The sequence below is a fragment of the Paraburkholderia oxyphila NBRC 105797 genome (assembly GCF_000685075.1).
GTDB classification, from domain to species: domain Bacteria; phylum Pseudomonadota; class Gammaproteobacteria; order Burkholderiales; family Burkholderiaceae; genus Paraburkholderia; species Paraburkholderia oxyphila.
Window position 1 is genome coordinate 1 of record NZ_BAYD01000074.1, and the last position, 48,367, is coordinate 48,367.

The following is a 48,367-nucleotide window of genomic DNA, read 5'->3' on the forward strand; positions in this document are numbered from 1 at the left end:
AGTCTGTTCCTCTTAACTATAAAACTCTGTTATGTGGCACATATAATTCATTAATGCATTACTGATTTATTTATTTATTGAATGGCCAATATATTAGAATTCCTTATTACAATTCCAGACAGAATTCGAATGAAAATATCGACGCAGAGCGGCGATGCCAAAGCATCGCCAAGACTGGTTTATAGAAGAGGTATTTTTCCCGATTCGGAACGTTATCGAAGAATACTGCCACATTGAGCGGCCATCATCCTTGATCCAGCGCAGGGAGCTCCCGGCAATGAAAGCGGAAAGTGCGAGTCGCGTGTTGCGAGACAAAAGCCACGTCGGTATTTTTCTTCACGGTCTGCCATTATCTTTCGCGCTTTTGAAGTCTGTTTCAGACGCGATTCTTCGCTATCCCATGTTTTATTCATTCTTTATAGCATCACGCCATATTTCATTCGATATTCCGGCTTCATCGGGCACGTGGCATCCGCCGACCATCACCGCCGCACGATTAATAATCAAGAATGCTAATCAAATTCGCACTGCACTGATGGATCATGTCTGGCGAATGCGGCAATATCGGCGCTCACGCGCGCAGCCTGGTTCAGGTACATCCCATGCGTGCCGCCTTCGTAGACTTTGAGCGCGGCATGCGCGAGCAGCGCAGCAGTGGGGCCGCCGGTCAGCTCGAGCGGCGCCGAAGCATCGCTGTCGCCGTGCAGCACGAGCGCGGGCACATCGATCTGCGCCAGCTCGCGGCGAAAGTCCGTCGAGACCTGCACGCGGCTCAACTGCGCCGCCGCGTAGAGCGAGGCGCGCAGCATCATGTCGGCGGTCCACTGGATCACGGCGCGCGACGTGCCGGGCTCGAAATAGGCTTCGGTGCGCCGCTCGATCCAGTCGGGAAATGACGTCAGCATCTCGTCGAGCGAGGCGGCAAAGAGGCTTGCGTCGAGGCCATAGGGGTTGTCGGCGGTCTTGAGCAGACAAGGCGTCGAGGCCGGCGAGAGCAGCACGATGCCCGCCACGCGCCGCGCGCCGTGACGGCTCAGGTAGCGCACGATCTCGCCGCTCGCAAACGAGTGCCCGACGAGCGTCACGCCCGAGAGATCGAGCGCGTCGAGCACGGCCTCGAGATCGTCGGCGAGCGTGTCGTAGTCGTAGCCGCGCCCCGGATCGCTAGAACGCCCGTGCCCGCGCCGGTCATACGCCACGCAGCGAAAGCCCGCTTGCGCGAGCGGCACGCTCTGGTAGTTCCACATGTCGGCGTTGAGCGTCCAGCCCGACATGAAGACGAGCGGCGCGCCGGCGCCCCAGTCGCGGTAGTGCAGCGCGGTATCGTCGCTCACGCGGATAAAGCCAGGCAGGGTCGCAAGACGTGGATCGTGGTTCATGGTGGTCGCTCCTTTCGTTCGTCGCGCTCGTTCATGGAGTTGCTGCTGGGTGGATGAACGTCATGCTCGGCGAATGCGTGCGCGCTGGCGATTACCCCGCAGGTAATGACGCGGGCGCATTCTACGGACGCTTAAATATCTGTGGCGCAGGGCCAGGGAGCGGCGCAGGCAGGCCGCGCGCAAGCGACTTGCGGCGGTGCTAGATTGGTCGCTCGCGTAGCAACGCGCTCCTCGCGCGGCTTTGCATGGAACCGGACCAAGCGCCACAGCCCCCAGTCCGATCGCAACGCAGGAGACGATCATGAGCAGCACCTCTGAGCGCCCGGCCTTCGGCGCCGCCGTCTACTACCGCGATCCGTTCACCGCGCTCGACTGGCTGGAGAAGGCGTTCGGCTTCACGCGCCAGTTCGTCGTGACCTCGCCGGACGGCAAGCTCTGCCATTCGGAGATGCGCTTCGAAGACGGCTACGTGATGATCTGCGGCGAGTGGCCCGGCATGCCCGCCACGAGCCCCGCCACGCTCGAGGGCAAGAACACGCAGTCGGTGCACGTGCAGTTGAAGGGCGGCCTCGACGCGCATTGCGAGCGCGCACGCGCGGCGGGCGCGAAGATCGTGCGCGAGCCCGACGACCAGTTCTACGGCGACCGCGTCTACGCGGCATGCGACCCGGAGGGGCACATCTGGAGCTTCGGCCAGACCGTGCGCGAGGTCTCGCGCGAAGAGGCCGAAAAGGCGAGCGGGCTGAAGATCGACGGCTGGATTTGAAGCGCGCGGCCGGCCGCCCGAAGAATCCACGCCCAAAAAGAAACGCCCCGACGGGCAAAACCCGTCGGGGCGTTTTCATATCGCTCAGTGTCGTCCTCACGCGGCGCGCTGAAAACCGCGCACCGCGTGGCAAGACAGCATGGCTTAGCGCTGCGCGACCGGCTTGGCTTCGCGCGGCGTTTCGCCGATGAAGAGCTGACGCGGACGGCCGATCTTCTGCTCGGGGTCGGCGATCATTTCGTTCCACTGCGCAATCCAGCCCACCGTACGCGCCATCGCGAAGATGCAGGTGAACATGGACGTGGGGATGCCCAGCGCGCGCTGCACGATACCCGAGTAGAAGTCCACATTCGGGTACAGCTTGCGCGACACGAAGTATTCGTCTTCCAGCGCGATCTTCTCGAGCGCCATCGCGAGCTTGAACAGCGGATCGTCGTGCAGGCCCAGTTCTTCGAGCACTTCGTGGCACGTTTCGCGCATGAGCTTCGCGCGCGGATCGTAGTTCTTGTAGACGCGGTGGCCGAAGCCCATCAGCTTCACGCCCGAGTTCTTGTCCTTCACCTGCTTGATGAACTCGGGGATGTTGTCGACCGAGCCGATCTCTTCGAGCATGTTCAGCGCGGCTTCGTTCGCACCGCCGTGCGCCGGGCCCCACAGACACGCGATACCGGCCGCGATACATGCGAACGGGTTCGCGCCCGACGAACCCGACAGACGCACCGTCGAGGTCGAGGCGTTCTGCTCGTGGTCGGCGTGCAGGATCAGGATGCGGTCGAGTGCGCGCACGAGCACGTCGTTGACCTTGTACTCTTCGCACGGGTTCGAGAACATCATGTGCATGAAGTTCGCGCTGTACGAGAGCTCGTTGCGCGGGTACACGAACGGCTGGCCGATCGAGTACTTGTACGCCATCGCCACCAGCGTCGGCAGCTTGGCGATCATGCGGATTGCCGAGATGTCGCGGTGACGCGGGTTATTGATGTCGAGCGAGTCATGGTAGAACGCCGAGAGCGCGCCCACCGCGGCGACCAGAATCGCCATCGGGTGTGCGTCGCGGCGGAAGCCACGGAAGAAGAAGTGCATCTGCTCGTGCACCATCGTGTGCTGCGTGACGGTCTTTACGAACTCGTCCTTCTGGGCCTGGTTCGGCAGCTCGCCTTTCAGGAGCAGATAGCAGGTTTCGAGGAAGTCGGCGTTCTGCGCGAGGTTGTCGATCGGGTAGCCGCGATAGAGCAGCTCGCCCTTGTCCCCGTCGATGTACGTGATCGCCGAGTTACATGCCGCCGTCGACATGAAGCCCGGGTCATACGTGAACTTGCCGGTCTGACCGTACAGTTTGCGGATGTCGATCACATCCGGGCCCATCGTGCCCTTGTAGATCGGCAGTTCGACGCTCGGCGAATTGTCGCTGAACGATAGCGTGGCTTTTACATCAGACGGGGTCATAGCACATCCTCAATCGAAGATAAACACGGGATTCGATAGTGTCGTCCGGCGCGGCGCCCGCCGCTCATGCAACTGCAACCACAGCGGCAATTACGGCAATTACAGCAACTACAGGCACCGCCGCATCTCAGACGTTGCGAAGCAGCTCCAGCACCCGCTTCACGTCCGGGTCGGCAAGTTCGCCTTCTGGTTCCTTGCGGGCAAGCAGCAAGTCCATCAGGTCGTTATCGCTCAGCTCGAGCAGGCGCGTGAGAGCGCCCACGTCGGCGTCGCTGAGGTCATGCTCATAGCGGTCGAAAAAACGCTCGAAAATCAGGTCGTTTTCGAGCAGACCGCGCCGCGCGCGCCAGCGAAGGCGCGCGCGGCGAAGGGGATCAGACTGATGTGATTCCATTTCGCCAATTTCGATAGCGCAGCATCAAACCGCGCGGCGAACCATCAGTTCCTTGATCTTGCCGATCGCCTTCGTCGGGTTCAGGCCCTTCGGGCAAACGTCGACGCAGTTCATGATCGTGTGGCAACGGAACAGACGGTACGGGTCTTCGAGATTGTCCAGACGCTCGCCCGTGGCTTCGTCGCGGCTGTCCGCGATGAAGCGGTAAGCCTGCAGCAGGCCTGCCGGGCCGACGAACTTGTCCGGGTTCCACCAGAAGCTCGGGCACGACGTCGAGCAGCTCGCGCACAGAATACACTCGTACAGACCATCGAGCTCGTCACGCTGTTCCGGCGACTGCAGACGCTCCTTCTCGGGCGGCGGCGTGTCGTTGATCAGGTACGGCTTGATCGAGTGGTACTGGTTGAAGAACTGCGTGAAGTCGCAGATCAGGTCGCGCACGACGGGCAGGCCCGGCAGCGGACGCAGCACGATCTTCGCCGGCAAGTCGTTCAGGTTCGTCAGACACGCGAGACCGTTCTTGCCGTTGATGTTCATCGCGTCCGAGCCGCACACGCCTTCACGGCACGAGCGGCGGAACGACAGCGTCTCGTCCACTTCCTTGAGCTTGACCAGCGCGTCGAGCAGCATGCGCTCGTGCGTGAGGTCCAGCTCGTACGTCTGCATGCGCGGCGCTGCGTCCTTGTCCGGATCGTAGCGGTAGACTTCAAAAATTCGTTTGGCCATTTCCGATTCCTTTTGACTGGCTTTGCCTTAGAACGTACGCGCCTTGGGCGGCACGGACTCGACGGTCAGCGGTTGCATGTGAACCGGCTTGTAGTCGAGACGGTCGCCTTCGCTGAACCACAGCGTATGGCGCAGCCAGTTTTCGTCGTCGCGGTGTTCGAAGTCGCTTTGAGCGTGCGCACCACGGCTTTCCTTGCGGGCTTCAGCCGAGACCATCGTTGCGCGCGCAACTTCGACCAGGTTCGCCACTTCGAGCGCTTCCACGCGCGCCGTGTTGAACACCTTCGACTTGTCCTTCAGGTGGATGTGCTTCGCGCGCTCGGCAACCTCGGCGATTTCCTTCACGCCTTCAGCCAGCAGCGCCGAGGTGCGGAACACGCCCGCGTGCTTCTGCATCGTGCCGCGGATGTCGTTTGCCACGCTCTGCGCGTACTCGCCCGAGGTCGACTTGTCGAGCTCGGCCAAGCGTGCGAGCGAGTAGTCGCCTGCATCGGCCGGCAGCGGCTTGTGATCGCGCTGTTCCTTGACGTGCTTGACGATGTGGTTGCCGGCCGCACGGCCGAACACCACGAGGTCGAGCAGCGAGTTCGTGCCCAGACGGTTCGCGCCGTGCACCGAGACGCACGAGCATTCGCCCACGGCGTAGAAGCCGTTGATCGGATCTTCGTGGCCCTTCGAGGTGCCCACGACCTGGCCGTGGATGTTCGTCGGGATGCCGCCCATCTGGTAGTGGATGGTCGGCACGACCGGGATCGGCTCCTTGATGCAGTCCACGTTCGCGAACTTGAGCGCGATTTCGCGGATCGACGGCAGACGCTTCATGATCGTCTCGGCGCCGATGTGCGAGAGGTCGAGCAGCACGTGGTCCTTGTGCGGACCCACGCCACGGCCTTCCTTGATTTCCTGGTCCATCGAACGCGAAACGAAGTCGCGCGGTGCGAGGTCCTTCAGCGTAGGCGCGTAGCGCTCCATGAAGCGCTCGCCGTTGGCGTTACGCAGAATGCCGCCTTCGCCGCGCACGCCTTCGGTGATCAGCACGCCCGCGCCGGCCACGCCGGTCGGGTGGAACTGCCAGAACTCCATGTCCTGCAGCGCGATGCCCGAGCGGGCCGCCATGCCGAGGCCGTCACCGGTGTTGATGAACGCGTTGGTGGATGCCGCGAAGATCCGGCCCGCGCCGCCCGTGGCGAACAGCGTGGTCTTGCCTTCGAGGATGTAGACGTCGCCCGTTTCCATTTCCAGCGCGGTCACGCCGAGCACGTCGCCTTCGGCGTCGCGGATCAGGTCCAGCGCCATCCATTCGACGAAGAACGTGGTCTTCGCCGCAACGTTTTGCTGATACAGCGTGTGCAGCAGCGCGTGGCCGGTACGGTCAGCAGCCGCACAGGCGCGCTGAACCGGCTTTTCGCCGTAGTTGGCCGTGTGGCCGCCGAACGGACGCTGGTAGATCGTGCCGTCGGCGTTGCGGTCGAACGGCATGCCCATGTGTTCGAGCTCGTACACGGCGTTCGGCGCTTCACGGCACATGAACTCGATCGCGTCCTGGTCGCCGAGCCAGTCGGAGCCCTTGATCGTGTCGTAGAAGTGGTAGTGCCAGTTGTCTTCGCTCATGTTGCCGAGCGAGGCGCCGATGCCGCCCTGGGCAGCAACGGTGTGCGAACGCGTCGGAAACACCTTCGAGAGCACGCAGACCGACAGGCCCGCACGCGCCAGTTGCAGCGACGCGCGCATCCCCGAGCCACCCGCGCCGACAATGACCACGTCGAACTTGCGACGCGGCAGACCATTCTTGATTGCAGCCATTCTTTTACACTCTCCAGAGAATCTGAGCGGCGTAGCCGAGGCTGCCCAGCAGCCATGCGATCGTGAGGACGTCCAGCGTGATGCGCAGGCCGACCGGCTTGATGTAGTCCATCCAGATATCGCGCACACCAACCCACGCGTGATAGAACAGCGCGAGCAGCGTGACGAACGTGGCGAGCTTCATCCACTGTGCGGAGAAGATCGAGGCCCAGCCGTCATACGAAAAGTCGTGCGCGCCGAAGAACAACACGAGCAGCACGATCGTGTAGATCGCCATGATCACGGCGGTGGCGCGCTGGGCCATCCAGTCGCGCAGGCCGTAGTGAGCGCCAACGACGAGGCGCTTCGGACCGATACCGTTTTTAGCCGACATTATTAGAACGCTCCGAAGAGTTTGGCCGCGAAAGCGATCGTGAGGATCGTGGAGATGACAACGACGACGAGCGAGGTCGACTTGCCTTTTTCTTTGCTCACGAGGTCATGGCTGAAGTCCATGAACAGGTGGCGCACGCCAGCGCAGAAGTGGAAGAGGAACGCCCATCCGAGGACCAGCACGATGAGCTTGACGATGATGTTGGAGAGGAAGCCCTTGAAGACCTCGAAGCTGAGCTCCGAAGTGAGGCTCTGGTCAAACAGGAACAACAGGAAAGGCAAGAACAGGAATAACAGCACACCGCTGATGCGGTGGCCGATCGATACGCGACCTGCCAGAGGCAGGCGGTATGCGAACAAGATCTGCCCAAGCCCGATGTTCCGGTATTCCGGCCTCGGTTTTTTTGCGGCTTCTGCCATGCTAGACCCCTACTATGTGTTAACACTAATACGCGATTTTAGCGCCTTTTCATATCGCGCTGCAGCGAAATCCGCCTCTGGAACCGCGGATGCGCGCACGATGCAAGCGCCTCGGAGGTGCCCGCGCGCCTCGCGCGGGCACTCACTTCAACTCAAGTCATTCTGATAGTAGTACCCGGTTGTGACATACCAACCACGGCGCACTTCGACCGGGCGGTCTCCATAGGTATAGGACACGCGCTCGACAGATAGCAATGGGAAACCAGCCGGAACATTGAGCAGATCGGCCACGGCGGGGTCGGCAGCAACGGCGCGGATCTTCTCGCTCGCCCGTATCATGCGTGTGCCGAAGTCCGCTTCGAACATGGCGTACAGCGGCCCCTTGTATTCGGCGAGCCGCTCGGCCGTGAGGCCGCGGAACACGCCGCCGGGCAGCCAGATTTCGTCGAGCACCGTGCTCTCGCCGTCGAACTGCAGGAGGCGCTTGATGAGCACCACCGGGTCGGCTGGCTTAAGATCCAGTTGTCGCGCGATCTCGGCCGAGGCGCGCAGGCGCCGGCATTCGAGCAGCTTGCTCACGTGCGGATGCTCCGCACCGTCATCGGCCAGCAATCTCAGGAAGCGAAACTGGGCACGCTCTTCGTTGTGCGTTGCAACAAACGTGCCCTTGCCCTGGCGGCGCACCAGCAGGTTCTCGGCGGCCAGTTCGTCGATCGCCTTGCGCACGGTCCCCTGGCTCACCTTGTAACGGGCGGCCAGTTCGACTTCGCTGGGGATGATTTCGCCGGGCTTCCATTCGCCGGACACGAGGCTCTGTGTAATGAGCCCCTTGATCTGCTGATAGAGCGGACTGAAAGTAGGCGACGTGGCAGCCGCGGGGGTGGACGCGGACGCGCGGGCCCCGCTCTCAGGAGCGGAGGAATTCGCGGAGGAATTCGCGTTGCTGACCGGGTTCGCACTCATGGCGCGCATTTCAACATAAAGCCCCCCGGAAATCTACCCTTTTGGCTGCAATAGATATGTCTTATATAAGACATAAGATACTGTTGACTTTGGCCCTTCCGGCTCCTACACTGCCGATCGAGCAAGGGTTTGCGGGCGACTCCAGGGGTCTGCCGGCAGCATCCACCTCGTGGCGGAATGCGCCGCAGGGCCGCCTTGGCCATCATGCTGTTCCTCCAGGATGTTCCCTACCGCGGGCGGCCGCTTCCCATTGCTTTGTCGCACAGGTTAAATGGCGCTCCCGCCGCCTGGGCGCGCGGCGCGAAGCCCACAAGGCTTCGCCCGCCCGCCCGGAAAAAGGATCGCCGGATTCACCAACGCTTCGTGTAGCGCCCATATAGAATGGCGTTTTACTCTGGCGTCTAACGCATCTTCCTGGAGATTTTCAATGGCTAAGCCCGCAAAGCGCGTTGCCGTCACCGGCGCCGCAGGTCAGATCGCTTACTCCCTGCTGTTCCGCATCGCGAACGGCGACCTGCTCGGCAAGGATCAGCCCGTCATCCTGCAACTGCTCGACCTGCCGCAAGCGCAAGCCGCCGTCAAGGGTGTCGTGATGGAACTGGACGACTGCGCATTCCCGCTGCTCGCGGGCGTGGTCATCACCGACGACCCGAAGGTCGCGTTCAAGGACGCCGACGTCGCCCTGCTGGTTGGCGCGCGTCCCCGTTCGAAGGGCATGGAGCGCAAGGACCTGCTCTCGGCCAACGCCGAAATCTTCACGGTTCAGGGCAAGGCGCTGAACGACGTCGCCAGCCGCGACGTGAAGGTGCTGGTCGTCGGCAACCCGGCCAACACGAACGCCTACATCGCGATGAAGTCGGCTCCGGATCTGCCGAAGAAGAACTTCACGGCCATGCTGCGTCTGGACCACAACCGCGCGCTCTCGCAACTGGCCGCCAAGTCGGGCAAGCCGGTCGCCGCGATCGAGAAGCTCGCCGTGTGGGGCAACCACTCGCCCACGATGTACCCCGACTTCCGTTTCGCCACCGTCGACGGCCAGTCGCTGAACGCACTGATCAACGACGACGAATGGAACCGCAACACCTTCATCCCGACGGTCGGCAAGCGCGGCGCGGCGATCATCGAAGCGCGCGGCCTCTCGTCGGCGGCATCGGCTGCCAATGCGGCGATCGACCACGTGCGTGACTGGGTCCTCGGCACGAACGGCAAGTGGGTTACGATGGGCATCCCGTCGGACGGCTCGTACGGCATCCCCGAAGACATCGTCTACGGCGTGCCGGTGACCTGCGAAAACGGCGAGTACAAGCGCGTCGAAGGCCTCGAGATCGACGCATTCTCGCGCGAGAAGATGGACGGCACGCTGGGCGAGCTGCTCGAAGAGCGCGACGGCGTGGCCCACCTGCTCGGCAAGTAAGCCCTGTCAGGCCAACCGGAACTCCGTAGCAGCGCGGCGGGTTCCGGTTGTTTGGGCGGCCGCCTGACCGCAGGCCGCCTGATTCGCACGCGCCTTGGGGCCTCCGCCCTCCGCCTGGCTTACGCCCCAGGACGCGTCCGAATCAGTTTCCACCTCCAGAAATCGAGCCCTGAGCCCGAAGATGCGCGCCATCACCGCCGCCGAAGTGCTGTTTGAGGGCGAAGCGCCGCCCACCCTCCTGCCCGTGTGCGATCACTACGCCGGCAGCGAGAAACTGATGCTCAAATCGCTCGCGCTGCAGCAACAGCTCGGCCCGGTATTCGACATCACGCTCGACTGTGAAGACGGCGCCCAGGTCGGCCGCGAGGCCGAGCACGCGGAGCTCGTCGCCTCGCTGCTCGGCGGCGAGCACGACCGCTTCGGGCGCGTGGGCGTGCGCATTCACGACTTTCATCATCCGCACTGGCGCGACGACGTGCGCCTGATCCTGCGCGCCGCGAAGCGCGCGCCGGCCTACATCACGCTGCCGAAGATCCGGGCCGTGGGCGACGCCGCCGAAATGACGGCGTTCGTCGAGGCCACGCGCGTCGAAATGGGTATCGACAAGCCCATCCCCGTGCAACTGCTCGTCGAAACGCACGGCGCGCTCGCCCGGGCGTTCGACCTCGCCGCGCTGCGTGGCGTAGAGGCGCTCAGCTTCGGCCTGATGGACTTCGTCTCCGCGCACGACGGCGCGATTCCCGATACCGCGATGCGCTCGCCGGGCCAGTTCGATCACCCGCTCGTGCGCCGCGCCAAGCTCGAAATCGCCGCGGCCTGCCATGCCTTCGGCAAGGTTCCGTCACACAACGTCAGCACCGAGGTGCGCGACATGGAAGTCGTCGCGAACGACGCGCGCCGCGCCCGCAATGAGTTCGGCTACACGCGCATGTGGAGCATCCACCCCGCGCAGATTCCCGTGATCGTGGCCGCATTCGCGCCGCGCGACGAGGAAATCGCCGTCGCCGCCGAGATTCTGCTGGCCGCGCAAGCCGCGCAGTGGGGTCCGACGCGCCACGGCGACACGCTGCACGACCGCGCGAGCTACCGGTACTACTGGTCCGTGCTGCGCCGCGCGCGCACGACAGGGCGCGCCGTCCCCGCCGAAGCCGCGCCGCTGTTCACGCCGGGCGTCGACACGCCGGGCGTCGATACGCCGGGCGTCGATACGCCGGGCGTCGATACGCCGCGCGTCGACACGCCGGGCGCTCAAGCGCAAGGGGCAACTTCATGAATCGCAAGCGGATTCTTTTCAAACGGTAAAAAACTGAGTCTGTACCGACAAATAGGTGAAAATAGCGTCCGCTGCGTGCTTTCGGGGCGCGCGCAGTGCACCTGGCGGCTGCATCCGGCAGCCGCGCACTGATCAACCGATTTAGAGAGAGAAAGGTCTGACTCCATGAAGAAACTGCTGATCGCTACCGTTATCGGCGCGCTGTCCACGACGATGATGCTGGCAGCCACCGAAGCCGCCGCGCAAACCTCGTCGACTACCACTGCCAAGCCCAAGAAGCCGGCACCGAAGCATCGCATCATCAAGCGCAAGGCGAATCCGGCCAAGGAAGCGAAGGTCGATCCGATCCCGGAAGGCTCGGAGCACTGGGCCTGCGCGGACGGCATGGCCTTCGACCTGAAGGGCGACATGGCGCGTGACCAGATCGTCACCGTGCACTGGGCGAACAAGAACTACAACCTGCCGCGTCAGACCACGACGACGGGTGCAGACCGCTTCCACGACGCCGCAACCGGCCTCGACCTGGTCGTGATCCCGACCAAGGCCATGCTGTTCTCGGACAAGGACAGCTCGCGTCTGGCTGACGAGTGCAAGACTGTTGCAATGCAGCAAGGCGCGATGGCGCCGACCCAGGCCAACGCGCTGAACCGTAGCGCGGCTCCGGCTGCGGGCGCAAGCGCTGCTTCGGGTCAGTAAGCGGGCCGCATCGGGGAGCCTCGATGTCCGCACACGTCTCCAACGTCAGGCCGCAGCCGGATCAGGTCCTGGTCGATATCGTCGACTACGTGCTTGATTTCAGGATCGACAGCGCGCTCGCGCTGTCGACGGCGCGCTACTGCCTGCTGGACACGCTCGGCTGCGGACTCGAGGCGCTCTCCTACCCCGCCTGCACCAAGCTGCTGGGACCGATCGTGCCGGGCACGATCGTCCCGCACGGCGCGAAGGTGCCGGGCACCTCATTCCAGCTCGATCCGGTTCAGGGCGCGTTCAACATCGGCGCGATGATCCGCTGGCTCGACTTCAACGACACCTGGCTCGCCGCCGAGTGGGGCCATCCGTCGGACAACCTGGGCGCGATTCTCGCGACCGCCGACTGGCTCTCGCGCACGGCCGTCGCCCACAGTAAACCGCCGCTCACCATGCAGCACGTGCTCGAAGGCATGGTGAAGGCGCACGAGATCCAGGGCTGCATGGCGCTGGAGAACTCGTTCAACAAGGTCGGTCTCGACCACGTATTGCTCGTGAAGCTGGCGTCCACCGCCGTGGTCGGCCAGATGATCGGCCTCTCGCGCGACGAGCTCATCAACGCCGTCTCGCTCGCGATGGTCGACGGCCAGGCGCTGCGCACCTATCGCCACGCGCCCAATACCGGCTCGCGCAAGTCATGGGCCGCCGGCGACGCCACCTCGCGCGCCGTGCGCCTCGCGCTCATCGCGAAGACGGGCGAAATGGGCTACCCCTCCGCGCTCACGGCGAAGACGTGGGGCTTCTACGACGTCTCGTTCAAGGGCCAGCCGTTCAAATTCCAGCGTCCGTACGGCTCGTACGTGATGGAGAACGTGCTGTTCAAGATTTCGTTCCCCGCCGAATTCCACGCGCAGACCGCGGCCGAAGCCGCGATGACGCTGCACGGCATGCTCGCGCAGCGCGGCCTCACCGCCCAGGACATCAAGCGGGTCACCATACGCACGCACGAAGCGGCGATCCGCATCATCGACAAGACCGGGCCGCTCGCGAACCCGGCCGACCGCGACCACTGCATCCAGTACATGGTGGCCGTGCCGCTCCTCTTCGGGCGCCTCACCGCCGCCGACTACGAAGACGACGTGGCGCAGGACCCGCGCATCGATGCGTTGCGCGCGAAGACGGTCTGCGTCGAAGACCCGCAGTTCACGCAGGATTACCACGCCCCGGACAAGCGCTCGATCGCCAATGCGCTCACCGTCGAACTCAACGACGGCACGGCGCTCGAAGAAGTCGTAGTGGAGTACCCGATCGGTCACAAGCGGCGCCGCGATGAAGGCATCCCGCTGTTGATCGAAAAGTTCAGGATCAACCTCGCGCGCCGCTTCCCCGCGAAGCAGCAGCAGGCGATACTCGATGTTTCGCTCGATGCGGCGCGGCTCGACGCCATGCCGGTGAACGAGTACGTCGACTTGTACGTGATCTGAGCAATCAGGCATGCAGGCAATCAGGTAGTTGTAAAGCGTAATTTCCGCGATTAAACGAAGGAAAACACCATGGCCCACAACCTCCACAAAACGCTAAAGGAATTCGACAGCGGTTCCGGCAAAGGCAAGTTCTACTCGCTGCCGCATCTCGGCAAGCAGCTCGGCGTGAAGATCAATCGCCTGCCGGTTTCGATCCGTATCGTGCTCGAGTCCGTCCTGCGTAACTACGACGGCAAGAAGATCGCGGAAGAGCACATCGAGCAACTCGCGAACTGGAAGCCCACCGCGGCCCGCGTCGACGAAATCCCGTTCGTCGTCTCGCGCGTCGTGCTGCAGGACTTCACCGGCGTGCCGCTGCTCGCCGACATCGCGGCCATGCGCGGCGTCGCCAAGCAAGTCGGCAAGAACCCGAAGGTCATCGAGCCGCTCGTGCCGGTGGACCTCGTGGTCGACCACTCGGTGCAAATCGACTACTTCCGCCAGAAGGACGCGCTCGACCTGAACATGAAGCTGGAATTCCAGCGCAACAACGAGCGCTACCAGTTCATGAAGTGGGGCATGCAGGCGTTCGACACGTTCAAGGTCGTGCCGCCGGGCATCGGCATCGTCCACCAGGTGAACCTCGAGTACCTCGCACGCGGCGTGCACAAGAAGGCCGACGGCGCCGACACCGTCTACTACCCGGACACGCTCGTGGGCACCGACAGCCACACCACGATGATCAACGGCATCGGCGTGGTCGGCTGGGGCGTGGGCGGCATCGAAGCGGAAGCGGGCATGCTCGGCCAGCCGGTGTACTTCCTCACGCCGGACGTCGTGGGCGTGGAGCTGAAGGGCAAGCTGCGCGAAGGCTGCACGGCCACCGACCTCGTGCTGACCATCACCGAAATGCTGCGCAAGGAGAAGGTCGTCGGCAAGTTCGTCGAGTTCTTCGGCGAAGGCACGGCCTCGCTCTCGCTGCCGGACCGCGCGACCATCGGCAACATGGCGCCCGAATACGGCGCGACCATGGGCTTCTTCCCGGTCGACGACAAGACCATCGACTACTTCAAGGGCACGGGCCGCACCGAAGCCGAAATCTCGGCATTCGAGAACTACTTCAAGGCGCAGGAGCTCTACGGCATTCCGAAGGCCGGCGAGATCGACTACACGAAGACGCTCACGCTCGACCTCGCGACGGTCGCACCGTCGCTGGCCGGCCCGAAGCGCCCGCAAGACCGTATCGAGATCGGCCACGTGAAGTCGACCTTCACCGACCTGTTCTCGAAGCCGGTCGCGGAAAACGGCTTCAACAAGAAGGCCGACGACCTCACGGCCGAATACGCGGTGACCGACAAGGTCAAGCTGCACAACGGCGACGTGCTGATCGCGGCCATCACCTCGTGCACGAACACGTCGAACCCGAGCGTGCTGCTGGCCGCCGGCCTGCTGGCGAAGAAGGCCGTGGAAGCCGGCCTCACGGTCGCGCCGCACATCAAGACCTCGCTCGCCCCGGGGTCGCGCATCGTCACGGAATACCTGACGAAGACGGGCCTCCTGCCGTACCTCTCGAAGCTCGGCTTCGAGCTCGCGGCCTACGGCTGCACGACCTGTATCGGCAACGCCGGCGACCTCACGCCGGAGCTGAACGAGTCGATCACGAAGAACGACGTGGTCGCGGCTGCGGTGCTCTCGGGCAACCGTAACTTCGAAGCGCGTATCCACCCGAACATCCGCGCGAACTTCCTGGCCTCGCCGCCGCTGGTCGTCGCTTACGCGATCGCGGGCAACATCACGCGCGACCTGATGACCGAGCCGGTTGGCAAGGGCAAGGGCGGCCGCGACATCTACCTCGGCGACATCTGGCCGACCAGCGACGAAGTCAACGCGCTGCTCAAGTACGCGATGGATGCGGACGTCTACCAGAAGAACTACAGCCAGCTCACGAAGAAGGGCGACCTGTGGAGCAAGATCGAGGGCGAGGAAGGCCAGGTCTACGACTGGCCGAAGTCGACCTACATCGCCGAGCCGCCGTTCTTCGGCTCGGACTTCTCGATGACGCCGTCGTCGTCGGTGGCTGAGGTCAAGGGCGCGCGCGCACTGGGCATCTTCGGCGACTCGGTCACGACCGACCACATCAGCCCGGCCGGCTCGATCAAGGAAGACTCGCCCGCAGGCAAGTGGCTCAAGGCCAACGGCGTGCAGAAGGCCGACTTCAACAGCTACGGCTCGCGCCGCGGCAACCACGACGTCATGATGCGCGGCACGTTCGCGAACGTGCGTATCAAGAACCTGATGATCCCGGCGAAGGCCGACGGCACGCGCGTCGAAGGCGGCCTGACGATCCACCAGCCGAGCGGCGAGCAGTTGTCGATTTACGACGCCGCGATGAAGTACATCGACGCCGGCACGCCCACGATGGTGTTCGCGGGCGAAGAGTACGGCACGGGCTCGTCGCGCGACTGGGCGGCCAAGGGCACGCAGCTGCTCGGCGTGAAGGCCGTGGTCGCACGCAGCTTCGAGCGCATCCACCGCTCGAACCTCGTCGGCATGGGCGTCCTGCCGCTGCAGTTCAAGGGCTCGGACAGCGTGCAGTCGCTCGGCCTGACCGGCGAAGAAACGTTCGACGTCGAAGGCCTGACGGACGACTTCAAGCCGCAACAGGATCTGACGCTCGTGATCCATCGCAAGGACGGCAAGGACGAGCGCGTCCAGGTGCTCCTGCGCATCGACACGCCGATCGAAGTCGACTACTACAAGCACGGCGGTATCCTGCCGTTCGTGCTGCGTTCGCTGCTCGCAGCGTAAGCAGGCAGTTTTGCAGGTACCGCGCCCGGCAACGGGTGCGGTCAAACTTGGAGCCCGACGCAAGTCGGGCTTTTTTTTTCACATTGCGGCGGATTTTTGACAGGCGTAAGGTAGCTTGGCCTCTTGAGAACAGGCGAGCCTTATGACCCCGGCCGACGGACACCGTCACGACCGGGGTTTTTTCTATGTGCTGCCTGGGGAAAACTTCAGGAGGAGCGCGGCGCAAGACCTGCTGCGCCGCGATGAATTCGAAATATGACGGATCACCGAATGAGGAGTTCGGCGTCGCTCCAGCCAGAGCTAGACCCGTCATGAAACGTATTATCGGCCCTGGCGGCCGATACGTCATTAGCGCAAGCCGCAAGAAACCATTACGTAAACTGTCAGATTTAGGGGCTTGTCATGTGCGCGGCGACGGGGCATGCGCAAGCACACGCAGCCAGGCGGCCCGCGTGGTGGCCAGGATTGCCGCCCGTATCCGCTAACATGGCGCTAACATCACGCTTTTGCCCACGCCGCACTGCCCGCTTTGCCCACTTACACCCTTGCCTCAACCGTCAGCGCGGAGCTCGAGATCCGCAAGAGCCGCTTCATCGGCCTCGCGATTCCGGTCGAGGACCGCGAAGCCGCCATGGCCGAGCTGCGCCGCCTGCGCGACGCACACCCCACCGCCACGCACGTCTGCTGGGCGTTGCTCGCGGGCGGCCAGTCCGGCATGTCCGACGACGGCGAGCCTTCCGGCACGGCGGGCCGCCCCATCCTCGAAGTGCTGCGGCATCACGACCTCGACGGCGTGCTGGCCGCAGTGGTGCGCTATTACGGGGGCGTGAAGCTCGGCGCGGGCGGGCTCGTGCGCGCCTATACCGATGCCATCGCGAGCGCGCTGCAGGACGCGCCGCGCGTCGAGCGCATCGCCCAGGCACGCCTGACCGTGGAGGTCAGCTACGCCGACGAAACGCGCGTGCGGCACTGGATCGAGCAGGAACGGCACACGCTGGCCGACAGCCGCTACACGATGACCGTGCGGCTGACGATCCAGCTTCCCGTCACCGCCCTCGATGCCGCGCGCGACACGCTGCGCGATCTCACGCAAGGACGCGCAGGCTTTCCCGAGCACGAATGAAGCGGCAGGCGCCGCTCGCTGCGTCCATCGCGCAGCCATCTGCCTGGCCGCGCCAATACGCAAAAAAAAACCGCCGTATGGCAACGGCGGTTAACAGGGGACGTGAAGAACAACCGCGAATCGACTATCGAATCGACCCGACGCACCCATCATGGCGATACAAAATTAAGGCAAACTTAAACGCGCGCGAAACTGCGAGAAACTTGCGCCGCGAAGCATGGCGCGCACGCGCTGAAAGCGCGGAATCCCCCGATCGCTATAATCAATTCGAGTCTGAACGCGAACCGCATTGCGCCGCGAGTTCTGGTAAATCCCGGCGCTTCCCGATGAAGTCATTACGCAACGCAATGCGGCCCGCCATCAACGGGGAAAGCCATCATGATTTTCGATCGATTAAGGGAAGGCGCAGGCCCCGAACGACGCCATCGCGTCTGGAGCAAACTGCGCATCTTCGTTGCCGCGCTTGGCACGCTCGGCTCGGCTACCGGCATCGCCATCGCCGTGACCGGGCTCGTGGAATTCGACCACGCCAAGGTGATCAGGGGTGTCGCCGTGATCCTCGTCTGCACCGTGGTGTACGTCTCGATCCTCGTACGCGATCGCAATCGCGTCGACTAAAGCGCGCAAGCGCATCGCGCGCCGCCTCACTGCGCGCGCGAGCGCGCTCCCCACTGCCCCTGCGCGCACGCCTGTTGCATCCACATCGTCAGCACGATTGAATGACTTGAGCCATTGCGGTACGCGGGCCTGATCCTCCCGGATGCTCGTATTCGACCCGCATGCGCCCCACTGCCGGATACGCCGCAGCACCTTCCCCTTACGCAAGCGCCGGAACCTCGACGACACTGCGATAGTGGTCGTACACGCGCTCACGCTCTTCGCTCGCGAGCTGGCGCTTCTCCACAAGCTTGAGCATGCGATGCCGGTCGGCGCCGAGCGTCGCGTAGTAGCGCTCCGCGTGCAGGCGCCGAAAGCGCAGATAGAAGTCGGGGCCCGGCAGGCCCGATGCGGTCGCGAGCAACGATGCGTAGTCGGCCACGCGCGGCTCGCACAGCGCCGCCGCGGCGGCTTCGAGTTTTTCGTAGCGCGCCTGCAGCGGCACGCCCTGCGCGAACAGCGCATGGAATGCGGCATAGGGTACGAGGCCGCGTCGGCTCGCCGCGCGTCGCAGCAGACGCCCAACCTTTTCGTCGAGTTCCTGGTTCATGCCTGTCAATTTTCGAGCTGATCGTCAATCGGTTCGCCAAGTGGGCCACGAGCGGGTTCGCATCAAGACGCGCGGTGAGGCAAAACCCGCAAGCCCATTCAATCCGAATAGAATCGAATTATCAAAACGATTCATGCAAATTCGGAAAAGGCATTCTGCCCAAAATTACCGATTCGCTCTCGCCAGGTGCCCCAATGCCGGGCAAAAAAAACAAAGATTGCAAACATTCCGTGGGCGCTGCAGGCCATGCATCATGGTCTGAATGGGCAACATTCACGGGCATTGTTAAGCGATTTGGATAGGTTTTTTTTGCCGATAGTCCAGGATAATCCGTAAGTCAAGCAGACTATTTTTCCGCAAGCTATACACATTCCCTACAAAAACAATTATTAATATCCGCTGCGGAATGTCAAAAGCAGTCCGCACGCGCCCCGTGTGGGCGCGTTGTTTCGCCGTCCGCGACGGCCCGGCATCAAGCGTATGCCATGCGGGGCCGTGGCAAGCGAGAAGACCCGCATGCACTGAAAGGGTTGACAGGAGCGGCGCATCCGCGAGCCGCATGACCGGAATCTTTCGTTGACGAGTGATCACATGCTTACCAGAACCGAGAATTTGCCGAGCGTCGCGCGCAGGATGGCGGCCGGCCAGATGTTAGTCGAGGGTGCAACGGTTCATGCCGTGGCCGACTCCCTGCACCTCTCCGCCCAGACGGTGCGTCGCTACAAGTCGATCGTCGAGGGCGGCGGCCTCGACGCGCTGCAGCAGATGAGCGTGGGCGGCCGGCCTTCGGTGCTCGACAAGGCCGCACTGGGCTGGATCGCGAGCGCGCTGCACGGCTCCGCCCGCGACCATGGGTTCCCGAGCGATGCGTGGACCAACAGCCGCGTGCGCGAGCTGATCGGCCGCCAGTTCGGCGTGCACTATTCGCGCGTCTATACCTGGCAAATCGTCTCGAATCTCGGCCTCGGCCATCGCCTGTCGAAGTCAGCGCGCTGAAAGCGCCGGCGCCCCAAGCCACCCCCGGCTGCCGCGCGGCTTTCAGCGCTTCCCGTGTGCCCTCACGGCTTCACGACGCCCCACGGGCGCCGTGAACCGCCGCGCGCGCGTGGGTTCAGGCCAGCAGGCAGACTGCACGCGGCCGCTTCCTGCCGCTCCGCTGTGTTGCCTTCCCGCCGCGTGGCGCTACGCGGCCTCGCCGGTCCATTGCTTCGCCTGCACCTGATTGCGGCCCGCTGCCTTGGCTTCGTAAAGCAGGGCGTCGGCGGCGGCGAGCAGCTTCGCGCCGCTATCGCCCACCGGCGGCTCGCAGCTCGCGCAGCCCACGCTCACCGTGACACGGCCGTAGCGCGAACCGCTATGCGCGAGATTGGAGGTCTCGATGCGCCGCCGGATCTTGTCCGCGACCTTGCGCGCGCCCTGCAGCGCGGTGCCCGGCAGCAACACCGCGAACTCCTCGCCGCCGTAGCGCGCCGCCATGTCCGAGGTGCGCCGCGTGCCTGAGGCGATGCGCTCGGCCACGAGCATCAGCACTTCGTCGCCCGCGGCGTGGCCGTAGGTGTCGTTGAACAGCTTGAAGTGATCGACGTCGAAGAACAGCACCGAAAGTGGCGTCTGCTCGCGCGACGCCCGGTGCCATTCGGCCACGAGCCGCTGATCCAGCGCGCGGCGGTTCGCGAGGCCCGTGAGCGGGTCGGTCACCGCGAGACGCTGCAATTCGCCTTCGGCGATGATCTTGTCGCGCAGTGCGAACGCCAGCACCCAGGACACCCCCACCCACGCGCCGCCGAAGAGCGTCGTCATGACGAGCGCGAACCAGGCGCGGCGCCGCCAGGCCGCGAGGATATCGCCGACGGCGGGCGCCGCGCCCACGATGATGGGCGTGTTGGCCACGTGCGCGTAGGTATAGACGCGCTCCACCCCGTCCGCTTCCGCGTGCGCCGTGAAGGTCCCCGCGTCGCGCCGCGAGATGATCTTGTAGTTGCGCCAGTTCGAGTAATCGGCGCCCACGCCGAGCGGCATGGGCGGCTTGCTCGCAAGCAGCGTGCCGTCCTGCATGATGATGAAGACGCCGCCGCGGCGCCCGATGTCGACCCGATCGACGAGCTGCTGAAAATAGTCGAGCCGCACGGCCACCAGCGCGACGCCCGCGAACGCGCCATCGGGCATGTCGATGCGCCGTGTGAGCGCGATCGAGAGCACGCCGTGACGCAGGCGCGACTGATAGGGCTTCGAGATGAAAAGGCCGGCATCCGGATTGCGCTGCTGCGCGAGGAAATAATCGCGGTCGGCGAACGAAACGCCGGGCTCGTCGATGCCGCTCTGCGAGGCCTTCAGGCGCCCCTGCGCGTCCAGCACGTATGCGCCGCCCAGAAACGAGGCCGCCGTCGCACGGTCGAACAGCACGCGCTGGCGCAGCGCCTGGGGCAGCGCCCACGTCTCGGGCTGCTGCGCGGCGCTCACCGCGGCGCGCAGCGAGAGGTCGTAGAGCTCGACGTTGCGCGCGATGTCGCTGCTCACGAGACGCACGATGTTCTCCGAATTCTCGACCGCGTGGCGCAGCTCTTCGGCGCGGCCCGCATAGAGCGCCGTATAGGTGAGGGCCGCCATCAACGTGGCGATGAGCGTGCCCGCCAGCCCCGCGAAAAACGGATTGCGGCCGATCAGGCGGGTGGCGTCCTTGCCGCGCACGAGGATCCAGTGACGCACGCGCAGCCGCAGATGGGGGGCAAACACACGCCGCCGGGAAGGCCCGGTGGACGGTTCCCGCACAGGTTTGTGAACGCGCTCAGACACGTACGCAATCCTCCGACAATTGACCCGCGCGGGGGCCGTCCCGCAGCGGCCCCCGCGGCACGGCACGGCATGCACAAAAGCGTCATCAAAACGTCATAGGCGCTTTGCATGATCGGAAGCGTTGCTTTGACCGCCACTTCCGGCTCCGCCCCACCGCGCGATTTCCGTGCGCCTAGTTTGAGGAACCCGCTCGCCATGCCGGATCTTTCCCTGTCACCCCAGCCGGGCACCGCGTCCACACGCGGACGCAATGCGAGCATGCTCGTCTTCCTGCTCATCATTGCCGCCGGCGCCGTCTACGTGGGCATGCATCTCGCCGACGATCTGTCGCCCGTGCGCCAGAGCTCCGCACTGCCGTGGCTCCTGCTCGGCATCGCGCTCATCATCGCGCTGTGCTTCGAGTTCGTGAACGGTTTCCACGATACCGCGAATGCGGTGGCAACGGTCATCTACACGCACTCGCTCACGCCCAACCTCGCCGTGATGTGGTCCGGCGCCTGGAACTTCCTCGGCGTGCTCACCTCCACCGGCGCGGTGGCGTTCGGCATCCTGCAACTGCTGCCCGTCGAGCTGATCCTGCAGGTGGGCAGCAGCGCGGGCTTCGCGATGGTCTTCGCACTCTTGATCGCGGCGATCATCTGGAATCTCGGCACCTGGTACTTCGGCCTGCCTTCGTCGAGCTCGCATACGCTGATCGGCTCGATCATCGGCGTGGGCCTGATGAACCAGTTGATGCATGGCCCGAACGGCACGAGCGGCGTGGACTGGAGCCAGGCCGTCGGCGTGGGCAAGTCGCTCCTGTTTTCGCCGATCGTCGGCTTTCTCCTGTCCGCCCTGCTTCTCGTCGTGCTCAAGGCGCTCGTGCGCGTGCCCGCGCTCTACACCGAGCCCAAGGGCAACGAGCCGCCGCCGTTCTGGATCCGCGCGCTCCTGATCCTGACCTGCACGGGCGTCTCGTTCGCGCACGGCTCCAACGACGGCCAGAAAGGCATGGGCCTCATCATGCTGATCCTGATCGGCACCGTGCCCACCGCCTATGCGCTCAACAGGGCCGTGACGGCGAGCGAGTCGCAAACCTTCGTCGCGGTCTCGCAGCAGGCCGCGCGCACGCTCGACCAGTACAGCAACGGCGTGGCCGCGCCCGCGGGCGGCCCGAATGCCGTGCGCGCGGAAGTCGAGCGCTACGTCGACACGCGCACGCTGACGCCTCAAACGGTGCCTGCGCTGGCCGCGCTTTCGATGCAGGTGGGCCAGCAGGTGGAGGGCTATGGCTCGATGGCGGCGGTGCCGCAATCGGTGGTGGATAACGTGCGCAACAACATGTACCTCGTCTCCGAGGCCATCCGCCTGATGGAGAAGGCGAAGCAGCCCGCGTTCTCCGAAGCCGATGACCGCGCGATTCACAACTTCCGCGGCCAGATCGACCACGCGACGAAGTTCATCCCGACCTGGGTGAAAGTGGCCGTGGCGATCGCGCTGGGCCTCGGCACGATGGTGGGCTGGAAGCGCATCGTGGTGACGGTGGGCGAGCGCATCGGCAAGCAGCACCTGACCTACGGCCAGGGCGCGTGCGCGGAAGTCGTGGCGATGGCGACCATCGGCGCGGCTGACGTCTACGGCCTGCCGGTCTCGACCACGCACGTGCTGTCCTCGGGCGTGGCGGGCACGATGGCCGCGAACGGCTCGGGCCTCCAATGGAGCACGGTGCGCAGCCTCGTGCTCGCCTGGGTGCTCACCTTGCCCGTCTCGATCGCGCTGGCAGGCGCCCTGTACTGGGTGTTCCGGCACGTGTTCTGAAGCGCCGCGCCGGAACCGGTGCAGACGAGCAAAAAAAAAGCCGCGTCCCCCGTCATGGGGCGCGGCTTTTGCGTCTGCACGCGCGCATTGCTGCGCGGTGCGGCCAGCGTCAATAGACTTCGGGCACGATCATGTTCGCGGGCACCGGCTGGCGGATGTAATCGGGATGATGCACGCGCGCGGGCAGCGTCACGCTCGCATGCTCGATCTCGTGATACGGCACCTGGCTCAGCAGATGGTTGATGCAGTTCAGGCGCGCGCGCTTCTTGTCGACGCCCTGCACGACCCACCACGGCGCCTCGGGAATATGCGAGCGCTGCAGCATGACTTCCTTCACATGCGTGTAGTGCTCCCAGCGGCGGCGGCTTTCGAGGTCCATCGGCGAGAGCTTCCATTGCTTGAGCGGATCTTCTATACGGCTCTGGAAGCGCATTTCCTGCTCGTCGTCCGTAATCGAGAACCAGTACTTGACGATCTGGATGCCGCTCCTCACGAGCATCTTTTCGAACTCGGGCACCGAGCGGAAGAATTCCTCGTACTCCTCGTCGGTGCAGAAGTTCATCACGCGCTCGACGCCCGCGCGGTTGTACCAGCTCCGGTCGAACAGCACCATTTCGCCGCCCGCGGGCAGATGCTGCACATAGCGCTGGAAATACCACTGCGTGCGCTCGCGGTTGTTCGGCGCGGGCAGCGCCGCCACGCGGCACATGCGCGGGTTCAGGCGCTGCGTGATGCGCTTGATGACGCCGCCCTTGCCCGCCGCGTCGCGGCCTTCGAAGATCACGACCAGCCGGTGGCCCGTGCTCACGATCCAGTCCTGCATCTTGACGAGCTCGCCCTGCAGCCGGATCAGCTCGCGGAAATAGACGCGGCGCAGCGCGCGCGCCTCGTCGCTGATCTCAAAACCGGCTTCCTGGAGGCGGTCGTCGACTTCCATTTCGAGCTCTTCGTCGTAAGCGTCGATGAGCTCTTCGTCGAGACGCCGGCGGCGATACCGCTCGGCGTGCTCGCCGGCTTCCGGACCCGATTCCATGCCGCCTCCAATGCCCGCTTCAATGCCCGCTTCAATGCCCGCTTCAGTGCTCGCTTCGCGCCCGGCTTGCCCGGCACGATCCAGTTCGTTCATGGCGACTTCTCCTCTTGCGATGAATGGCAACCCGCGCCGGGCGCGCTTCGGGAGCATCGAGCGCGGACGGACACGGCCACGCGTCACTATCGGTGCTACGGGTGTCATTCATATTTCAAATGCATCGGCGACCACCGCGGCAGCCGGCCTGCCGGGCGGCGCGCCCCCTTGGGCTCGTCCGCGGCTCAGGCCAGCGGCTTCGCGAAGCTCAGCTCGTGGCCGTCCGGATCGACGAGATGAAAATAGCGCTCGCCCCACGGCGCGTCCTGCGGCGCGAAGGCGGGCGTGAGGCCCGCGGCCAGCGCCTGTGCGTAAAAGGCGTCCACGTCCGAGACGTAGAAGATCGCGCGCCCCCACCCGTCCACCTTGCCATGTGGCCCTTCGAGCAGATTCAGATAGCATGCGGCGGCCCCGGCGCCGTCGCCCAGCACGAACGACGCGAACCCGGCAATCGCGGTGCTGGATTTGTGCATGAAGCCGAGCACTTCGTAAAAGCGCACCGAACGCGCAATGTCGCTCACGGTGAGCGTGATGGCGCTCAGGGATTCGATACGTGCGACGGGCGGGTTCATGGCCTGGCCTCCTTCTAATCGTGTTCTTGCGGGCGCCGCCCGGCCTCCTTGATCCTTCCCGGCCGGCAACGCCCGTCCTCTCCCGGCGACTTTATCAGCCTTTGGGCGCTACGGGCTGCAACCGGCTCGTTTCCGCCGACGGCGGGTGCCGCTCCATATCGGTCATGCCACCGCACGCGAGGGCGCGCCGCTCGCCGTCGAGCAGCTCGCTTCGTTCGTGTGGCGCCGCACCGGCGGGGAGGCCGCATGAGCGCCGCTTCGATCGACACCCTCGGCGCCCACGCGCGCAGGCCCGGACGGCTGCGCCAGGCATCGCAGCACGCCCGCTCCGGCTAGTTCAGGCGCAGTGTTATTTGCACGACAACACCGCGACGCCGCCGATGACCCGCGAATTCGGCAAGGTAACCGTGTAACCGAGCGCAATGAGCGGCTGCGTCGCGTCATGCCCGACGACGACAGACTGGATCGACTGTTGCCCGCTAGTCGAGACGCCGTTCAACGGTGCCTGCGTATTGGTCAGCGTATAGTTGGCGTTCTCCAGATTGATCTGCATGTTCAGATTGTCGAGCGTGCGGGCACCGAGATCGAGGGTGGCCGAAGCGGTGTCAAGCGTACCGCTCGCGCCGCTGAGGTCATTGGTGACCGTGTCCGAGATCACCTGGGTACAGGCCAGCGTTCCACTTGTTGCGGACAGCACCAGAGGTGTACCGACAGCGTAGTGAAGGCCCTGCCAGTTGCTGTAGGTATTGCCATCCGTATCCATCGCCGCGTTCCAGCGCCCGATCGCCACGTCGCTACCGAGACCCTGTATCTCCGAGACCATGCCGTGGTCCAGTCCAAGGCAGTCCGTTGCCGCGTCCGATGACGCCAGCGTCGTAAAGGCGCCACTCGCCTGTTGCACCTGACTCGAAGCGGGCGCGGCAAACGCCGTGAAATTCCGGTTCTTCTGAGCGTCCGCCGGCAAGCTAGGCACCACCACGACCGCCAGCGTGCCATTGCTGGCCGCTACCTGAGAGGCCGACCCGGAATAGGTAAAGTTACCGTCCGGTCTGCACGCGACCTGAGCGGATGCCTGTGAGGTGGGTGTCGAAGAGGACTCGGGTGCAGGCGGCGTGGTCGAAGACGGCGTTGCCGCAGGTGACGCCGTCGCGCTGGGCGTACTCCCGTCACCGCCGCCACATGCGCAAAGCGCGGCGGCGATCAGCACAACGGCAAGAAAATTTCTACTGCTAATGGACTTCTGCATTGCATAACTCCCTGTATCCGGTTCACCGGATTGAATGTTCAAAGCTGCCCCGTCACCTGAAAGCCGAGTATTACGCCCGGCGCGGAAAAGCCGGACGGAGCATGGATCGGCGTACCCGCGAATACTGAATTCGCGCACAGGTTACACAGATACCCGGATGAGTCAGAGCCAACTTTTTGCAGGTTTGTCTTGCGTCAGTTCGCACAGCGCGCGGCGGCTCTTCCATGCCACGCCGTAGCCGCTGATTCCTCCGGTCGTGGCCTGGCGCTTCAATTCGCTATTGCATTCATGCACGCGTCCCTGTCGGGCCTGGTTCAATGAGATGAGATATGTTGCATTCACAACCATGAGCAAAAAAATCCATGGTTTTGCAATAGATGATCAATAAAAAACACTGCCTGATATTTCACGAATCTATATTGAATATCGACAAATCGAAGGCCTTCGATTTATCGAGAGAAGATGACGTAGTAGCGAAGAGCGCGTGCCAATCGCGCACGGTCAGCACAAAAAACTCGCGCAAAGAAAATGACAAATCCTGGCAATTCTCATGAGCCAAAGCGATCGCCGTGAGCGAGGCATCGCCGCGTGAACGTGAACCGGTCGGTTCGGCGATACGATCGGACACGCTGCTCGTCGCCGCCCATACCGCGAGCGGCACGACACGCACGTTTTCCCCGCGTTTTAAGGGACTTTTAAGCCGCGCTGCCTACTCTGGATTCGTCCGGCGCACACCACGCGCCGGAGTATCTGAACCATTGGAGGTAAAAATGAAAGCACGCTCAACTCCGTGGATGGGCGCGGCCCTCTCGCTTGCCGCCGCGCTCGCGCTTGCGCTCGGCGCACCCGCCGCTTTCGCCGCGACCAACAGCGGCCCGGGCACCATGGCAGCGCAGGCCGCCGCAGGCGTCCTGCCGCCGGCGCAGCACGCGGGCGGCATCTCCTACCTGTCCGGCGGCATCGGCAGCGACCAGTCGGCGGCGTTCAAGGCCGCGATGACGCGCTACCCGCTCTCGCTCGAATTCGCGCGCCAGTCGGCGAACGGCAACGAGTACCTCGCCGACGTGCCCGTGAAGATCGCCGACGCGCACGGCCAGTCGCTCCTCTCCACTCGCACCAACGGCCCGTTCATGCTCCTCACGCTGCCCAACGGCCACTACGTCGTGACGGCGAGCCACGACGGCAAGACGGTCCATCGCGCCGTGGATATCGGCAAGACCTCGCACGCGCACGAAGCCTTCGTCTGGCCGATGTAACGCGTCGCTGCTCCATCGTCGTTGCAGCGAAATGTCCGCTTTGGCGGACGTCTCCCATCGCGTGCCTTGCACGCCTTCGCTGTAGACCTTCTCTGCACGCATTGGCCACGCATTAGCCGGCCGCACGCGCTAGCCCCACCGCTTGCGCGATGCGTGCCGCACGCGTGACACGGGCTATTTGGCTTGCGCGCCGCACACCTGGCCGTCACGCCTTTTTCCCTTATGCCAGGATCGTAGCCGGATCGGGCCCGTGTACTCCAAGCGCGGCCCGACCGCGATGCGCTCCGCATACCGCGGTTCGCCATCGTCCGCCACAAGCGCTACGAGATGACGACCACGCCACGATCGAATCGCCTGCCCGCGAGGCGCACGCAACGCATTGACACCCCACCAGGCGACCCGCGCGCGACACCTCGCCGCACTACCCCGCCAGAGCTCCTTGCGGCGCGCCACGACGTACATCAAACGCTCCATATCTTCGCTACGCCGGGCGGCACTGCGTCGCACCCCACGGCACTTGTCGCGCCACGCGGCATCACACATATCGTAGGGCCGCACACCTGACCTCGCAGGTCCCCCGGTGCCACGCGGCGATGTTGGCCGGCGTGGATCGCGCTCGCAAACGAAGTCCGCACATGGCCCGAGGGACCGGCCACAAGTCCCGCGCATTGCGCGCGGCCGCGATCGAGAGCGTTATGTGCGCGCCCCCCCAACCCGCTCGAGCAGGAGGCTTCGCCGCCGTTCGAGCACGAACACCCGCAGCACGCGCGAGAGGAGAAAACATCGATGACCCGCCGCCTCACCGCCCATGGCCAGAACAACGCGCCAGGCGCGCGCGCCGCGGCCCGGTATCTACCGCTCGCAATGCTCGCTGCGATGCTGGCCGGCTGCGTCTCGCTCGCGCCGAACTACGAGCAGCCGCCGCTGCCCGTGCCCACGACCTTCCCCGAGACCGAAGCGCCCCATGGCGCGAGCGCACTGAGCGCCACCGCCATCGGCTGGAAAGACTACTTCTCCGATCCCACGCTGCAAGGCCTGATTGCCGAAGCGCTCGAATACAACCGCGATCTGCAACTCGCGATTCAGCGCGTCGAGGAAGCGCGCGCGATGTACGGCATCCGCCGCGCCGACCAGTTCCCGACGCTCGGCGTGGAAGCGGACCTCGCGCGCTCGCGCGTGCCCGCCGGCCTCTCCGGCGTGGGCCGCCCGGTGACAGGGAGCCAGTACCAGGCCGGCGTCGGCCTCGCCACGTGGGAGCTCGACTTCTGGGGCCGCGTCGCCAATCTCAAGGAAGCGGCGCTGCAAAACTATCTCGCCACCGACGCCGCGCGCCAGGCCGTCACGCTCACCCTCGTCGAGCAGGTCGCGAACAGCTACCTGAGCCTGCGCGAGCTCGACGAGCGCATCATGCTTGCGCAGGCAACCATCGCGAGCCGCGAGCAGTCGTACCGCATCTTCAAGCGCCGCTACGAGGTGGGCGCGATCTCGAGGCTCGATCTTAAGCAGGTCGAAACATTGTGGCGCCAGGCCGTCGCGCTCGGCGCGCAGCTTCAGCAGGAGCGCGCCACGCGCTTGAATGCGCTGCAGTTGCTCGTCGGCAAGCCGATCGACCTGCCGCACGAAGACGTGCGTCTCGACGATGCCGCCGTGATGCGCGACCTGCCCGCCGGCCTGCCCTCCGACCTGCTCACGAACCGGCCCGATATCGTCGCCGCCGAATATCAATTGCGCGCGGCCAACGCGAACATCGGCGCGGCGCGCGCGGAATTCTTCCCGAAGATCACGCTCACGGGCTCGTTCGGCACCGCGAGCACGCAGCTCTCCGATCTGTTCACGGGTCCGGGCCGCGCCTGGAGCTTCGGCCCGGGCATTTCGCTGCCGATCTTCGACATGGGCCGCCGCGAGTCGAATCTCGAAGCCGCGAAGGCGCAACGCGATCAGGCCGTGACCTCGTACGAGAAGGCGGTGCAGTCGGCGTTCCGCGATGTGGCCGACGCGCTTGCGGCCCGCCAATGGCTCGCCGAGCAGGTCGACACGCTGCGCGCGACCGTGGACGCCCAGGCGGAGCGCGCGCGCCTCGCGCAATTGCGCTACGACCACGGCGCCTCGCCGTTCCTCGAAGTGCTCGATGCGCAGCGCGACTTGCTCGTCGTGCAGCAGCAGCTCGTGGAGACGCGCCGCGCGCTGCTCTCGAGCCGCGTCTCGCTCTACGCGGCGCTGGGCGGCGGCGGCTTCGCCACGAGCGCACAGACACAGACGCAGACACAAACAGCGGCAACGGCAGCGCCCGCACCGAACGGCGCAGGTGCTCCGGCGCCCGCCGCCGCCCCCAAAAAACCCTGATCCGAGGTTCCCGTCATGCAGATTTCAGCCCGTAAATGGATTCCCGCCGTCCTCGTGATCGCCATTGCGGCGGGCGGCTATTTCGGCTGGCGCTACTACGCGGATCGCGGCCCGGGCGCCGGCTTCGTGAGCGGCAACGGCCGCATCGAGGCCACCGAGATCGATATCGCGACCAAGCTCGCGGGCCGCGTGCAGGACGTGCTCGTGCAGGAAGGCGACTTCGTGAGCGCAGGGCAAACGCTCGCGCACATGCAGATCGATACATTGCAGGCCCAACGCAACGAAGCCGCCGCCCAGCATCAGCAGGCCGTGAACGCCGAGGCCAGCGCGAAGGCGCAGATCGCCTTGCGCGAGAGCGACCAGCGCGCCGCCGAAGCCGGCGTGGCGCAGCGCGAAAGCGAGCTCGATGCCGCGCGGCGCCGGCTCGCGCGCTCGGAGACGCTCTCGAAGGAAGGCGCGTCTTCAATGCAGGAACTCGACGACGACCGCGCACGCGCGAAGAGCGCCCAGGCTGCCGTGGCCGCCGCGAAGGCCCAGGTCACGGCGGCGGCGGCGGCCGTCACGGCGGCGCGCGCGCAGCAAACCGGCGCGGAGTCGGCGGTGGCGGCGGCCCAGGCCACCATTGAGCGCATCCAGGCCGACATTCAGGACAGCGATCTTAAGGCGCCCCGCGCGGGCCGCGTGCAGTACCGCGTCGCGCAGCCGGGCGAAGTGCTCGGTGCAGGCGGCAAAGTGCTCAACATGGTCGATCTTTCGGATGTCTACATGACGTTCTTTCTGCCCGAGCAGGCCGCCGGACGCGTGGCGCTCGGCCAGGACGTGCACATCGTGCTCGACGCCGCGCCGCAATGGGTGATTCCCGCGAAGGTCACATTCGTCTCGGCCACGGCGCAGTTCACGCCGAAGACCGTGGAAACGCAAAGCGAGCGCCAGAAGCTCATGTTCCGCGTGAAGGCGCAGATCGACCGCGAGCTGCTGCAAAAGCACCTGAAGTACGTGAAGACGGGCCTGCCCGGCGTGGCCTGGGTGAAGCTCGACGCCAATGAGGAATGGCCGGCCAACCTTCAGGTCAAGGTGCCCTGATGACTGAAGCCGCTGTCCGTATCGAACAAGTCAGCCTGCGCTACGGCAAGACCGTTGCGCTGCGCGCGCTCACGCAGGACATCCCCGCCGGCTTGATGGTGGGCCTGATCGGCCCCGACGGCGTGGGCAAGTCGAGCCTGCTCGCGCTCGTGGCGGGCTCGCGCGCGGTGCAGGAGGGCACGGTATGGGTGCTCGGCGGCGACATGTCGAGCAAGAAGCACCGCGACGACGTGTGCCCCCGCATCGCCTACATGCCGCAAGGGCTCGGCAAGAACCTCTACCCCACGCTCTCCGTCGAAGAGAACCTGCAGTTCTTCGGGCGCCTGTTCGGCCACGACGAAGCCGAGCGGCGCCGCCGCATCGACTCGCTCACGCGCAGCACCGGTCTCGATCCGTTTCTCGCGCGCCCCGCGGGCAAGCTCTCGGGCGGCATGAAGCAGAAGCTCGGCCTGTGCTGCGCGCTGATCCACGACCCCGATCTGCTGATCCTCGACGAGCCCACCACGGGCGTCGACCCGCTCGCGCGCGCGCAGTTCTGGGACCTCATCAACGGCATCCGCAAGGAACGGCCTTCGATGAGCGTGATCGTCGCGACCGCCTATATGGACGAGGCGCAGCGCTTCGACTGGCTCATCGCGATGGACGACGGCGCGATACTCGCCACCGGCACGCCCGCCGAGCTGCTCGAACGCACGCATACGGCATCGCTCGAAGAAGCCTTTATCGCGCTGCTGCCCGAAGCAAAGAAGCGCGGCCATCAGCCCGTGGCAATCGTGCCCTTGCAAGCCGACGAAAACGCCGAGATCGCCATCGAGGCGAAGGACCTGACGATGCGCTTCGGCGACTTCGTCGCGGTCGACCACGTGAGCTTTCGCATCCGGCGCGGCGAGATCTTCGGCTTTCTCGGCTCGAATGGCTGCGGCAAGTCCACCACCATGAAGATGCTCACGGGCCTGCTGCCCGCGAGCGAGGGCAACGCCTGGCTATTCGGACACGAGGTGGACCCGCGCGATCTCGACACGCGCCGGCGCGTGGGCTACATGTCACAGGCTTTTTCGCTCTACGGCGAACTCACGGTGCGCCAGAACCTCGTGCTGCACGCGCGGCTCTTTCACGTGAGCGAAGACGAAATTCCCGCGCGCGTGGACGAAATGGTCGAGCGCTTCGATCTGGCCGAAGCGCTCGACTCGCTGCCCGACAGCCTGCCGCTGGGCGTGCGCCAGCGTCTCTCGCTCGCGGTGGCGATGGTGCACAAGCCCGAGCTGCTGATACTCGACGAGCCCACCTCGGGCGTCGACCCGGTGGCACGCGACAATTTCTGGCGCCTGCTCATCGCGCTCGCGCGCGAAGACCAGGTGACGATCTTCATCTCCACGCACTTCATGAACGAAGCGGGCCGCTGCGACCGCATCTCGCTCATGCACGCGGGCCGCGTGCTCGTGAGCGACACGCCCGCCGCGATCACCGAAAAACGCGGCGCGGCAACGCTCGAAGCCGCGTTTATTGCCTGGCTCGTCGACGCGGGCGCGGGCACCGAAGCCAGCTCCACGGGCGAGCTTGCGGCGCTCGCGGAGAATCCGCAAGCGGACACGCATCCGGCCCAGCATCGCGGCTTCAGCTTCCAGCGCGCCTTCAGCTACATGTGGCGCGAGGCGCTGGAGCTGCGGCGCGACCCGGTGCGCGCCACCCTCGCGCTCGCGGGGTCGCTGCTGCTGCTCTTCGTGATGGGCTTCGGCATCAGCATGGACGTGGAGGACTTGCGCTTTGCCGTGCTCGATCACGACCAGACCTCGCTCTCGCACAACTACGAGCTGAACCTCGCGGGCTCGCGCTACTTCATCGAACAACCGCCGCTCGCGAGCTACGCCGAAATGGACCAGCGCATGCGCAGCGGCGAGCTCGCGCTCGCCATCGAGATCCCGCCAGGCTTCGCGCGCGACGTGGCGCGCGGCAAGCCCGTGCAGATCGGCGTGTGGATCGACGGCGCAATGCCGCAGCGCGCGGAAACCGTGCGCGGCTACGTGCAGGGCATGCACCAGGGCTGGCTCCTGCAGCAGGCGAAGCAGCGCCTGGGCGCCAATGCCCACTCCGCCGTCTCGGTCGAAACGCGCTTTCGCTACAACCCCGACGTGCGCAGCCTGCCCGCGATGGTGCCCGCCGTGATCCCCGTGCTGCTGCTCATGATGCCGGCCATGCTCACCGCGCTCGCCGTGGTGCGCGAGAAGGAGCTCGGCTCCATCATCAATCTGTACGTCACGCCGGTGACGCGGCTCGAATTCCTGCTCGGCAAGCAGGCGCCCTATGTGCTGCTCGCCATGCTCAACTTCCTGTTGATGACGCTGCTCGCCGTCACCCTGTTCGGTGTGCCGATCAAGGGCAGCTTCCCGACTCTGCTCGGCGCGGCCGTGCTCTATTGCCTGTGCGCGACCGCGATCGGCCTGCTCGCCTCCACCTTCACGAAGAGCCAGATCGCGGCGCTGTTCTTCACGATGATCGGCACGATGATTCCCTCCGTGCAGTTCGCCGGGCTGCTCAATCCAGTCTCGTCGCTCGAAGGCGCGGGCCGCGTCATCGGCCAGCTCTATCCGGCCAGCTACATGCTCACGATCAGCCGCGGCGTGTTCAACAAGGCGCTGCATTTCGGCGACCTGTACGCGTCGTTCTGGCCGCTCGCGCTCGCCACGCCCATCGTGCTGGGGCTCACCGTCGCGCTGCTCAAAAAGCAGGAGACCTGATATGCGCCGACACCTCGCCAACATCTACCGCCTCGGCGTGAAGGAGCTCTGGAGTCTCGCGCGCGACCCCATGCTGCTCCTTCTCATCGTGTTCTCGTTCACGGCGATGATCTACTCGTCCGCGACCTCGCGGCCCGAGTCGCTGCACATGGCGCCCGTCGCCGTGATCGACAACGACGTCTCGCCGCTCTCGCAGCGCATCATCCAGGCGTTCTTTCCGCCGCACTTTCTCGTGCCGAAGCCGGTCACGCCCGCAGAGGCCGACAGGGGCATGGACGCGGGCGACTACACCTTCGTGCTCAACATCCCGCCGAACCTGCAGCGCGACGTGCTCGCCAACCGCGCCGCCGAGGTGCAGCTGAACGTGGACGCCACGCGCATGAGCCAGGCGTTCACCGGCAGCAGCTACATCCAGCAGATGATCAACGACGAAGTGACCGAGTTCGCGAACCGCTATCGCGCGCCCACCGAGCTGCCCATCGATCTCGCGGTGCGCATGCGCTTCAATCCGAACCTCACCCAGGCGTGGTTCGGCTCGCTCATGGAGATCATCAACAACGTCACGATGCTCTCGATCATCCTCACGGGCGCGGCGCTGATACGCGAGCGCGAGCACGGCACCATCGAGCACCTGCTCGTGATGCCCGTGACGCCCACCGAGATCATGCTCGCGAAGGTCTGGTCGATGGGGCTCGTGGTGCTGGTGGCGGCGGCGCTCTCGCTCACCTTCGTCGTGCGCGGCGCGCTGCACGTGCCCGTGGAAGGGTCGGTGGCGCTCTTTCTCGCGGGCGCGGCGCTGCACCTGTTCGCCACGACCTCGATGGGCATCTTCATGGCCACGCTCGCGCGCAGCATGCCGCAGTTCGGCATGCTGCTGGTGCTCGTGCTGTTGCCGCTGCAAATGCTCTCGGGCGGCAGCACACCGCGCGAAAGCATGCCCCAGTTCGTGCAGGACATCATGCTCGCCGCGCCCACCACGCACTTCGTCGAGCTCGGCCAGGCGATTCTGTTTTGCGGCGCGGGACTCGCGGTCGTCTGGCAGCCTTTCCTGTGGCTCGCCGTGATCGGCGGCGTGCTGTTCGCCTTCTCGCTTGCGCGCTTTCGCAAGACGCTGAGCCAGATGGCCTGACGCCGCGCAGGATGCGGTGCGCAAGCTCGCGCACCGCTTTCAGCCGGACCGATCCCCCCGCGCGCGCCTATGTGCCAAAGCGCGCCCCTGCCCGGCCGCTTTGGCGCGGGATGCCTGCACGTTCATGCCAGATACATGAACTCCGGCCCCGTTTCCAGCTATGATCGTGATCTGCGGGCCGCCCGGCGGCGCCCGACGCAGCGGCGCCCGACGCGCCTGCACGCTCCGGCCGGCGGGAGCGCACCTTCGCACAAGAACACAGTGGGATTCCCGGAGAGCATCGAATGGCATTGGGGTGGCTCGTCGTACTTCCGTTCGTGGCCGCGGCGCTCGTTGCGCTCGCGGCCCGGCACGCCCGCGCGCTCTCCACATGGATCGCGTTCGGCACGGCGCTGTTCGGCCTCGGCCTCGTTTTAAGCGAACGCGTGGGTATGCCCACGTATGGCGTCCTGCAGTGGCGCCGCGAGTGGGTGCCCGAGATCGGACTCGCGCTCTCGCTGCGCCTCGATGGCCTCTCGTTCATGTTCGCGCTGCTCGTGCTCGCGATCGGCCTGCTCGTCTTCATCTACGCGCGCTATTACCTGGCCGGCAGCGACACGCTCCCGCGCCTCTATCTGCTGCTCCTGCTTTTCATGGGCGCGATGCTCGGCGTCGTGCTCTCGAACAACCTGCTGCTGCTCGTGATCTTCTGGGAGCTCACTAGCCTCGTCTCGTTCCTGCTGATCGGCTTCTGGCCTTCGCGGCCCGATGCGCGGCGCGGCGCGCGCATGGCGCTGACCATCACGGGCGCGGGCGGCCTCGCCCTGCTCGCGGCGGTGCTCCTGCTCGGCCACGTCTGCGGCAGCTTCGAGCTGAACGACGTGCTCGCGCAAACCGGCAAGATCCAGCACGACCCGCTCTTTCCGGCCATCTTGCTGCTGACGCTGTTCGCGGCGTTCACCAAGTCGGCGCAGTTCCCGTTCCAGTTCTGGTTGCCGCATGCGATGTCGGCGCCCACGCCGGTCTCCGCGTACCTGCATTCGGCGACGATGGTGAAGGCCGGCATCTTCCTGCTCGCCCGCCTCTACCCGGTCTTCGAGGGCACCGACTGGTGGGCCTATTCGGCCACGCTCGCCGGCCTCGTCACGCTCGTGGGCGGCGCCGCGATGGCGTTGTTCCAGCGTGACATCAAGGGCCTGCTCGCCTACTCGACCATCAGCCACCTCGGCCTGATCGTGCTGCTGTTCGGCCTCGACACGCAACTCTCCACCGTGGCGGCGCTCTTTCACACGGTCAACCACGCGGTGTTCAAGGCCTCGCTCTTCATGGCCGCGGGCATCATCGACCATGAAACCGGCACGCGCGACCTCGGCCGCCTGCGCGGGCTCGCGAAATACATGCCGCACACGGCCGTGCTCGCGGGCGTGGCCTCGCTCGCGATGGCGGGCGTGCCGCTCCTGAATGGCTTTCTCTCGAAGGAAATGTTCTTCGGTGAGACGCTCGCGCAGGGCATGTTCGGGCCGCTGAACTGGGCCGTGCCCGTGATCGCGATCGTGGCCGCCGCGCTGTCCGTGGCGTACTCGCTGCGCTTCGTCTGGGGCGTGTTCTTCGATGGCCCCGCGCCGCGCGACCTGCCGCACTACCCGCCGCACGAGCCGCCGCGCTTCATGAAGCTGCCGGTCGAGATCCTCGTGGTGCTCTGTTTGCTGATCGGCCTGTTTCCGCAGTACACGATTGGCAGGCTGCTCGAATCGGCTGCGTGGTTCACGCTCGGCGGCAAGCTGCCCGAGTACAGCCTGAGTCTGTGGCACGGCATCAACACGCCGCTCGTCATGAGCGTGGTGTCGTTCGCGGCGGGCGCGCTGCTGTTCTTCCTGCGCCGCGACGCCTTCCGCCATCACCGCTCGGTACTTTCCGACATGAACGCGAGCGAAGGATTCGACCGTCTCGTGCAGCGGCTCGAAAAAGGCGCGGCCGTGGTGGTGCGCGTGTTCGAGACGCGCTCGCTGCCCGACTATCTCGCGTGGATGATCGCGGCGATGATCGTCGTGCCGGGCACCGCGTTCGTCGCGCTCGGCGCCTGGGGCGGCGACTTCGTGCGTCTGCCCATCGACCCGCTCACGCTGTGCGGCCTCGTGCTGATGGCGCTGCTCGCCGCGGGCGTCGTGCTGGTGCGTGCGCACACGCTCTATGCACTCGTGATGCTGAGCACCTGCGGCCTGCTGGTGACGCTCGCCTTCGCGCGCTTTTCCGCACCCGATCTCGCGCTCACACAGGTGTCCGTGGAAGTGGTGACGGTGCTCCTGCTCGTGCTGGCCATCTACTTCCTGCCCACCCTGCAGCCCGACATCGAGCCGATTCCCACGCGCATGCGCAACGGCGCGCTCGCGCTCGCGGGCGGCGCGCTGATCGGCAGCGTGGCGTACCAGGTCATGACGCGCCCGCCCGCCCAGGGCATCGCGCCGTACTTCCTCGCCAACGCCCTGCCCGGCAGCGGCGGCCACAACGTCGTCAACGTGATCCTCGTGGACTTCCGCGGCTTCGACACCATGGTCGAGGTCAGCGTGCTCGTGGTCGCCGGCCTCGCCGTGAAGGCGCTGCTGCGCGGCCTGCGCCTGAAGGCGCCCGATACCGGGCCGGGCGGCCTGCCGTGGTCGTCGCAATCGCACCCGCTGCTGCTCGCGATCCTCGCGCGCCTGATGCTGCCGCTCACCGCGCTCGTGGCCGTGTTCGTGTTCCTGCGCGGCCACAATCTGCCTGGCGGCGGCTTCATCGCCTCGCTCATTCTCTCGATCGCGCTACTGCTCCAGTACGTGGCGAGCGGCGTGCTGTGGACCGAGTCGCGCATTCGCATCAACTACCGCACGCTCGCGGGGCTCGGCATACTTGTTGCGGCCGCAACGGGTCTGGGCAGTCTCGCCTTCGGCCATGCGTTCCTCACGAGCGCGTTCGGACACCTGCATCTGCCGCTGATCGGCGAAATCGAGCTGAGCACGGCCATGCTGTTCGATCTCGGCGTGCTGGGCGCCGTGGTGGGCACGACGCTCACGATCGTTTCGCACCTGGGCGTGCGCGACAAGGACATGCAATCCGTGGAGAAAAGCTGATGGAAGCCGCCTTCGCCGCCGCAATCGGCGTGCTCTGCGCGTGCGGCATCTACCTGTTGCTGTGCGCGCGCGTGCTGCCCGTGATCCTCGGCATCACGCTGTTCTCGTATGCGATCAACCTGTTCCTGCTCGGCATGGGGCGGCTCGCCACCGGCAAGCCGCCCGTGATCGCGGGCGGCGCCCAATATGCCGATCCGGTGCCGCAGGCGCTCGTGCTCACGGCCATCGTGATCGGCTTCGCGATGACGGCCTTTACCGTGGTGCTGGCGCTGCGCTCGCTCGCGCTCACCGGCACCGATCACGTGGACGATCAGGTCGACGGCCAACTCAACGGCAAGCCCAACGGCGGGGAGACGCGCGGCGCATGAATCATGCCCTTCTGCTCCCCATCCTGATCCCGCTCTTCGCGGCGGGCGCCATCGTTGCGCTGCCGTTGCGCGCCAAGCGCGTGCGGCGCGCGCTCAATGCGCTCGCGACGCTCGCGTTGCTGCCCGTCGCGTGCGTGCTGGCCGCGCGCGCGGCACAAGGCGGCATCGCGAGCTATGCGCCAGGCTCGTGGCCCGCGCCATTCGGCATCGTGCTGCAGCTCGACCGGCTCTCCGCGCTCATGCTGCTCCTGACCGCCGTGCTCGCGTGCTGCTGCCTGCTGGGCACGTCGAGCGCCGATGCGCGGCGCGGGCGCTACTTCCGCGCGCTGGTCCAGTTCGAGCTGATGGGCCTGAACGGTGCCTTCCTCGCGGGCGACATGTTCAACCTGTTCGTGTTCTTCGAGCTGCTGCTGATCGCCTCGTATGCGCTGCTGCTGCACGGCGGCGGCACGCGGCGCGTGCGCAACGGGCTGCACTACCTGATCATGAACCTGGTGGGCTCGTCGTTCTTCCTGATCGCGCTGGGCGTGCTGTATGGCATTACCGGCACGCTGAACATGGCCGACATGGGCGAGCGCCTCGCGCATCTGAACGCCGGCTCGCTGCCGCTCGCGCAGTTCGCGGGCGCGACGCTCATGCTGGTGTTCGGCCTGAAGGCCGCCGTGTTTCCGATGTCGTTCTGGCTGCCCCAGGCGTACCGCAGCGCCATCGGCCCGGTGGCGGCGCTCTTCGCGATCATGACCAAGGTAGGCATCTACGCGATGCTGCGCTGCGACGCGCTGGTGTTCCGCGGCGGCAGCCCTGGCGGCGTGCTCGACACCTTCATGCACGACTGGGCCTGGTGGCTCGCCATCGCGACCATTGCCTTCGGCGCGCTGGGCGCGCTCGCCGTGTCGAGCCTGAAGACCACCACCGGCTATCTCGTACTCGTTTCGGTCGGACTCCTGATCGCGGCCGTCACGCAGCAAACACCGCTCGCGTGGAGTGCGCTGCTCTACTACCTCATCAGCACGACGCTCTGCACGGGCGCGCTGTTCCTGCTCGCCGATACGCTGGAGCCCGAGCTCGCCGCTATTACCACCACGGCGCACGCCGCGAACCCGGCCAGTGGCGCCGAGCCCGCCTCGCTCGAAGCGCTCGACGACGCGGCGGCGGCGGCCATCTCGCCCGGACCGGACGGCGCAGCGGTCGCAACACTGGCCGTGGCAACGGCAACGGCGGCGCAAGCCACGCTCGCGCCCGCGACCGCTACCACGGCTGCCACGGCCGATGACGATCCCGCGCCGCAAATGGCGCGCAAGGAACATGCCCCCTGGCCCTCGAACGTGGCCGCACTGCTCTATCTCGCCGCGGCAGTGGGCGCGGCGGGCCTGCCGCCGCTCTCCGGCTTCCTCGGCAAGGCCATGGTGCTCGCGGCCACGCCTACGCAACAGGCGGCCGTCCTGTGGCCTGCCGTGCTGATCTCGAGCCTGCTGCTGATCGTCGCGCTGAGCCGCACCGGCACGCGCCTCTTGTGGGCCGAGCCCGCAGCGCGCGCCGCCGCCTTCGCTCCCGCGCGCGCCCCCAGGGGCAGCGCGGCCAAGCTCGCGGCCTGCGCGCTGCTGCTGGGCTGCGTGACGGCGGCCACGCTCGGCGCGGGGCCGCTGCGGCAGTATCTCGACGCCACCGCCGCGCAGCTGTTCGACCGCGCCGCCTATGTGCACGCGATCCTGCCCGCGCAAGACGCGGCGCCTATGGCGGCGCCTGCCACGCCACCTGCGCAGACGAACGGGAGCTGACGATGTTCAAAAGGCTCTTTCCGAACCCCTGGCTCACTGTCGTGCTGCTCGTCTGCTGGGTGCTGCTCATGAACGACGTCTCGCCCGGCAACCTGCTGCTGGGCGCCGTGCTCGGCACCGCGATTTCGTTCTGCGTGGGCAAAGGCTTGTGGCTCCAGCCGGTGCGCTTCGGCAGGCCGTGGCTGCTCGTGCGCCTGTTCGCGCACGTGCTGATCGACATCGTCGTGGCCAACGTGGAGGTCGCGCTGCTGGTGCTCGGCCCCACGAAGCGCCTGCGTCCCGCGTTCATCGCAGTCCCGCTCGACAGCACGCACGAAATCGCGCTCACCGCGCTCATCAGCATCGTTTCGCTGAGCCCGGGCACGCTATGCGCCGAGCTCAGCGACGACCGCACGCGCCTCATCGTCCACGTGCTCGACCTCGACGACGAAGCGGCGCTCGCCGCGCTCATCAAGTCCCGTTATGAAGCCCCGTTGATGGAGATCTTCGCATGCTAGCCATCGTGATCCCGATCTCGTTCGCGATCCTCGGCATCGCGTTCCTGCTCACGCTGCTGCGCCTCGTGCGCGGCCCCTCGCTGCCCGACCGCATCGTCGCGCTCGACACGCTCAATGTGAACGCGATCGCGCTGATCGTCGTGTACGGCATCAGCCTGCGCTCGACCGTTTTCTTCGAAACCGCACTGCTGATCGCGCTGATGGGGTTCGTGGGCACCGTTGCGCTCACGAAGTATCTGCAGCGCGGCGACATCATCGAACTCAACTGAACGGAGGCCAGCCGATGCAAACCGCCGTCGAAGCGATCGTGAGCCTGCTGCTGCTCGTCGGCAGCCTGTTCACGCTGATCGGCGCGATCGGGCTCGCGCGCCTGCCCGACTTCTTCATGCGCCTGCACGGCCCCACCAAGTCGACCACGCTCGGCGTGGGCGGGATCGTGCTGGCTTCCGTGATTTACTTCAGCGCGCACAATAACTTCGCGAGCCTGCATGAGCTGCTGATACCCGCGTTTCTCTTTCTCACCGCGCCCATCAGCGCGCACATGCTTGCGAAAGCGGGTATTCAGCAGCGCGTGCCGCTTTCGGCCGGTACGCGTGGGCGCCCGCCCGCGACGGGTGCTTGCGCGGAGCATGGGGATACGCGCGAGATGAGCAGCGACGATGAAGACGTGACCGGCAGCGCGGCAATGGATCGGCACAATCCGCAGCCAGGCGGCGCACCCACCGTGCGTGCGGACGGCAAGCCCGCTCAGGACGCCTGAACCGTTGCCGGATTGGGCGCGGCGGCCCCGCGCCCGCTCTTGTGCGCTTCGGCCAAGACATAGTCGATGAAAGTCGAAGCCGCACGCGTATGGTGGCGATTGGGCATGTACAACATGTACATATGCGTGCCGAAAATGCTCAGGCGCCACGGTTCTAGCGAAGTGACGACCTGGCCATTGCGGATATCGTCATGCACCACATAGTCGGGCACGATCCCCACGCCGAGCCCCTCCAGAATCGACTGGCGCAGAAAAAGAAAGTTCTCCGAAATAATTGACGGCTCGAGCAGCACCTCGTGCCGCTCCTCGTCCAGATACCCCGCGAGACGCAGTTGCCGCCCCACCACCGTCGCGGTAATGACGGGCGCGCGCGCGAGGTCCTCCAGCGTCTCGGGCATGCCGTGCTCCGCTGCCCATTGCGCCGATGCGCACGCGATGTACCGCACCGCCCCCATGTCGCGCGCCACGAGATTCTGCGGCGGCTCGTGCATCACGCGCACGGCAATGTCCACTTCATCGCGCAGCAGGTCTTCCACGCGATTCTCGAACATCACGTCGAGCACGATGCCCGGATAGAGGCGCTTGAAGCGGATCAGCCATTCCGACATCACGAGCTGCCCATAGCCGCTCGGCACCGAAAGGCGCACGCGCCCCTGCAGGCTTTGCCCGAGCGTGGAGACGGACTCGCGCGCCGCGAGCAGCGCGTTCTGGATCGCGCGCCCGTGCTCGTAGAGCTTCAGGCCGATCTCGGTCGGCTCCACGCGGCGCGTTGTGCGCCGCACCAGTTGCAGCCCGATCGACTTTTCGAGGTGGTTGAGGTGGTAGCTCACGTTCGCGCGGCTCATCTTGAGGCGCCGCGCGGCCTCGCTCAGGTTGCCCGCGTCGAGGATCTCCACCAGCAGGGTCAGCGCATTGACGTCCATGGCCGGGCTCACTGTCAAATAATCTTTGACAGCATGTCAATGAACCATGGGATTGTCAATTAACGTTGGCATCCACACAATGAAACCCAGATTGGAGAACCGCCATCCGGCCTGCCGCCTGCCGCGCCCATCGGGCATCGGCGCAACGGCAAGCGCTGATCGGCCCCCTATTCCTGGAGACACCCCATGGCAATCGAAACGACTGCTCCCGCCGCTTTTTCCCCCGTCACCCACGAACTGCGCGGCAAGGTGCTGCTCGTCACCGTCGACAATCCGCCCGTGAACGCCCTGGGCGTAGACGTGCGGCGCGGTCTCGCCGCCGCCATCGAGCATGCCGAAACGGACGCGACCGTGCAGGCCGTGCTGATCGTCGGCGCGGGGCGCAATTTCATCGCCGGCGCGGACATCCGCGAGTTCGGCAAGCCGCCGCAGCCGCCCGCGCTGCCCGACGTGCTCCATCGCATCGAGGCCAGCCACAAGCCCGTAATCGCGGCCATTCACGGAGCGGCGCTCGGCGGCGGCCTCGAAGTCGCGCTCGCCGCGCATTATCGGCTCGCGGTGGCGGGGGCGAAGCTCGGCCTCCCCGAGGTGCAACTGGGCCTCCTGCCCGGCGCGGGCGGCACGCAGCGCGCGCCGCGCCTGATCGGCGCCGAAGCGGCGCTCTCGCTGATGCTGAGCGGCCGCCACGTGGGCGCGCAGGAAGCGCTCAAGCTCGGTCTCGTCGACCGCGTGGGCGCCAGCGAGGACATCCTCGCTGAAGGCCTCGCCTACGCGCAGGAGCTGCTCGCGAGCCATGCTCACGTGCGCCGCACGCGCGACGCGCAAGGGCTGGCCGACCGCGCCGCCTCGCAAGCCGCCATCGACGCCGCGCGCGCCGACACCGAGAAGAAGTCGCGCGGCCTGTTCTCGCCACTGAAGATCGTCGATTGCGTGCAGGCCGCGCTCGACGAATCGTTCGAGGAAGGCCTGCGTTTCGAGCGCAAGCAGTTCCTCGCCTGCCTCGAGAGCCCCCAGCGCGCGGGCCTCGTGCATGCGTTCTTCGCCGAGCGCGAAGTGCAGAAGGCCCCTGAAACGAAGAGCGCCGCGCCGCGCACGATCGAGACCGTCGGTGTGATCGGCGGCGGCACGATGGGCGCGGGCATTGCCGTGGCCGTGCTCGACGCGGGCCTCGCCGTGACGATGATCGAGCGCGACGACACCGCGCTCGCACGCGGCCGCGCGCACGTGGAAAAAGTCTACGACGGCCTGATCGCCAAGGGCCGCATGAAGCCCGAAGCGAAGGCGCAGATCCTCGCACGGTTCAACGGCAGCACCTCGTACGACGCGCTCGCGAACGTCGATCTCGTGATCGAAGCCGTATTCGAAGACATAGCCGTGAAGCAGGCCGTTTTCGCCGAGCTCGACCGCGTCTGCAAGCCGGGCGCGGTGCTCGCGACCAACACCTCGTATCTCGACATCGACGCCATCGCGGCCAGCATCAAGCGCCCGCAAGATGTGGTGGGCCTGCACTTCTTCTCGCCCGCGAACATCATGAAGCTGCTCGAAGTCGTGGTGCCGAAGGCGGTGAGCGCCGACGTGGTGGCCACCGCGTTCGAGCTCGCGAAGAAGCTGCGCAAAGTGGCCGTGCGCGCGGGCGTGTGCGACGGCTTCATCGGCAACCGCGTCCTCGCCGTGTACCGCACGGCCGCCGATCATCTGATGGAAGACGGTGCCTCGCCGTACCAGATCGACAAGGCCGTGCGCGAGTTCGGCTTCCCGATGGGCCCGTACCAGGTGTCCGATCTCGCGGGCGGCGACATCGGCTGGGCCACGCGCAAGCGCCGCGCGCCCACGCGCGACCCGAAGGCGCGCTATGTGCAGATTGCCGACCGCCTCTGCGAGCGCGGCTGGTTCGGCCAGAAGACGGGCCGTGGCTACTATCTCTATCCCGACGGCGCGCGCACCGGCACGCCCGATCCGGAAGTGGAAGCGATCATCGCCGCCGAGCGCGAGCGCGCCGGCATCACGCCGCGCACGTTCACCGACGCAGAGATCATCCGCCGCTACATGGCCGCGATGATCAACGAAGGCGCGAACGTGGTGCACGAGAAGATCGCGCTGCGTCCGCTCGACGTGGACATGACGTTCATCTATGGCTACGGCTTCCCGCGTTATCGCGGCGGCCCGATGAAGTACGCCGATACCGTGGGCCTCGCGAACGTGCTCGCCGACATTCGCGAGTTCGCGAAGGAAGACCCGCTGTTCTGGCGCCCTTCGCCGCTGCTCGTCGAGCTGGTCGAGCGCGGCGCCGACTTCGCGAGCCTGAATCAAACCGCCTGAATATGGGGCTGACCCCGCGCTCATGCCGGGGCAGCCAGGAGCAAGACACATGGATCTGAAATTCACCGCTGAAGAAGAAGCCTTCCGCAGCGAAGTACTCGACTTCCTGCGCGAGCGCCTGCCGCAGCGCATCGCCGAAACCGTGCGCAACGGCCAGCACCTCACGCGCGAGGACATGGCCGCTTGGCACGCGATTCTCAACGAGCGCGGCTGGCTCGCGAATCACTGGCCGAAGGAATACGGCGGCCCGGGCTGGAGCGCCGTGCAAAAGTTCATCTTCGAGAACGAATGCGCGATTGCGGGCGCGCCGCGCATCGTGCCGTTCGGCGTGAACATGCTCGGCCCCGTGCTGATCAAATACGGCAATGAAGCGCAAAAGCGCCACTGGCTGCCGCGCATTCTCGACGGCTCCGACTGGTGGTGCCAGGGGTATTCGGAGCCGGGCGCGGGCTCGGACCTCGCCTCGGTGCGCACGAGCGCCGTGCGCAAGACGGATGCAAGCGGCGACCACTATGTCGTGAACGGCCAGAAGACGTGGACCACGCTCGGCCACTACGCCAACATGATCTTCTGCCTCGTGCGCACCGCCAGCGACGTGCGCAAGCAGGAGGGCATCAGCTTCCTGCTGATCGACATGAACACCCCGGGCATCGAGGTGCGCCCGATCATCACGCTCGACGGGGAACATGAGGTGAACGAAGTGTTCTTCACCGACGTGCGCGTACCGGTTGAGAACCTCGTCGGCGAGGAGAACAAGGGCTGGACCTACGCGAAATACCTGCTCACCTACGAGCGGACCAATATCGCGGGCGTGGGCTTTTCGGTGGCCGCGCTCGCGCGCCTGAAGCGCGCCGCGCAGCATGTCACGCGCAACGGCAAGCCGCTCGCGCAGGACCCGCAGTTCGCGGCGCGCGTCGCCAAGGTCGAGATCGATCTCGAGAACATGAAGACCACGAACCTGCGCGTGATCGCAGCCGTGGCAGGCGGCGGCGTGCCGGGCGCGGAAAGCTCGATGCTCAAGATTCGCGGCACCGAGATCCGCCAGGAGATTTCGTCGCTGCTGCGTCGCGCGATGGGTCCGTACGCGGCGCCCTTCGTCGAGGAAGCGCTGCACGAAGGCTACGAGGGCGAAGCCGTCGGCCCCGATGAAGCCGCCAGCGCCGCCGCGCTCTACTTCAACAACCGCAAGCTGTCGATCTTCGGCGGCTCCAATGAAATCCAGAAGAACATCATCTCCAAGATGATTCTCGGTCTTTAAGAGGTCTTGCCATGAACTTCCAGCACTCTGAAGACCGCCGCATGCTCGCGGACACGCTCAATCGCTTCATCGCCGAGCAATATGGTTTCGATGCGCGCGATAAAATCGCGCGCTCCAGTGAGGGCTTCAGCGCCGATATGTGGCAGCGCTTCGCGGAGCTCGGCGTGATCGGCGCGCTGTTCGACGAGGCCGATGGCGGCTTCGGCGGCCAGGGCTTCGACGTGGCCGTCGTGTTCGAATCGCTCGGGCGCGGCCTCGTGGTCGAGCCGTTCCTCGATACGCTGATCGTGGGCCGCGCGCTCGCGCATGCGGGCAGCGAGGCACAGCGCGCGCGCATCGCGTCGTTCATCGACGGCTCGCAGATCGCGGCGCTTGCGCATGACGAGCCGGGCTCGCACTACGAAGCATCGCGCGTAAGCACGCGCGCCGAAAAGAACGGCAACGGCTGGGTGCTGCAAGGCGCGAAAGGCGTCGTGCAGCATGCGGAGCATGCCGACGTGCTGCTCGTTTCCGCACGCACCTCCGGCACTGAATTCGACGAAGCGGGCATTTCCCTCTTCCTCGTGCCCCGCGATGCGAAGGGCGTGAGCGTGCGCGGCTATCGCAAGATCGATGGCGGACGCGCGGCGGAAGTGAAGTTCGATAACGTGACGCTCGGCGCCGACGCGCTCGTGGGCACGCAAGGCGCGGGCTTCGCCACGCTCGAACATGCACGCGGCTATGGCCTGCTCGCGCTTGCTTCTGAAGCGGTAGGCGCGATGGACGTCGCGCGTGATCACACGCTCGAATACCTGCGCACGCGCAAGCAATTCGGCGTGCCCATCGGCAGCTTCCAGGCCCTGCAGCACCGCATGGCCGACGTGCTGCTCGAAATCGAGCAGGCACGCTCGGCGGTGATCAACGCGGCGGCAGCCATCGACGCGCCGCACGTTGCGCGCGAGCGCGCGCTTTCCGCGGCGAAGTACACGGTCGGGCGCATCGGCGCGCGCGTGGCCGAGGAAGCGATCCAGCTGCATGGCGGCATCGGCATGACGTGGGAGCTGCCGCTCGCGCATTACGCCAAGCGCCTCGTGATGATCGACCATCAGCTTGGCGACGAGGACCACCATCTCGCGCGCTACATCGCACTGGAAAGCGCTGCTGCATGAACGATGCGAAGGCGCGCCGCTGCATGACTCATGCGGCGGCGCGCCTTCCATTCACAACGAACCAGGAGTGCCTGCTGATGCAGAGCGACAACAAGAGCCTGCCGCTGGCAGGCGTACGCGTCCTCGATCTTTCGCGCGTGCTGGCCGGCCCGTGGAGCGCAATGGTGCTCGGCGACCTCGGCGCGGAAGTCATCAAGGTCGAGCATCCCGATCGCGGCGACGACACGCGCGACTGGGGCGTGCGTGTCGGCAAGACCGAGACCGCGTACTTCAACAGCGTGAACCGCAACAAGCGTTCGATCACGCTCGATCTGCAAACGCCCGAAGGCCAGCAGATCGCGCGCGAGCTGGCGAAGACCAGCGACATCTTCATCCAGAATTTCAAGTTCGGCGGCGCGGCGAAGCTGGGCCTTGGTTATGAAGCGCTGAGCGCGGAGAACCCGCGTCTGATCTATTGCTCGATTACCGGTTACGACCGCACCGGGCCCGAGGCTAAGCGCCCCGGCTACGACCTCGTCGTGCAAGGCGAAGCGGGCCTGATGGCGCTGAACGGCGAAGCGGACCAGCCGCCGCTGAAATTCGGCGTGGCCGCCGTCGACCTGTTCACGGGCATGTATTCGGCGCAGGCGATGCTCGCCGCGCTCTACGAGCGCGAGCGCACCGGGCGCGGGCGCCACATCGAAATGGCGCTGTTCGACTGCGGCCTCATGATCACCGCTTACTACGGGCTCGAAGCGCTGCTGCTGGGCGAAGATCCGCCGCGCTACGGCAACGCGCATCCGTCCATCGTGCCTTATGGCGTGTTCGATGCGGCCGACGGCCCGCTCGTCATCACCGTGGGCAACAACGCCCAGTTCGAGCGCTTTTGCCGCGAGGTGATCGAGCGCCCCGACCTCGCCGACGACGCGCGCTACAAGACCAACATCCTGCGCGGACAGCACCGCGAGACGCTCGTGCCGGAACTCGAGCGCGAACTGGGCAGCCGCCCCCGCAAGCTGTTGCTCGAACGTCTTGCGCAAGCGGGTATTCCGTGCGGCGAAGTGGCGGGCCTGCGCGAAGCGCTGCTCTCGCCGCGCGCTACGCAAGGCGGACTCGTCACGCAGCAGCCGCATCCGCACACGGAATGCGGCACGACACCGGTGCTCGCGCCGCCGTGGCGCTTCGACGGCGAACGCATGCCCGTGCGCCGCGCGCCGCCGCAACTGGGTGAAGGCACGCGCGACGTGCTGGAATCGACGCTGGGCTATTCGGCGGAAAAGCTCGCCGAACTCAAGAGCAAAGGCGTTATTTGATCGGTTTGAAATCAGTTGGATCAGGAGGAGTGCTGTGAAAATTCTCGTACCCGTCAAGCGCGTGGTGGATTACAACGTCAAGGTTCGCGTGAAGTCCGATGGCACAGGCGTGGATATCGCGAACGTCAAGTTCTCGATGAATCCGTTCGATGAAATCGCCGTGGAAGAAGCGGTGCGATTGAAAGAAGCAGGCGTGGCGACGGAAGTGATCGCCGTGTCCGCCGGTGTGGCGCAAGCGCAGGAAACGCTGCGCACGGCGCTGGCGATCGGTGCGGATCGCGCCGTGTTGATCGAATCGAATGAGGATCTGCAACCGCTCGCCGTGGCGAAGCTTTTGAAGGCGCTCGTCGATAAAGAACAGCCCTCGTTGGTCATTCTCGGCAAGCAGGCCATCGACGACGATTCGAACCAGACTGGCCAGATGCTGGCCGCTTTGGCTGGTCTGCCCCAGGCAACGTTCGCTTCGAAGATCACCATCGCCGATGGCAAAGCCACGGTTGCGCGTGAAGTCGATGGCGGCGCGGAAACGCTGTCCCTGCAATTGCCCGCCGTGGTGACCACCGACCTTCGTTTGAACGAGCCGCGCTACGTCACGCTGCCGAACATCATGAAGG

General features: G+C 65.6%; 41 protein-coding genes and 2 pseudogenes. 27 read left to right on the plus strand and 16 right to left on the minus strand.

All coding sequences use genetic code 11. The annotated features are described in order from the left end of the window. Positions 1-512: 512 nt before the first annotated feature. Positions 513-1,379 (minus strand): alpha/beta fold hydrolase, encoded by an 867-nt coding sequence (locus BO1_RS53820; protein WP_043287648.1) that lies wholly within the window; start codon positions 1,377-1,379, stop codon positions 513-515. 301 nt (positions 1,380-1,680) lie between these two features. Between BO1_RS53820 and BO1_RS33560 the strand changes: the two genes are divergently transcribed. Then, a complete protein-coding gene (locus BO1_RS33560) occupies positions 1,681-2,145 on the plus strand; it encodes a VOC family protein (RefSeq protein ID WP_028221305.1) in 465 nt (154 codons plus the stop codon). A 144-nt stretch (positions 2,146-2,289) separates the two neighbouring features. On the opposite strand, the gene gltA is transcribed toward BO1_RS33560, so the two are convergent. The 7 genes from gltA to BO1_RS33595 all read right to left on the minus strand — a co-directional run bounded on the left by gltA (position 2,290) and on the right by BO1_RS33595 (position 8,269). Then, on the minus strand, positions 2,290-3,591 hold the full coding sequence (gene gltA / locus BO1_RS33565) for a citrate synthase (RefSeq protein ID WP_028221306.1): 1,302 nt from the start codon (positions 3,589-3,591) through the stop codon (positions 2,290-2,292). Positions 3,592-3,718: 127 nt separating this feature from the next. Then, positions 3,719-3,985 carry an FAD assembly factor SdhE gene (locus tag BO1_RS33570; protein WP_042338036.1) on the minus strand — a complete coding sequence of 89 codons (267 nt, stop codon included), beginning with the start codon at positions 3,983-3,985 and terminating at the stop codon, positions 3,719-3,721. Between the two features lie 24 nt (positions 3,986-4,009). Then, the gene (locus BO1_RS33575) at positions 4,010-4,711 is read right to left on the minus strand and encodes a succinate dehydrogenase iron-sulfur subunit (RefSeq protein WP_028221308.1); all 702 of its coding nucleotides are present in this window, start codon (positions 4,709-4,711) and stop codon (positions 4,010-4,012) included. A 27-nt stretch (positions 4,712-4,738) separates the two neighbouring features. Beyond that, on the minus strand, positions 4,739-6,514 hold the full coding sequence (gene sdhA, locus BO1_RS33580; protein ID WP_028221309.1) for a succinate dehydrogenase flavoprotein subunit: 1,776 nt from the start codon (positions 6,512-6,514) through the stop codon (positions 4,739-4,741). 4 nt (positions 6,515-6,518) lie between these two features. Next, positions 6,519-6,887 (minus strand): succinate dehydrogenase, hydrophobic membrane anchor protein, encoded by a 369-nt coding sequence (gene sdhD, locus BO1_RS33585; protein WP_028221310.1) that lies wholly within the window; start codon positions 6,885-6,887, stop codon positions 6,519-6,521. A gap of 2 nt (positions 6,888-6,889) precedes the next feature. Further along, positions 6,890-7,306: a succinate dehydrogenase, cytochrome b556 subunit gene (gene sdhC / locus BO1_RS33590; RefSeq protein WP_028221311.1), complete on the minus strand. Its 417-nt coding sequence runs from the start codon at positions 7,304-7,306 to the stop codon at positions 6,890-6,892. Positions 7,307-7,453: 147 nt separating this feature from the next. Continuing rightward, on the minus strand, positions 7,454-8,269 hold the full coding sequence (locus BO1_RS33595) for a GntR family transcriptional regulator (RefSeq protein WP_043287667.1): 816 nt from the start codon (positions 8,267-8,269) through the stop codon (positions 7,454-7,456). Positions 8,270-8,696: 427 nt separating this feature from the next. Between BO1_RS33595 and BO1_RS33600 the strand changes: the two genes are divergently transcribed. The 7 genes from BO1_RS33600 to BO1_RS33635 all read left to right on the plus strand — a co-directional run bounded on the left by BO1_RS33600 (position 8,697) and on the right by BO1_RS33635 (position 17,655). Further along, positions 8,697-9,683, plus strand: a complete 987-nt coding sequence (locus BO1_RS33600) for a malate dehydrogenase (protein ID WP_028221313.1) — start codon at positions 8,697-8,699, stop codon at positions 9,681-9,683. Positions 9,684-9,864: 181 nt separating this feature from the next. Next, complete coding sequence (locus BO1_RS53825) at positions 9,865-10,956, plus strand: HpcH/HpaI aldolase/citrate lyase family protein (protein ID WP_084688395.1); 1,092 nt, start codon at positions 9,865-9,867, stop codon at positions 10,954-10,956. A 165-nt stretch (positions 10,957-11,121) separates the two neighbouring features. Then, on the plus strand, positions 11,122-11,652 hold the full coding sequence (locus tag BO1_RS33610; protein WP_028221314.1) for a hypothetical protein: 531 nt from the start codon (positions 11,122-11,124) through the stop codon (positions 11,650-11,652). Between the two features lie 23 nt (positions 11,653-11,675). After that, the gene (locus BO1_RS33615) at positions 11,676-13,127 is read left to right on the plus strand and encodes a bifunctional 2-methylcitrate dehydratase/aconitate hydratase (RefSeq protein ID WP_028221315.1); all 1,452 of its coding nucleotides are present in this window, start codon (positions 11,676-11,678) and stop codon (positions 13,125-13,127) included. A gap of 69 nt (positions 13,128-13,196) precedes the next feature. After that, positions 13,197-15,914 carry an aconitate hydratase AcnA gene (gene acnA, locus BO1_RS33620; RefSeq protein WP_028221316.1) on the plus strand — a complete coding sequence of 906 codons (2,718 nt, stop codon included), beginning with the start codon at positions 13,197-13,199 and terminating at the stop codon, positions 15,912-15,914. 529 nt (positions 15,915-16,443) lie between these two features. After that, a complete protein-coding gene (locus tag BO1_RS33630) occupies positions 16,444-17,037 on the plus strand; it encodes an IMPACT family protein (RefSeq protein WP_028221317.1) in 594 nt (197 codons plus the stop codon). 378 nt (positions 17,038-17,415) lie between these two features. Continuing rightward, a complete protein-coding gene (locus BO1_RS33635; RefSeq protein ID WP_043287656.1) occupies positions 17,416-17,655 on the plus strand; it encodes a hypothetical protein in 240 nt (79 codons plus the stop codon). Between the two features lie 199 nt (positions 17,656-17,854). Here BO1_RS33635 and BO1_RS33640 read toward each other — a convergent pair whose 3' ends face one another. Continuing rightward, positions 17,855-18,244 (minus strand): hypothetical protein, encoded by a 390-nt coding sequence (locus BO1_RS33640; RefSeq protein WP_043287658.1) that lies wholly within the window; start codon positions 18,242-18,244, stop codon positions 17,855-17,857. A gap of 591 nt (positions 18,245-18,835) precedes the next feature. Between BO1_RS33640 and BO1_RS33645 the strand changes: the two genes are divergently transcribed. Continuing rightward, entirely contained in the window at positions 18,836-19,240 is a 405-nt protein-coding gene (locus BO1_RS33645; protein WP_028221320.1) for a helix-turn-helix domain-containing protein, read from the plus strand. A 186-nt stretch (positions 19,241-19,426) separates the two neighbouring features. Here BO1_RS33645 and BO1_RS33650 read toward each other — a convergent pair whose 3' ends face one another. Continuing rightward, positions 19,427-21,037: a sensor domain-containing diguanylate cyclase gene (locus tag BO1_RS33650; RefSeq protein WP_245643970.1), complete on the minus strand. Its 1,611-nt coding sequence runs from the start codon at positions 21,035-21,037 to the stop codon at positions 19,427-19,429. 195 nt (positions 21,038-21,232) lie between these two features. Here BO1_RS33650 and BO1_RS33655 point away from each other — a divergent pair, with 195 nt between their 5' ends. Next, positions 21,233-22,834 (plus strand): inorganic phosphate transporter, encoded by a 1,602-nt coding sequence (locus BO1_RS33655; RefSeq protein WP_028221322.1) that lies wholly within the window; start codon positions 21,233-21,235, stop codon positions 22,832-22,834. Between the two features lie 109 nt (positions 22,835-22,943). Here the strand turns inward: BO1_RS33655 and ppk2 are convergent, their stop codons facing one another. Further along, positions 22,944-23,867, minus strand: coding sequence for a polyphosphate kinase 2 (gene ppk2 / locus BO1_RS33660; protein WP_043287675.1), 924 nt, complete (start codon positions 23,865-23,867; stop codon positions 22,944-22,946). Positions 23,868-24,145: 278 nt separating this feature from the next. Next, a complete protein-coding gene (locus BO1_RS33665; protein ID WP_028221324.1) occupies positions 24,146-24,532 on the minus strand; it encodes a VOC family protein in 387 nt (128 codons plus the stop codon). Between the two features lie 107 nt (positions 24,533-24,639). Here BO1_RS33665 and BO1_RS61460 point away from each other — a divergent pair. Continuing rightward, a pseudogene (locus BO1_RS61460) lies at positions 24,640-24,782 on the plus strand ((Fe-S)-binding protein); the annotation flags it as partial. A 99-nt stretch (positions 24,783-24,881) separates the two neighbouring features. Here BO1_RS61460 and BO1_RS33675 read toward each other — a convergent pair. The 3 genes from BO1_RS33675 to BO1_RS53830 form a co-directional block, all read right to left on the minus strand. Continuing rightward, a complete protein-coding gene (locus tag BO1_RS33675) occupies positions 24,882-25,778 on the minus strand; it encodes a hypothetical protein (protein WP_043287661.1) in 897 nt (298 codons plus the stop codon). Between the two features lie 162 nt (positions 25,779-25,940). After that, the gene (locus BO1_RS33680; protein ID WP_028221326.1) at positions 25,941-26,126 is read right to left on the minus strand and encodes a hypothetical protein; all 186 of its coding nucleotides are present in this window, start codon (positions 26,124-26,126) and stop codon (positions 25,941-25,943) included. Between the two features lie 58 nt (positions 26,127-26,184). Further along, positions 26,185-26,406 (minus strand): hypothetical protein, encoded by a 222-nt coding sequence (locus BO1_RS53830; RefSeq protein WP_156992532.1) that lies wholly within the window; start codon positions 26,404-26,406, stop codon positions 26,185-26,187. Between the two features lie 142 nt (positions 26,407-26,548). On the opposite strand from BO1_RS53830, the gene BO1_RS33685 reads away from it, so the two are divergent. From BO1_RS33685 to BO1_RS53840, 11 genes and pseudogenes are all read left to right on the plus strand, one after another. Next, positions 26,549-27,034: a carboxypeptidase regulatory-like domain-containing protein gene (locus BO1_RS33685; RefSeq protein ID WP_245643971.1), complete on the plus strand. Its 486-nt coding sequence runs from the start codon at positions 26,549-26,551 to the stop codon at positions 27,032-27,034. Between the two features lie 786 nt (positions 27,035-27,820). Beyond that, complete coding sequence (locus BO1_RS33690; protein ID WP_028221328.1) at positions 27,821-29,377, plus strand: efflux transporter outer membrane subunit; 1,557 nt, start codon at positions 27,821-27,823, stop codon at positions 29,375-29,377. A gap of 15 nt (positions 29,378-29,392) precedes the next feature. After that, a complete protein-coding gene (locus tag BO1_RS33695) occupies positions 29,393-30,460 on the plus strand; it encodes an HlyD family secretion protein (RefSeq protein WP_028221329.1) in 1,068 nt (355 codons plus the stop codon). Then, on the plus strand, positions 30,460-33,195 hold the full coding sequence (gene rbbA / locus BO1_RS33700; RefSeq protein ID WP_028221330.1) for a ribosome-associated ATPase/putative transporter RbbA: 2,736 nt from the start codon (positions 30,460-30,462) through the stop codon (positions 33,193-33,195). Before BO1_RS33695 ends, rbbA begins: the two co-directional genes overlap by 1 nt. 1 nt (position 33,196) lies before the next feature. Then, entirely contained in the window at positions 33,197-34,324 is a 1,128-nt protein-coding gene (locus BO1_RS33705; RefSeq protein ID WP_028221331.1) for an ABC transporter permease, read from the plus strand. Between the two features lie 284 nt (positions 34,325-34,608). Then, positions 34,609-37,410 (plus strand): monovalent cation/H+ antiporter subunit A, encoded by a 2,802-nt coding sequence (locus BO1_RS33710; RefSeq protein ID WP_028221332.1) that lies wholly within the window; start codon positions 34,609-34,611, stop codon positions 37,408-37,410. Then, on the plus strand, positions 37,410-37,778 hold the full coding sequence (locus BO1_RS53835) for a Na+/H+ antiporter subunit C (protein ID WP_043287665.1): 369 nt from the start codon (positions 37,410-37,412) through the stop codon (positions 37,776-37,778). The genes BO1_RS33710 and BO1_RS53835 overlap by 1 nt, the downstream gene beginning before the upstream one ends. After that, positions 37,775-39,556, plus strand: a complete 1,782-nt coding sequence (locus BO1_RS33720) for a monovalent cation/H+ antiporter subunit D (protein ID WP_028221333.1) — start codon at positions 37,775-37,777, stop codon at positions 39,554-39,556. The genes BO1_RS53835 and BO1_RS33720 overlap by 4 nt, the downstream gene beginning before the upstream one ends. A 2-nt stretch (positions 39,557-39,558) precedes the next feature. After that, complete coding sequence (locus BO1_RS33725; protein ID WP_028221334.1) at positions 39,559-40,053, plus strand: Na+/H+ antiporter subunit E; 495 nt, start codon at positions 39,559-39,561, stop codon at positions 40,051-40,053. Continuing rightward, the gene (locus BO1_RS33730; protein WP_028221335.1) at positions 40,047-40,322 is read left to right on the plus strand and encodes a K+/H+ antiporter subunit F; all 276 of its coding nucleotides are present in this window, start codon (positions 40,047-40,049) and stop codon (positions 40,320-40,322) included. The genes BO1_RS33725 and BO1_RS33730 overlap by 7 nt, the downstream gene beginning before the upstream one ends. 14 nt (positions 40,323-40,336) lie before the next feature. Further along, a pseudogene (locus BO1_RS53840) lies at positions 40,337-40,657 on the plus strand (Na+/H+ antiporter subunit G); the annotation flags it as partial. A 143-nt stretch (positions 40,658-40,800) separates the two neighbouring features. Here BO1_RS53840 and BO1_RS33740 read toward each other — a convergent pair. Beyond that, a complete protein-coding gene (locus BO1_RS33740) occupies positions 40,801-41,736 on the minus strand; it encodes a LysR family transcriptional regulator (protein ID WP_028221336.1) in 936 nt (311 codons plus the stop codon). 186 nt (positions 41,737-41,922) lie between these two features. Between BO1_RS33740 and BO1_RS33745 the strand changes: the two genes are divergently transcribed. The 5 genes from BO1_RS33745 to BO1_RS33765 form a co-directional block, all read left to right on the plus strand. After that, positions 41,923-44,055, plus strand: coding sequence for an FAD-dependent oxidoreductase (locus BO1_RS33745; RefSeq protein WP_028221337.1), 2,133 nt, complete (start codon positions 41,923-41,925; stop codon positions 44,053-44,055). Positions 44,056-44,104: 49 nt separating this feature from the next. Further along, entirely contained in the window at positions 44,105-45,313 is a 1,209-nt protein-coding gene (locus BO1_RS33750) for an acyl-CoA dehydrogenase family protein (RefSeq protein ID WP_028221338.1), read from the plus strand. Between the two features lie 11 nt (positions 45,314-45,324). Then, the gene (locus BO1_RS33755) at positions 45,325-46,461 is read left to right on the plus strand and encodes an acyl-CoA dehydrogenase family protein (RefSeq protein WP_028221339.1); all 1,137 of its coding nucleotides are present in this window, start codon (positions 45,325-45,327) and stop codon (positions 46,459-46,461) included. A gap of 77 nt (positions 46,462-46,538) precedes the next feature. Further along, positions 46,539-47,753: a CaiB/BaiF CoA transferase family protein gene (locus BO1_RS33760; RefSeq protein WP_028221340.1), complete on the plus strand. Its 1,215-nt coding sequence runs from the start codon at positions 46,539-46,541 to the stop codon at positions 47,751-47,753. Between the two features lie 34 nt (positions 47,754-47,787). Next, a partial coding sequence (locus BO1_RS33765; RefSeq protein WP_028221341.1) for an electron transfer flavoprotein subunit beta/FixA family protein occupies positions 47,788-48,367 on the plus strand: 580 nt, incomplete at its 3' end.

Bases quoted from the DNA above. Each gene is read 5' to 3' on its own strand.
- BO1_RS53820 (WP_043287648.1), bottom strand. From the start codon at position 1,379: ATGAACCACGATCCACGTCTTGCGACCCTGCCTGGCTTTATCCGCGTG.
- BO1_RS33560 (WP_028221305.1), top strand. From the start codon at position 1,681: ATGAGCAGCACCTCTGAGCGCCCGGCCTTCGGCGCCGCCGTCTACTAC.
- gltA (WP_028221306.1), bottom strand. From the start codon at position 3,591: ATGACCCCGTCTGATGTAAAAGCCACGCTATCGTTCAGCGACAATTCG.
- BO1_RS33570 (WP_042338036.1), bottom strand. From the start codon at position 3,985: ATGGAATCACATCAGTCTGATCCCCTTCGCCGCGCGCGCCTTCGCTGG.
- BO1_RS33575 (WP_028221308.1), bottom strand. From the start codon at position 4,711: ATGGCCAAACGAATTTTTGAAGTCTACCGCTACGATCCGGACAAGGAC.
- sdhA (WP_028221309.1), bottom strand. From the start codon at position 6,514: ATGGCTGCAATCAAGAATGGTCTGCCGCGTCGCAAGTTCGACGTGGTC.
- sdhD (WP_028221310.1), bottom strand. From the start codon at position 6,887: ATGTCGGCTAAAAACGGTATCGGTCCGAAGCGCCTCGTCGTTGGCGCT.
- sdhC (WP_028221311.1), bottom strand. From the start codon at position 7,306: ATGGCAGAAGCCGCAAAAAAACCGAGGCCGGAATACCGGAACATCGGG.
- BO1_RS33595 (WP_043287667.1), bottom strand. From the start codon at position 8,269: ATGAGTGCGAACCCGGTCAGCAACGCGAATTCCTCCGCGAATTCCTCC.
- BO1_RS33600 (WP_028221313.1), top strand. From the start codon at position 8,697: ATGGCTAAGCCCGCAAAGCGCGTTGCCGTCACCGGCGCCGCAGGTCAG.
- BO1_RS53825 (WP_084688395.1), top strand. From the start codon at position 9,865: ATGCGCGCCATCACCGCCGCCGAAGTGCTGTTTGAGGGCGAAGCGCCG.
- BO1_RS33610 (WP_028221314.1), top strand. From the start codon at position 11,122: ATGAAGAAACTGCTGATCGCTACCGTTATCGGCGCGCTGTCCACGACG.
- BO1_RS33615 (WP_028221315.1), top strand. From the start codon at position 11,676: ATGTCCGCACACGTCTCCAACGTCAGGCCGCAGCCGGATCAGGTCCTG.
- acnA (WP_028221316.1), top strand. From the start codon at position 13,197: ATGGCCCACAACCTCCACAAAACGCTAAAGGAATTCGACAGCGGTTCC.
- BO1_RS33635 (WP_043287656.1), top strand. From the start codon at position 17,416: ATGATTTTCGATCGATTAAGGGAAGGCGCAGGCCCCGAACGACGCCAT.
- BO1_RS33640 (WP_043287658.1), bottom strand. From the start codon at position 18,244: ATGAACCAGGAACTCGACGAAAAGGTTGGGCGTCTGCTGCGACGCGCG.
- BO1_RS33645 (WP_028221320.1), top strand. From the start codon at position 18,836: ATGCTTACCAGAACCGAGAATTTGCCGAGCGTCGCGCGCAGGATGGCG.
- BO1_RS33655 (WP_028221322.1), top strand. From the start codon at position 21,233: ATGCCGGATCTTTCCCTGTCACCCCAGCCGGGCACCGCGTCCACACGC.
- ppk2 (WP_043287675.1), bottom strand. From the start codon at position 23,867: ATGGAATCGGGTCCGGAAGCCGGCGAGCACGCCGAGCGGTATCGCCGC.
- BO1_RS33665 (WP_028221324.1), bottom strand. From the start codon at position 24,532: ATGAACCCGCCCGTCGCACGTATCGAATCCCTGAGCGCCATCACGCTC.
- BO1_RS33675 (WP_043287661.1), bottom strand. From the start codon at position 25,778: ATGCAGAAGTCCATTAGCAGTAGAAATTTTCTTGCCGTTGTGCTGATC.
- BO1_RS33680 (WP_028221326.1), bottom strand. From the start codon at position 26,126: ATGGTTGTGAATGCAACATATCTCATCTCATTGAACCAGGCCCGACAG.
- BO1_RS33685 (WP_245643971.1), top strand. From the start codon at position 26,549: ATGAAAGCACGCTCAACTCCGTGGATGGGCGCGGCCCTCTCGCTTGCC.
- BO1_RS33690 (WP_028221328.1), top strand. From the start codon at position 27,821: ATGACCCGCCGCCTCACCGCCCATGGCCAGAACAACGCGCCAGGCGCG.
- BO1_RS33695 (WP_028221329.1), top strand. From the start codon at position 29,393: ATGCAGATTTCAGCCCGTAAATGGATTCCCGCCGTCCTCGTGATCGCC.
- rbbA (WP_028221330.1), top strand. From the start codon at position 30,460: ATGACTGAAGCCGCTGTCCGTATCGAACAAGTCAGCCTGCGCTACGGC.
- BO1_RS33705 (WP_028221331.1), top strand. From the start codon at position 33,197: ATGCGCCGACACCTCGCCAACATCTACCGCCTCGGCGTGAAGGAGCTC.
- BO1_RS33710 (WP_028221332.1), top strand. From the start codon at position 34,609: ATGGCATTGGGGTGGCTCGTCGTACTTCCGTTCGTGGCCGCGGCGCTC.
- BO1_RS53835 (WP_043287665.1), top strand. From the start codon at position 37,410: ATGGAAGCCGCCTTCGCCGCCGCAATCGGCGTGCTCTGCGCGTGCGGC.
- BO1_RS33720 (WP_028221333.1), top strand. From the start codon at position 37,775: ATGAATCATGCCCTTCTGCTCCCCATCCTGATCCCGCTCTTCGCGGCG.
- BO1_RS33725 (WP_028221334.1), top strand. From the start codon at position 39,559: ATGTTCAAAAGGCTCTTTCCGAACCCCTGGCTCACTGTCGTGCTGCTC.
- BO1_RS33730 (WP_028221335.1), top strand. From the start codon at position 40,047: ATGCTAGCCATCGTGATCCCGATCTCGTTCGCGATCCTCGGCATCGCG.
- BO1_RS33740 (WP_028221336.1), bottom strand. From the start codon at position 41,736: ATGGACGTCAATGCGCTGACCCTGCTGGTGGAGATCCTCGACGCGGGC.
- BO1_RS33745 (WP_028221337.1), top strand. From the start codon at position 41,923: ATGGCAATCGAAACGACTGCTCCCGCCGCTTTTTCCCCCGTCACCCAC.
- BO1_RS33750 (WP_028221338.1), top strand. From the start codon at position 44,105: ATGGATCTGAAATTCACCGCTGAAGAAGAAGCCTTCCGCAGCGAAGTA.
- BO1_RS33755 (WP_028221339.1), top strand. From the start codon at position 45,325: ATGAACTTCCAGCACTCTGAAGACCGCCGCATGCTCGCGGACACGCTC.
- BO1_RS33760 (WP_028221340.1), top strand. From the start codon at position 46,539: ATGCAGAGCGACAACAAGAGCCTGCCGCTGGCAGGCGTACGCGTCCTC.